Genomic DNA, 56,586 nt, shown 5'->3' on the forward strand with positions numbered 1-56,586 from the left:
CTTAAACCCCACCACCGGATGCTGCTGATACGGCGCCTCCAGCTCGGCAACCTGCTCCGGCGTCAGCGTGATGTCCACCGCATTCAGCAGCTCATCCAGCTGTTCTTCCCGCGACGTGCCGATAATCGGTGCGGCAACCCCGCGTTTGCTCAGCAGCCATGCCAGCGCCACCTGGGCGCGGGTTGCACCGGTATCGTCGGCAATGCCTGCCAGACGCTCGGCAATCAGCGCATCGCTGGCTTCTGTACCGCCATAGAGATTTTTCCCCACTTCATCCGATACCAGGCGAGCCGTGGTTTCGCCCCATGGACGGGTCAGTCGACCGCGCGCCAGCGGGCTCCACGGGATCACCGCCACGCCCTCCTGATGGCACAGCGGCAGCATCTCGCGCTCTTCTTCACGATAGATCAGGTTGTAGTGATCCTGCATGGTGACAAAGCGTGCCCAGCCGTGCTGTGCCTGGAGATCCAGCGCCTGGGCAAACTGCGACGCGTGCATAGACGACGCGCCGATGTAGCGCGCTTTACCGGCTTTCACCACGTCGTTCAGCGCTTCAAGGGTCTCTTCAATGGGGGTGTTGTAATCCCAGCGGTGGATCTGCAGCAGGTCGACGTAATCCATGTTCAGGCGGCGAAGGCTGTCATCAATGGAACGCAGGATTTGCGCGCGAGAAAGGCCTTCGGGCAGATCGCCCGTCTGGTGATAAACCTTGGTAGCGACGACGATCTCATCCCGCCGGGAAAAGTCGCGCAGAGCGCGGCCAACGATCTCCTCGCTGCTGCCGTCGGAGTAGCTGTTGGCGGTGTCAAAGAAGTTAATGCCGCCTTCAATGGCGCGTTTGATAATCGGACGACTGCTCTCTTCCGGCAGCGTCCAGGCGTGGTTTCCCCGATCCGGCTCGCCAAAGGTCATGCAGCCCAGGCAAAGTCGGGAAACCTTCAGGTCCGTTTTTCCTAACGTAGTGTATTGCACGGTTCCGCTCCTGCTATTTTAAACATGAGGTTTAAGCATAGCAGGAGCGGTAAAGGGGAGGGGTTATGCCAGCCAGCTGCGGATTTTGGCTTCGATACCTGCGGCATCCAGACCAATCGCCGCGCGGGCTTCGTCCTGGGTACCTTGCGGAATGAAATGATCCGGCAGGCCGAGGTTCAGCACCGGAACGGCTTTACGGTTTGCCATCAGCACCTCGTTTACGCCGCTGCCCGCGCCGCCCATGATGGCGTTTTCTTCCAGCGTCACCAGCACGTCGTGGCTTTCCGCCATGCTCAGGATCAGGGACTCATCGAGCGGCTTAACGAAGCGCATATCCACCAGCGTGGCATTCAGCGTTTCGGCCACTTTTGCCGCTTCCGGCATCAGCGTGCCGAAGTTCAGGATCGCCACTTTCTCACCGCGACGCTTCACCAGGCCTTTACCGATCGCCAGTTTTTCCAGCGGCTGAAGTTCAACGCCCAGGGCATTGCCGCGCGGGTAGCGAACCGCGCTCGGACCGTCCTGATAGTGGTAACCGGTAAACAGCATCTGGCGACATTCGTTCTCGTCGCTCGGCGTCATGATCACCATGTCCGGGATGCAGCGCAGGAAAGAGAGATCAAATGCGCCCTGGTGCGTCTGACCGTCGGCACCCACGATGCCCGCGCGGTCGATAGCAAACAGCACCGGCAGCTTCTGGATGGCAACGTCGTGAATAACCTGATCGTAGGCGCGTTGCAGGAAGGTGGAGTAAATTGCCACCACCGGCTTGTAGCCACCGATCGCCAGACCCGCCGCAAACGTCACCGCATGTTGCTCGGCGATGGCAACGTCAAAATACTGGTCAGGGTATTTTTTGGAAAACTCGACCATGCCGGAGCCTTCACGCATGGCGGGCGTCACAGCCATCAGCTTGTTGTCTTTGGCCGCGGTTTCACACAGCCAGTCGCCGAAGATTTTCGAATAGCTCGGCATACCGCCGCTGCTTTTTGGCAGACAGCCGCTGGTATGGTCAAACTTCGGCACCGCGTGGAAGGTGATCGGATCTTTTTCCGCCGGTTCGTAACCACGCCCTTTTTTGGTCATGATGTGCAGGAACTGCGGGCCTTTCAGGTCGCGCATGTTCTTGAGCGTGGTCACCAGCCCCAGTACGTCGTGGCCGTCAACCGGGCCGATGTAGTTAAAGCCCAGCTCCTCAAACAGCGTGCCCGGCACCACCATGCCTTTGATGTGTTCTTCGGTACGCTTGAGCAGCTCTTTAATCGGCGGTACGCCGGAAAAGACTTTTTTGCCGCCTTCGCGCAGCGAGGAGTAAAGCTTGCCGGAAAGCAGCTGTGCCAGATGGTTATTCAGCGCACCCACGTTCTCGGAGATCGACATTTCGTTATCGTTAAGGATAACCAACATGTCCGGCTTGATATCACCCGCGTGGTTCATTGCCTCGAAGGCCATACCCGCAGTGATCGCCCCGTCGCCAATCACGCAGACGGTACGGCGCTGTTTGTTCTCTTTTTCTGCGGCAACGGCAATACCGATACCCGCTGAAATGGAGGTGGAGGAGTGACCGACGCTCAGCACGTCATACTCGCTCTCGCCGCGCCACGGGAACGGGTGCAGGCCGCCTTTCTGGCGAATAGTGCCAATTTTATCACGACGACCGGTCAGAATTTTGTGCGGATAGGCCTGATGGCCTACATCCCAGATGAGCTGGTCGAACGGCGTGTTATAGACGTAATGCAGCGCCACGGTCAGCTCAACCGTGCCAAGCCCGGAGGCGAAATGGCCGCTGGAGCGGCTAACGCTGTCGAGCAGGTAGCGACGCAGTTCGTCGCACAGCTTCGGCAGGCTCTCTTTCGGCAACAGGCGTAACTCCTGGGTGGAGTCAACTAACGCCAGTGTCGGGTATTTGGCAATATCAAAACTCATCAAAGGCTCATCGAGATAGGTTGTTTATTTATCACGCTGGATTATGTAGTCCGCTAGCGCTTCCAGTGCCGAGGTATCCAGCGATTGCGCGGCCAGCTGATTCAGCGACTGGCGGGCATCCTCTATCAGGTCCCGGGCTTTACGTTGGGCTTGCTCAAGACCCAGCAGGGCGGGGTAGGTACTTTTGCCAAGCTGCTGGTCCGCACCCTGACGTTTACCCAATGTTGCAGTATCGCCCACCACATCCAGAATGTCATCCTGAACCTGGAATGCCAGACCGATACTTTCTGCGTATCTGTCCAGAATCGGCAGGGCTTTGCGCCCGTGTTCACCCGCGCTCAGCGCGCCCAGGCGAACGGCTGCACGAATGAGCGCACCCGTCTTATGGCGATGAATGCGCTCCAGCTGTTCCAGATTAACCTGACGACCTTCCGCCTCTAAATCCAGTGCCTGACCGCCGCACATCCCGGCGACGCCGCTGGCCATTGCCAGTTCGGAGACCATCGCCAGACGGTCGCGATCGGCCACTTCCGCCATCGGTGCATCGCTTAAAATCGAGAATGCCAGCGTTTGAAGAGCATCCCCCGCCAGAATGGCATTCGCCTCGCCAAACTTAATGTGGCAGGTTGGCTGACCACGACGCAGATCGTCGTCGTCCATGGCCGGGAGATCGTCGTGGATCAGCGAATAGGCGTGGATGCACTCCACGGCGGCTGCCGGGGCGTCCAGCGTGTTATCGCTGATACCGAACATATTCCCCGTGGCGTACACCAGGAACGGGCGCAGGCGCTTTCCACCCAAGAGTGCGCCATAGTGCATGGCTTCAACCAGTGGAGTGTTCTGAAAAGGCTGCGGTTCAATGAAACGGCGCAGGGCATCATTGGCGCGGACAACGCGCGCCTGAAGCGCGTTAGCAAAATCCATTTACTCGGCGTCCGGTGTGAAAGGCGTGGTTTTCGCGTCTTCGCTGTCGGAAAGCAGGATCTGCACGCGCTGCTCGGCCTGCTGCAGTTTAACCTGCCCCTGGCGCGCCAGCTGCACGCCACGTTCGAATTCGTTGAGCGCGTCTTCCAGCGGGAGATCGCCGCTCTCAAGACGGGTAACTATCTGCTCCAGCTCACTCAGCGCAGTTTCAAAACTGGCCGGTGCGTCGTTCTTCTTCGGCATAGTGAATTGACTCTTATATTCTTCGCCCCATCATGGTAACGGACTCGGGGCAATTATCAAATAACGCGAGCGGCGCGATGGTGGTATACTTGCGCGCCTGGATGCAGCCACGGGTGTGGGCTGCTGTATCATTTTCCATTACAAGCCTTAATACGCTTGCCTAAGAAACATTGCCGCCATGAAGTTTATCATTAAATTGTTCCCTGAAATCACCATCAAAAGCCAATCTGTGCGTTTGCGCTTTATTAAAATTCTCACCGGGAACATTCGTAACGTATTAAAGCACTACGACGAAACGCTCGCCGTGGTGCGTCACTGGGACCACGTGGAAGTGCGCGCCAAAGACGAAAACAAACGTCTTGATATCCGCGACGCGCTGACCCGTATTCCGGGTATTCACCATATTCTGGAAGTGGAAGACGTCCCTTTCACCTCTATGCACGACATCTTCGAAAAAGCGCTGGTTCAGTATCGCGATCAGATCGAAGGCAAAACCTTCTGCGTGCGCGTGAAGCGTCGCGGCAAGCACGAGTTTAGCTCTATTGAAGTTGAGCGCTACGTGGGCGGCGGTCTGAACCAGCACGTCGAAACGGCGCGCGTGCGTCTGACCAACCCGGACGTGACCGTGAACCTGGAGATCGAAAACGATCGCCTGCTGCTGGTAAAAGGGCGCTATGAAGGCATCGGTGGCTTCCCAATCGGCACTCAGGAAGACGTATTGTCGCTGATCTCCGGCGGCTTCGACTCCGGCGTCTCCAGCTATATGCTGATGCGCCGCGGCTGTCGCGTACACTATTGTTTCTTCAACCTGGGCGGCGCGGCGCATGAAATCGGCGTTCGTCAGGTGGCGCATTACTTGTGGAACCGCTTCGGCAGCTCCCACCGCGTGCGTTTTGTGGCGATCAACTTCGAACCCGTGGTCGGCGAAATCCTCGAAAAAGTGGACGACGGCCAGATGGGCGTGGTGCTGAAGCGCATGATGGTACGTGCGGCGTCTAAAGTGGCTGAACGCTACGGCGTGCAGGCGCTGGTGACCGGTGAAGCGCTGGGCCAGGTTTCCAGCCAGACGCTGACCAACCTGCGTCTGATCGACAACGTGTCTGATACGCTAATCCTGCGTCCGCTGATCTCCCACGACAAAGAGCACATCATCGATCTGGCGCGCGAAATCGGCACCGAAGATTTTGCCCGCACCATGCCGGAATACTGCGGCGTGATCTCAAAAAGCCCAACCGTGAAAGCGGTGAAGGCGAAGATCGAAGCGGAAGAAGAGCACTTCGATTTCGGCATTCTGGAAAAAGTGGTGGCGGAAGCGTCCAACATTGATATCCGCGAGATTGCCCAGCAGACCGAGCAGGACGTGGTTGAAGTTGAAACCGTGAGCGGTTTCGGTGCTAACGATGCGATTCTGGATATCCGCTCTATCGACGAGCAGGATGACAAGCCGCTGAAAGTTGAAGGCGTGGACGTGGTTTCTCTTCCGTTCTACAAGCTGAGCACCAAGTTTGGCGATCTCGACCAGAGCAAAACGTATCTGCTGTGGTGTGAGCGCGGGGTGATGAGCCGCCTGCAGGCGCTGTATCTGCGCGAGCAGGGCTTTGCCAATGTGAAGGTGTATCGCCCGTAGATTCTCGCCGGGGAGTGCGGCCTGTTGCCCTCACCCCGGCCCTCTCCCACGGGGAGAGGGAGAACACCTATTCGTAATAATTATAAATCCCCGCTGGCATCACCAGCGACGATGCCACTTCGTACGCTTTCTCGCGTCCGACAAGCAGGTCAATAATCTTCAGCGCAAAATCAATCGCGGTGCCTGGCCCCTGGCTGGTGAGCAGGTTGACGCGCGGATCCCAGACCACGCGTTTATCCACCCAATGCTCTTCCGGGATCGTATCCTTAAGCCCCGGGAAGCCGGTCATGTTGCCGATGGGAAAGATATCGTGCGGCACCAGAACCGTTCCTGCTGCGGCACAGATAGCCGCGACGATGCGGCCGGATAAATGAAACTGACGCACGGTTTCAACCAGCAGCGGGCTGTCGCGAAAACATTCCGCGCCTTTCAGGCCGCCGGGCAGGACGATGATGTCGTACTCTCCGTCAGCCACCTGTACCAGCGGTGCATCCGCCAGGATTTTCACCCCGCGTGAACAGGTGATTGCCAGATTACCGTCGCTGGCGACGCTGGCGGTGGTGACCTTAATGCCGCCACGCACCATCAAATCGATAGTGGTGACGGCTTCCATCTCTTCGCTACCAGGGGCGAGGCAAATCAGTGCCGACGCGCTCATATTCACTCTCCTTACGTTTAACAAGGTCATACAGTCGGGCGTTTTCCGGCACCGCGATGCCGTGCGCGCGGGCGCGTTTTAACAGATAGCCAGTGATGTAGTCGATTTCCGTGTGGCGTAAAGCCCGAACGTCCTGCAGCATCGAGGAGATATTTTCTGCCGTACTATCAATAACCTGCTCGACATAATAACGTAAATCATCCGCCGAGGTATGCAGGCCTTCACGTTCAATCACCGAGGCGACTTCTTCACACAGCGCGGCAATCTCCTGAGGATGGTTTTTCAGCTCACCGTTCGGACAGTCCCACAGCGCCGTCAGCGGGTTGATCACGCAGTTCACCGCCAGCTTGCGCCACAGCTGAGGGCGGATGTTGTTGTGCCAGGCGACGTCTGGTAGCACTTTCTGTAACACGTCCGCCAGATAACTGTAGTCGCCGTCCTGCTCGCGGGCCGGACCGATATGGGTCACGCCGCTCGCAACATGCACGATGATATTGCCATCGCGCCGCGCCGCCTGAGTCGTGGTGGCCATTAGCAGCGGCTGCGAGATGCTCTTGAGTTCATCAATGGTTCCCATGCCATTATGCAGCAGCAAAATGGGGGCTGTGGGGGGGAGCTGCGCGGCCAGCGCTTTTACCGCATCGGAAACCTGCCACGCCTTGAGCGTCACCAGCAGCAGGTCGCTTTGCGCAAGGAAATCAGGATCATTGGCGGTAAGGGATTCGTTAAAGATACTTCCGTCTTCATCAATCAGATTTACACTGCAATAGGGCTGAGGCACGCGCAGCCAGCCCTGCACCTCATGTCCGTGCTTACATAGCGCGGTCAGCCATAGCTGACCCAGGGCTCCGCAACCGAGCACTGTAATTTTCATTGTTCCTCCTCACCTGCAACTGCGCCAGGTGTTACTGCCTAATTATAGCGCCGTCGACTATGCTTTTGAGTTATGCCTTGTTGCGGGTATTATGCAACGCAACAAAAATGAAGGGAGAAGAAAAGATGCCATCTTTCGATATTGTTTCCGAAGTTGATATCCAGGAAGTGCGTAACGGCGTGGATAACGCCAGCCGTGAAGTTGAGTCACGTTTCGATTTCCGTGGCGTTGAGGCGACGTTTGAACTGAAACGACGCAAATAAGACCACTAAGGTGCTGAGCGAGTCTGATTTCCAGGTCAATCAGCTGCTCGACATTTTGCGCGCCAAGCTGTTAAAGCGCGGCATTGAAGGTACCTCGCTGGACGTGCCGGAAGAGTTTGTCCACAGCGGCAAAACCTGGTTCGTGGAAGCGAAGCTGAAGCAGGGCATTGAGAGCGCGGTGCAGAAGAAGATCGTGAAGCTCATCAAAGACAGCAAGCTGAAGGTGCAGGCGCAAATCCAGGGCGAAGAGATTCGTGTGACCGGGAAATCTCGCGACGACCTGCAGGGCGTGATGGCGCTGATCCGCGGCGGCGATCTGGGACAGCCGTTCCAGTTCAAAAATTTCCGCGATTAAGACAAAAATGCCCGGTTTAACCGGGCATTTTTTTAAGCTTTCAGGGCCTGCTCCACCTCGAAGCGGTTGGTCACCTTGCTGTCTATTTTAACGTAAGCGCTACGTTCCTCCGGCACTATCAGCACTTCAGTCACGCCTTCTTTTGCTTCCAGACGCTGTTTGAGCGCATCACTGACGTCGACCTCTTCCGGAATTTCCACGCGCAGGCTGCTCACGTAGCGTGGCTCTTTCATGGTGCTGGCAACCAGCAGCCAGACCATCGCCAGCAGCGCACCGGCGAGAAACACGGTTTGCGAATCAAACAGGCCGTCCACCCAGCCGCCGAGCGAGCCGCCAATGGCCACCCCGAGGAACTGGCTGGTGGAGTAAATGCCCATTGCCGTACCCTTATAGCCCGCCGGAGATTCTTTACTGATAAGCGACGGCAGCAGCGCTTCCATCAGGTTAAACGCCAGGAAGAACAGCTGTACGCCAGCAACCAGTTCCCAGAAGTGCGGGCCGGAGCCCCAGAGCACGATCTCGGCAACCAGCAGCAACGCCACGCAGCCCACGAAAACGCGCTTCATCTTGCGCTTCACTTCGGCGTAGATGATAAACGGCACCACGGAGACAAATGAGATCAGCATCGTCACCAGATAGATTTTCCAGTGCTCGGCGGCAGGGAAGCCCGCAGCGGCAAGCTGGCCGGGCAGGGCGACGAAGGTGGACATCAGCAGAATGTGCAGGCACATAATACCGAAGTTCAGCTTGAGCAGGCGCGGCTCGACAATCACCTTACTAAAGCAGCCTTTCACCATTCCGGATTCACGGTTCAGAACGTGGTTTTTGCTGTCCGGCACCACCCACAGCGTAAGCGCGATCCCGATGGTCGCCAGCACGGCAATCATCCAGAACAGGGCGTGCAGCCCCAGTTTGTGGGTGATGACAGGGCCGAGCACCATCGCAATCGCAAACGTCACGCCAAAGCTGACGCCGATAAAGGCCATTGCCTTGGTGCGGTTCTGCTCGCGGGTGAGATCTGAAAGCAGCGCCATCACGGCGGCGGCAATCGCGCCGGAGCCCTGCAGGGCGCGGCCAAGAATAATTCCCCAGATAGAGTGGGAGAGGGCGGCAATTACGCTACCGAGTACAAAGACTAGCAGACCGCCGACAATCAGTGGTTTACGACCAACGCGGTCTGAGAGCCGCCCAAAGGGGATCTGAAATACCGCCTGCGCCAGTCCGTAGATACCAATGGCCAAACCAATCAGCGCTTCGCTGGCTCCCTGTAGCGCCATGCCGTACGTGGTCAGAACAGGCAGGACCATAAACATGCCAAGCATCCGTAGCGAGAAAACAGTCCCTAAACCCCAGGTCGCGCGTAGCTCGCCCGGCGTCATTTTATAATCGTTCATTGCCACCTCAATTCAAAAGCAGGCACTAGTTTAGGCGGGGTGTTAATTGCGGTAAATAGGTGTTTGTTTAAGAGATATTACCATCGTGCAAAACCGCGTCAGGTGGCGGCGATGCCTTACCCGACCTACCGATCCCGTAGGCCCGTGCAAGCGTAGCGCCGCCGGGCAAAAAAAAAGCCAGGTGATTAACCTGGCTTTTTCAATTCAGCACACTTACCAGACGTAAGTGAGCAGGTTGTGTGAATCCGGCACCATAAAGTCTACGGACATCATCACGGACAGCGAGGTGATGGCGACAATCGAGAACACAAACAGCTTGCGCGCCCAGACTTTGTCATCTTCCACTTTGTAACCGCGCAGCGCCATGCCGAGCCACCAGACGCTCACTGCAGCCGCCACCACCAGATATTTATACCCGGCGTAGCCGCCCAGAGAGAGCATCAGCGTTGCCACAGCAAAGGCGATGATGTAGAGCGTGATGTGGTTCTTGGCAACGGAAATGCCCTTCACGACCGGCAGAACCGGAATGTTCGCTGCCTGATAATCCTTAAAGCGGAAAATCGCGATGGCATAGGAGTGCGGCATCTGCCACAGGCTAAAGATAGCCAGCAGTATCAGCGCACCGCTGTCGAACTCGTTCGTGACTGCGCAGTAGCCAATCACCGGCGGCGCAGCGCCGGAGAGAGAACCAATCAGCGTGCCGTAGACGGAGTGACGCTTCATATACAGGCTGTAGACGCCCACATACACCACGAACCCCATCACCCCCAGCCAGCAGGCCAGCGGGTTAGCACCAAACCACAGCAGCATAAAGCCAGCAATACCCAGCAAGGTGGCGTACACCAGCGAGACGGAAGGGGCGATCAGGCCTTTCACCAGCACCCGATTTTTGGTCCTTTCCATCTTCTTGTCGATATCCATGTCGATGTAGTTGTTAAATACACAACCGGACGCAACAACCAGTGACACACCGACCAGCGTGTAGATAAAGAGGGTGTAATCAATGCTGCCCTTAGAGGCCAACAGGAACCCTCCGATCACGGAGATCAGGTTGCCAAAGATGATGCCTGGTTTCGTTACTTGCAGGTATTGCTTAAACATACTCGCCGCTCTTAGTGAACCATCATGTTGTAGTTAAGGTTCCACATAATCCAGATGGAACCGACTACCAGGATAGCGATGATAATCACGGTAAAGATAAAGGCCGTCATATTCCAGCCTTCATCGGACTTGGTGTTCATGTGCAGGAAGCAAACCAGATGCACCAGAATCTGAATCACAGCGGTTACCAGGATTGCGCCCAGGATAACCGGCTTAGACGCAGAACCGTTCATCACCATCCAGAACGGGATCACCGTCAGGATGATCGACAGGATGAAACCTGTCATGTAGGTTTTTACGCTGCCGTGGGAAGCGCCATGATCGTTTGAATGACTCATTACATCGCCCCCATCAGATAGACAACAGAGAACACACAGATCCATACCACGTCCAGGAAGTGCCAGAACAGGCTCAGGCACATGATACGGGTACGGTTAGTGCTGGTCAGGCCGCGACGGGATACCTGGAACATCAGTACCGCCATCCAGATCAGACCAGAGGTTACGTGCAGACCGTGAGTACCGACCAGCGCGAAGAACGCGGACAGGAAGCCACTGCGATCCGGACCGAAACCTTCCATGATCAGGTGATGGAATTCATAGATTTCCATCCCGATAAATCCAGCACCAAACAACCAGGTCAACGCCAGCCAGGAGACAACCTGGCTCTTGTTGTTTTTGTACATGGCGATAGCCGCCATGCCGTAGGTGATGGAGCTGAATAACAGCAGTGCGGTTTCAACCAGAACGAACGGCAGTTCAAAGATGTCCTTACCGGTCGGGCCGCCCGCTGTGCCGTTCACCAGAACGGCATAGGTTGCGAACAGACAGCAGAACAGAATGCAGTCGCTCATCAGGTAGATCCAGAAACCGAAGACTTTCATCGGTCCTGTATCGTGGTGCGCATGTTCATGCGCGTGGGCAGTTGAGTGCGCCAGAGTATCAGTTGCCATTTTTCAGCCCCGCTTTAGAAATCTCGTCGAAATGCTGATTTTCCAGCTTTTCAACTTCACGGACTGGTACGTAGTAGTCCACGTCCTCGTCAAAGCTCTTCACAATCCAGCTGATTACGATGCCGGCGAAGCCAACAATCGCCATCCACCAGATGTGCCAGATCATTGCGAAACCAAATACCGTTGCGAATGCGGCAATCACGATGCCCGCGCCGCTGTTTTTCGGCATGTGGATCTCTTCGTAATGAGCAGGTTGCTTGTACGCTTCACCTTTTTCTTTCATTTCCCAGAATGCGTCGCGTTCATGGATCTGCGGCACAACGGCAAAGTTATAGAACGGCGGTGGAGAAGAGGTCGCCCACTCCAGCGTACGGCCACCCCATGGGTCACCGGTCAGGTCACGGTTCTGGTCGCGGTCGCGAATAGACACGTAGAACTGAACCAGCTGAGACGCGATACCACAGGCAATCAGCACTGCGCCGCCCGCTGCAACCATCAGCATTGGGTGGAACTGCGGATCGATCTGCTGGCTCAGACGACGGGTCATACCCATGAAGCCCAGCACGTACAGCGGCATAAATGCTACGAAGAAGCCGATGATCCAGAACCAGAACGCGCGTTTACCCCATTTTTCGTTCAGCGTGAAGCCGAACGCTTTTGGCCACCAGTAGGTTACGCCAGCGAAGCAGCCGAAGACCACGCCACCGATGATAACGTTATGGAAGTGCGCAATCAGGAACAGACTGTTGTGCAGCACGAAGTCAGCACCCGGTACCGCCAGCAGTACGCCGGTCATCCCACCTACGGAGAAGGTCACGATGAAGCCGATGGTCCACAGCATTGCTGAGTGGAACACGATACGGCCCTGGTACATGGTGAACAGCCAGTTGAAGATCTTCACCCCGGTAGGGATGGCGATAATCATGGTCGTAATACCGAAGAAGGCGTTTACGTTCGCGCCCGCACCCATGGTGAAGAAGTGGTGCAGCCAAACGATGAACGACAGAACGGTAATACAGACGGTTGCCCACACCAGAGAGGTGTAACCAAACAGACGTTTACGCGAGAAGGTAGCAGCGATTTCGGAGAACACACCGAAGACCGGCAGAACCAGGATGTACACTTCCGGGTGACCCCAGGCCCAAATCAGGTTGATGTACATCATCATGTTGCCACCCATATCATTCGTGAAGAAATGGGTGCCCAGGTAGCGGTCCAGGGTCAGCAGCGCGATGGTGACAGTCAGGATTGGGAAGGACGCAATGATCAGGATGTTGGCGCACAGAGATGCCCAGGTAAATACCGGCATCTTGAACATGGTCATGCCAGGGGCACGCATCTTGATAATGGTCACGAAGAAGTTGATACCGGTCAGGGTCGTACCGACACCGGAGAGCTGAAGCGCCCAAATCCAGTAGTCGACGCCAACGCCCGGACTGTACTCAATTCCCGACAGCGGCGGGTACGCCAGCCAGCCGGTCTGAGCAAATTCGCCCACACCCAGTGACAGGTTAACCAGGATAACGCCGACAACCGTGAACCAGAAGCTCAGGTTGTTCAGGAACGGGAACGCCACGTCGCGCGCGCCGATTTGCAGCGGAACGACAACGTTCATCAGACCGATAACCAGCGGCATCGCCACGAAGAAGATCATGATAACGCCGTGGGCGGTAAAGATCTGATCGTAGTGGTGCGGCGGCAGGAAGCCGGCTTCACCCGCCGAGGCGAGTGCCTGCTGGCTACGCATCATGATCGCATCCGCAAAGCCACGAATTAACATGACGATACCGACGATGCAGTACATGATGCCGAGTTTTTTGTGGTCAACCGAAGTCAGCCACTCATTCCACAGGTAGCTCCACTTACCGAAGTAAGTGATCAAGCCCAGTAAGGCTGCGCCACCGATGATAATTGCAGCCACCGTAACCACGATAATGGGTTCGTGGTAGGGCACTGCATCCAGTGTCAATTTTCCGAACATTTTCTTCCTCGGCCCCTTAGTGAGCGGTTTCCGCGTGGCTCATGTCCATGCCTTCCATACCTTCGTGCGCGCTGTGCTCGCCTTCAGGCTGGGTCATGTCCATGCTCTTGCCGTGATCCATAAATTTGCCAATGACGTCTTTAAACAAATCTGGTTTCACGTTAGAGAAGTACTCCACCTTGTCGTATTCGCTAGGCGTAGCCACTTTTTCGAACGCCGCCATGTCAGACATGGTGTTAGTAGACTGCTTCGCTTTTTCAACCCACTGGTCGAAAGCGGCACGGTCTGGCGTTGCGATAGCTTTGAACTTCATACCTGAGAAGCCCGGGCCGCTATAGCTGGCGGAGATACCATCATAGGTGCCTGCTTCATTCGCGATCAGGTGCAGGTTAGTCTGCATACCGGCCATCGCGTAAATCTGGCTACCCAGACGCGGGATGAAGAAGGAGTTCATTACGGAGTTGGAGGTCACTTTGAACTGAACCGGAGTGTTCGCCGGGAAGGCGATTTCATTCACGGTAGCAATGCCCTGCTCTGGATAGATGAAGAACCATTTCCAGTCCATGGAGACCACTTCAATGGTAATAGGTTTCTCATCGTGAACCAGCGGTTTGCTTGGCTCAAGTGCGTGAGTGGTTTTCCAGGTCAGAACGGCAAGGAACAGGATGATCAGAATAGGTACCGTCCAGACCACAGCTTCCACTTTATTGGAGTGTGACCAGTTAGGGCTATACTTCGCATCTTTATTGCTCGCACGATACTTCCAGGCGAAACCAACTGCCATCAAAATGGCTGGAATAACCACAATCATCATCAGGCCAAATGCCGTCAGAATCAGTGAACGTTGTTCCAGTCCAATCTGTCCTTTGGGGTCTAGTAGTGCAGAATCGCAGCCACTGAGTAATACAGTGCCCGCGAATAATGACAACCATCCCAAACTTTTATTGTATTTCCCGAGTCTCATTTAACGACCTCAATTCCACGGAGTCTGGTGGCGTTTAAAGTGTGGGGGCATTTTACGGGAAGGTTACATTACTGTAAACATCATTAGGCCTGTGTCAGGAAGGTGTTACTGGGTTCTGCCGCACATGTCACAAGTGTTGCAAATTATGTCGCTTTTTAAGACATAAGCCGCATGGCGCGGGCTTTATAACGAAAGGACCCCCAAGCATACCCTAAAAGGGGCAATTGGTATAACCATTGTTAAAAATAAACAAAAAATTAACAATTAATTATCAATAAAAAGACAACTAAAAAACGAAAATTCAATGTTTCAAATGCTGAATCGTTTAACGAGAAAATAGAGTTTGGAATTGACTCCAATAATTTCCAGAAGCTATCCCGCACAAAACAACAAATATTTTTTTTCGCGATTGTCGGTTATTTCGCCGTTATAATTTCACTTCGTGATTACAACGGGAAATAACCTTTCGTTTTTTTCTTCAGCTCATCTGCGTTTTGCGCAATGCCAGAAAATCGAGAAGTCCCCCGATAAGGATCCCGGCGATGGCGAACAGGGCACCCACGTCCAGCAGGAGCGTTTCGAGCGGGAGCGTCAGAGAGGTGGTTGCATTAATGATGAGTACGACAAGCCACAATCCCAGCGCAAGGCACCCCACCGTTAACAACCATAAGGCAAAACGGTAGGCGCGGTGATATTCGGTACGCGGCATAAAGTGTTCAGTACGCTGGGTATATTCCAGCGTTTGACGACACACCAGCAGCAATAAAATCCCCGGCACGGCGGCAACCACCGAGAAGAGATAAAATGTCGGCCAGCCGTGGGCTTCAACGAACCAGCCTGCAATGGGGCCGACATAAACGCGGCCCACGGCGGAAAGTGCTGAAAGCAGGGCAAACTGCGTGGCGGAAAATGATTTGTTGCACAGGGTCATCAGCAGGGCGACAAAGGCTGCCGTTCCCATTCCGCCGCAGAGGTTTTCAAAGAACACGGCTGCCGCCATGCTGATCATATGCTTATCGGAAATCGACAGCAGCCAGTAGCCCGCATTCGACGCCCCTTGCAGGATGCCGAAGATCAGCAGGGCGCGGAACAGCGTCAGCCGCTGCATCAACACGCCGCCGTACAAGGCGCCGACGATAGTTGCAAACAGTCCCAGCGTTTTATTCACCACGCCAACTTCCCCGGCATCAAAACCGACGCCGCGTATGAGGAAGGTGGTGGTCAGACTCATGGCAAAGGCATCGCCGAGTTTATACAGGACAATCAGCAGCAAAATCAGCCAGGCATTGTTGCGGCCAAAAAAATCACGCAATGGTTCAGCGACGGCCTGCTCCAGCGAGCGTGGAACCGGGATCACATCGCTCGGTTCAGGCGCGAACAAGGTGGCAATAATGCAGGGGATCAGCAGTGCGGCCATCAGCCAGTACATGCCCTGCCAGCCGAGATAGCGGTCAGCAAGCCACAGTGCGAGTCCACCGGAAACCAGCATGCCCAGTCGATAGCCCAGCACGCTGATGGCGGCACCCGCACCACGCTCTTCCGCTGGCAACACGTCCGTTTTCCAGGCATCGAACACGATATCCTGCGACGCGGAACAGAAGGCAATCACCACCGCAAGCGCCGCCATCCAGCGCAATTGCGTGGAAGGTTCGAGGAAGCCCATGGCGGCAATGGCCAGCAGTAACAGCACCTGCGTCATGACCAGCCAACCGCGACGCCGCCCGAGGAACGGCGGGGTATAACGGTCCATCACCGGAGACCAGAGGAACTTAAAGACGTAAGCCTGGCCGACAAGCGAGAAGAAGCCGATGGTTTTGAGATCGATATTCTCGACGGTCATCCACGCCTGTAAGGTGCCGGAGGTGAGCGCGAGGGGTAAACCGGAGGCGAAACCGAGGATCAGCAGAATGGCTGATTTCGGTTGCTGGAAAATGCGTAAGTAGTGACTGGCCATGTTTTTATTGAAACTGACCCGGCGAAGCACCGGGTCAGTGCGCAGAATTAACGAGCGTTCTGCTTGATGAAGTCATGAATGCTGGTGTCCTGCGCCATATCGGCGATGGTGTCAGTCAGCACGCTGTTTACCGCGTTAGCAATGTTCTGGTTGGATGCCTGGAACGCACCTTCAACAGAGTAGCTGGCGCGGTAATTTTTGGTCATCTTGTTGCCGTTTTTCGCGGTAGCAATGATGGCGATATCCGCTTTGGTCGCGATGTTGTAGCGCACGTTACCCTGGGAGACGTCAGCGTACAGGTTGTTCACGATGATTTGCAGATCAACCGCGCCGCTTGGCCCAATCATATAACCGCGAGAGGTCATCTGCTTCTCGAGCACTTCCTGCAGCAGGAAGCGCAGGTCGCGGGAGGCGGTCAGCGTAACCTGCTGGTTATCGCGGGTCACTTTTGCCAGCGCCTGGTCCTGACGCTGATCGGCACCGTTAATGCTCACGGTCACACCCATCAGGCTTGGATCCTGCTGAGGCAGGGTAATTTTTGGTGACACATCAATAGTCGTTGGCGGGGTTGCGCAGCCTGCCAGCATAAAAAGTGCTACCAACGGAAAGAAGAGTTTTTTTAACATTTTCAGGTTCTCAACGAATCGTAAGCATATAAAGAGAAAAATTGTCGCCATCATAACATCGCTAACGGCGAGGGGAAGTGGTCAACGCATGTAAATTCATCGCCTTGTCCGAAAACTGACCAGTTCACCGTTTTTCTCAATCCGTGTATGACAAAACGTATGAGCCTCACAGTGAACTTCATTCGTTTGAATGAGAAAATCAGACGAAAGCTAAATATTTGTTGTCAAGGTGTAATGGAAACGGTAAAAGCGGCTAACATTTAAAGGGATGGGTGACATCCTGGCGTTGTCGGAGGAGTAATTTCATGATGATACGTGAGCAGATAGAAGATAAATTAAGGGCAGCTTTTAACCCTGTGTTTCTCGAAGTTGTCGACGAAAGCTATCGTCATAACGTACCGGCGGGTTCTGAAAGCCACTTTAAAGTGGTTCTGGTCAGCGATCGTTTCCTGGGAGAGCGTTTCCTGAACCGACATCGCTTGATCTACAGTACCCTGACGGAAGAACTCTCCACAACCGTACATGCGCTGGCGCTGCATACCTACACCATTAAGGAATGGGAAGGCTTGCAGGATACGGTATTCGCATCACCGCCTTGTCGCGGCGCAGGCACCATAGCCTGATAAATCGGATTTGCAACGGTTGGAGCTTTTCCAGTATGTTGCTTGCAGATTTCCTCAAAACGGCCTCCGGGCCGTTTTGTTTTGTCTGAGTTTTGAGCGGATGGTGCGATTTTAAGGCTAAAAATAGCCTTAAAGTGTGAAAAAAGCCGCAGCAACATGCCCCAACCGTTCTCGACTCACCTAAGTGATGCCGCTATAATGCCGCGTCTTATTGATTGTCTTCGGGATGATTCTGGCGACAGGGAATGTGAATCTACACTAAGAGAGCATCCCGGTAAAACAGACAGATTCAGAGTTGACCGAGCACTGTGATTTTTTTGAGGTAACAAGATGCAAGTTTCAGTTGAAACCACTCAAGGCCTTGGCCGCCGTGTAACGATTACTATCGCTGCTGACAGCATCGAAACTGCTGTGAAAAGCGAGCTGGTCAACGTAGCAAAAAAAGTACGTATTGACGGCTTCCGCAAGGGCAAAGTACCAATGAATGTTGTTGCTCAGCGTTATGGCGCTTCCGTGCGTCAGGATGTGCTGGGTGAACTGATGAGCCGCAACTTTATTGATGCGATCATCAAAGAAAAAATCAATCCGGCCGGCGCGCCAAACTACGTTCCAGGCGAATACAAACTGGGCGAAGACTTCACCTACTCCGTAGAGTTCGAAGTGTACCCAGAAGTTGAGCTGAAAGGTCTGGAGTCTATCGAAGTTGAGAAACCTGTTGTTTCCGTGACTGACGAAGACGTTGACGGCATGCTGGACACCCTGCGCAAGCAGCAGGCGAACTGGAAAGAGAAAGAAGGCGCTGTTGACGCTGAAGACCGCGTTACCATCGACTTCACCGGTTCTGTAGACGGCGAAGAGTTCGAAGGCGGCAAAGCGTCTGACTTCGTACTGGCAATGGGCCAGGGTCGTATGATCCCAGGCTTCGAAGACGGTATCAAAGGCCACAAGGCTGGCGAAGAGTTCACTATCGACGTGACCTTCCCGGAAGAATACCACGCTGAAAACCTGAAAGGTAAAGCAGCGAATTTCGTCATCAACCTGAAGAAAGTGGAAGAGCGCGAACTGCCAGAACTGACGGAAGAATTCATCAAGCGTTTCGGCGTGGAAGATGGTTCTGTTGCTGGCCTGCGTACCGAAGTGCGTAAGAACATGGAGCGCGAGCTGAACGGCGCTGTGCGTAACCGTGTGAAATCTCAGGCGATTGACGGTCTGGTGAAAGCGAACGACATCGACGTTCCTGCTGCCCTGATCGACAGCGAAATCGACGTACTGCGCCGTCAGGCTGCACAGCGTTTCGGTGGCAACCAGCAGCAAGCGATGGAACTGCCACGCGAGCTGTTCGAAGAGCAAGCGAAACGCCGCGTTGTTGTTGGCCTGCTGCTGGGCGAAGTGATTCGTACCCACGAGCTGAAAGCTGACGAAGAGCGTGTGAAAGGCCTGATCGAAGAGATGGCTTCTGCATACGAAGATCCCTCAGAAGTGATCGAGTTCTACGGTAAGAACAAAGAGCTGATGGACAACATGCGCAACGTCGCACTGGAAGAGCAGGCTGTTGAAGCGGTACTGGCGAAAGCTAAAGTGTCCGAAAAAGCGACCTCTTTCAACGAACTGATGAACCAGCAGGCGTAATTTCGCCCCAACGGTTTAAAGTTTGAACAAAAACCCGTTGCCTTTTGGCGACGGGTTTTTTTTATCACACCAATAGCCCAGGAAGAGTGCTAAAACGCCCTTTCAGTGTTAGCGTAACAACAAAAGGTTGTTATGCTTGAAATAGGGCAATGTGAACCCCATAAGTATGGAATCACGATGAATGAGACTGGCTGATAATCCGTCCATAAGGTTACAATCAGTACAGCAGGTGTTTTCAATTTAGATCCAGGAGACGGAAATGTCATACAGTGGCGAACGAGATAACTTTGCACCCCATATGGCTCTGGTGCCAATGGTTATTGAACAGACCTCACGTGGTGAGCGTTCTTTTGATATCTATTCCCGTCTGCTCAAGGAACGCGTTATCTTTCTGACCGGCCAGGTGGAAGACCACATGGCTAACCTGATCGTGGCGCAGATGCTGTTTCTGGAAGCGGAAAACCCGGAAAAAGACATTTACCTGTACATTAACTCCCCTGGTGGCGTGATTACCGCAGGTATGTCCATTTATGACACCATGCAATTCATCAAGCCTGATGTAAGCACTATCTGTATGGGTCAGGCTGCATCTATGGGCGCGTTCCTGTTAACTGCAGGGGCGAAGGGTAAGCGTTTCTGCCTGCCTAATTCCCGCGTGATGATTCACCAGCCGCTGGGTGGTTACCAGGGCCAGGCGACGGATATCGAAATCCACGCCCGAGAAATTCTGAAAGTTAAAGCGCGCATGAATGAACTTATGGCGCAGCATACGGGTCAACCCCTCGAGCAGATCGAGCGCGATACCGAGCGCGATCGCTTCCTCTCTGCTCCAGAGGCAGTTGAGTACGGCTTAGTCGACTCCGTGTTAACCCATCGTAATTGATGCCCGCGACGCGAGTGTGCCGCTATACTAAAGTAGGGCGGCACGCTGCTTTAAGCAGCTTGCGTCTGAGATTGGCATTTGCGTCGTCATGTGCGGCACAAAGAACTTAAAAAGAGGTTTGGACTCATGACAGATAAACGCAAAGATGGTTCGGGCAAACTGCTGTACTGCTCTTTTTGCGGCAAAAGCCAGCATGAAGTGCGTAAACTGATTGCCGGGCCGTCCGTGTATATCTGCGATGAATGTGTCGATTTATGTAACGACATCATTCGCGAAGAGATTAAAGAAGTTGCGCCACACCGTGAGCGTAGCGCGTTGCCAACGCCGCATGAAATTCGTCATCACCTTGACGACTACGTCATCGGCCAGGAGCAGGCCAAGAAAGTGCTGGCAGTGGCGGTATACAACCACTACAAACGTCTGCGTAACGGCGATACCAGTAACGGTGTGGAACTGGGCAAAAGTAACATTCTGCTGATTGGCCCAACCGGCTCTGGTAAAACGCTGCTGGCCGAAACGCTGGCGCGTCTGCTGGATGTTCCGTTTACCATGGCTGATGCTACCACCCTGACTGAAGCCGGTTATGTGGGTGAAGACGTTGAAAATATCATCCAGAAACTGCTGCAGAAGTGCGACTACGACGTACAGAAAGCGCAGCGCGGGATTGTCTACATCGATGAGATTGACAAGATCTCCCGTAAGTCTGACAACCCGTCCATCACCCGTGACGTATCGGGCGAAGGCGTGCAGCAGGCGCTGTTGAAATTGATCGAAGGTACGGTTGCCGCCGTTCCACCGCAGGGCGGTCGTAAACATCCGCAGCAGGAGTTCCTGCAGGTTGATACCTCCAAAATCCTGTTTATCTGCGGCGGTGCGTTTGCAGGCCTTGATAAAGTGATCTCTCACCGTGTTGAAACCGGCTCCGGCATTGGTTTTGGCGCGACGGTGAAATCCACCTCCGAAAAACCAAACGAAGGTGAGCTGCTGTCACAGGTTGAGCCGGAAGATCTGATCAAATTTGGTCTGATCCCTGAGTTTATTGGTCGTCTGCCGGTTGTGGCAACGCTGAATGAACTGAGCGAAGACGCGCTGATCCAGATCCTGAAAGAGCCGAAAAACGCGCTGACCAAGCAGTATCAGGCGCTGTTCAATCTGGAAGGCGTTGAGCTGGAATTCCGTGACGAAGCGCTGGACGCGATCGCCAAGAAAGCAATGGTCCGTAAAACCGGCGCGCGTGGCCTGCGTTCTATCGTTGAAGCAGCACTGCTCGACACCATGTACGATCTGCCGTCCATGGAAGATGTCGAAAAAGTGGTTATCGACGAGTCCGTTATCGGCGGGCAGACCAAGCCGCTGCTGATTTACGGCAAACCGGAAGCTCAGCAGGCATCTGGCGAATAATTCACCAAATCATACAAGCAGTTATTCAAAAAGGGGGGATTTTATCTCCCCTTTACTTTTTCCGTATTCATGGCGTTGAATGTGTGGGAAACATCCCCATATACTGGTTACATGTTAATGGTTGTGTGAAGCACAGTGACATAACCAGTTTACCTGGCGGACACTAAACTAAGAGAGAGCTCTATGAATCCTGAGCGTTCTGAACGCATTGAAATCCCCGTATTGCCGTTGCGCGATGTGGTGGTTTATCCGCACATGGTCATACCCTTATTTGTAGGGCGGGAAAAATCTATCCGTTGCCTCGAAGCCGCCATGGATCATGATAAAAAAATCATGCTGGTGGCGCAGAAAGAAGCATCAACGGATGAGCCGGGTGTAAACGATCTTTTCACCGTCGGGACCGTGGCCTCTATTTTGCAGATGCTGAAGCTGCCTGACGGCACCGTAAAGGTGCTGGTAGAAGGCCTGCAGCGTGCGCGTATTACCACTTTGTCAGACGATGGCGAACATTTCTCTGCCAAGGCAGAGTACCTTGATTCGCCTGAGCTTGATGAGCGCGAGCAGGAAGTGCTGGTGCGCACCGCGATTAGCCAGTTTGAAGGCTATATCAAGCTGAACAAGAAAATCCCACCAGAAGTGCTAACGTCGCTGAACAGCATCGACGATCCTGCGCGTCTGGCGGATACCATCGCTGCACACATGCCGCTGAAGCTGGCTGACAAACAGTCCGCGCTGGAAATGTCCGACGTTAATGAACGTCTGGAATACCTGATGGCGATGATGGAATCTGAAATCGATCTGTTGCAGGTTGAGAAGCGTATTCGCAACCGCGTGAAAAAGCAGATGGAAAAATCTCAGCGTGAGTACTATCTGAATGAGCAAATGAAGGCCATTCAGAAAGAGCTGGGCGAGATGGACGACGCGCCGGACGAAAACGAAGCGCTGAAGCGTAAGATCGACGCGGCGAAGATGCCGAAAGAGGCGAAAGAGAAAGCGGAAGCCGAGCTGCAGAAGCTGAAAATGATGTCTCCAATGTCGGCTGAAGCGACCGTCGTGCGCGGCTACATTGAGTGGATGGTGCAGGTTCCGTGGAACGCCCGCAGCAAGGTCAAAAAAGATCTGCGTCAGGCGCAGGAGATCCTGGATACCGACCACTACGGCCTGGAGCGCGTGAAAGACCGCATTCTTGAGTACCTCGCGGTACAAAGCCGTGTGAACAAAATCAAAGGCCCAATCCTGTGTCTGGTAGGGCCGCCAGGGGTAGGTAAAACCTCTCTGGGTCAGTCCATCGCCAAAGCGACCGGACGTAAGTATATCCGCATGGCGCTGGGTGGCGTACGTGATGAAGCGGAAATCCGCGGTCACCGCCGTACCTACATCGGTTCAATGCCGGGTAAACTGATCCAGAAGATGGCGAAAGTGGGCGTTAAAAACCCGCTGTTCCTGCTCGATGAGATCGACAAAATGTCGTCAGACATGCGTGGCGATCCGGCGTCTGCGCTGCTGGAAGTGCTTGATCCAGAACAGAACGTGGCGTTCAGCGATCACTACCTGGAAGTGGACTACGATCTGAGCGATGTGATGTTCGTGGCGACGTCCAACTCCATGAACATTCCGGCCCCGCTGCTGGACCGTATGGAAGTGATCCGTCTCTCCGGCTATACCGAAGACGAAAAGCTGAACATTGCGAAACAGCACCTGTTGCCGAAGCAGATTGAGCGTAACGCGCTGAAAGCGAACGAGCTGACCGTTGAGGACAGCGCGATTGTTGGCATCATCCGCTACTACACCCGTGAAGCGGGCGTGCGTAGCCTTGAGCGTGAAATTTCTAAACTGTGCCGTAAGGCGGTGAAACAGCTGCTGCTGGATAAGAGCCTGAAACACATCGTGATTAACGGCGACAATCTGCACGCCTACCTGGGCGTACAGCGCTTTGATTACGGTCGCGCAGACAACGAAAACCGCGTTGGTCAGGTGACCGGTCTGGCATGGACGGAAGTGGGTGGCGATCTGCTGACCATCGAAACCGCCTGCGTACCGGGCAAAGGCAAGCTGACCTACACCGGCTCGCTGGGTGAAGTGATGCAGGAGTCCATTCAGGCAGCATTGACCGTGGTGCGCGCGCGCGCGGAAAAACTGGGCATCAACGCGGATTTCTACGAAAAACGCGACATTCACGTTCACGTTCCGGAAGGGGCGACGCCGAAAGATGGCCCAAGTGCGGGTATTGCTATGTGTACCGCACTGGTTTCCTGTCTGACAGGCAACCCGGTGCGTGCCGACGTGGCGATGACCGGTGAAATTACCCTACGTGGTCAGGTACTGCCAATCGGTGGATTGAAAGAAAAACTGCTGGCGGCACATCGTGGTGGGATCAAAACCGTATTGATTCCTTATGAAAATAAACGCGATCTGGAAGAGATTCCGGACAACGTGATTGCCGATCTGCAGATCCATCCGGTGAAACGCATTGAGGAAGTTCTTAGTCTCGCACTGCAGAATGAACCCTCCGGAATGCAGGTTGTAACCGCAAAATAGTGACCTCGCGCAAAGAGCGTCAATAAAAACAAGGCTGGTAAGTCATTTCGCACTTGCCAGCCTTTTTTTGTATAGCTAATTTAGATTGCTGATTGGGTTAGCCATCAACAACGGGTGTTGTAAGGTCATGGCAGGCCTGATATAACTGCTGCGCGGTCGCGCTGTGAAGGATTCAGGTGCGATATAAATTATAAAAGAGAGGAAGAGAACAGTGAATAAATCTCAACTGATTGACAAAATTGCTGCTGGTGCTGATATTTCTAAAGCTGCAGCTGGACGTGCGTTAGATGCATTAATTGCTTCTGTTACTGAATCTCTGCAGTCTGGGGACGACGTTGCGCTGGTAGGCTTCGGTACTTTTGCTGTTAAAGAGCGTGCTGCCCGTACTGGCCGCAACCCTCAAACCGGTAAAGAGATCACCATTGCTGCCGCTAAAGTGCCGGGTTTCCGTGCAGGTAAAGCGCTGAAAGACGCAGTAAACTGATTGCTTTCCCGCTTCAGGGAAGCCGAAAAGTACAAGGGCGCATCATTTGATGTGCCTTTTTTGTTTGTCCAGACCTGATTTGTGCGAGTTTATGCGAGTTGTGGGCTGACAATCGCCCCGTTTTCTTGTCACAATACGCCTTTACGCGCGACGGTAAGGATTTTCCGTCAGCGTCAGGTAACCAGTCACCTACAGCGGAGTGTTGTTACACCATGATGGACAGCTTACGCACGGCTGCTAACAGTCTCGTGCTCAAGATTATTTTCGGTATCATTATCGTGTCGTTCATTTTGACCGGCGTGAGCAGTTACCTTATCGGCGGTGGCGCGAACTATGCCGCAAAAGTGAACGGCCAGGAGATCAGCCGTGGGCAGTTCGAGAACGCTTTCGCCGGTGAACGTAACCGTATGCAGCAACAGCTGGGCGATCAATTCTCTGAACCGGCAGCGAACGAAGGCTATATGAAAACCTTGCGTCAGCAGACACTCAATCGCCTTATCGATGAAGCGTTGCTGGACCAGTATGCGAAGGGACTGGGTCTGGGCATTAGCGATGAGCAGGTCAAAAAAGCTATCTTCTCAACCCCGGCATTCCAGTCTAACGGCAAATTCGACAACGCCCGTTACAACAGCATCGTAAACCAGATGGGCATGACTGCCGATCAGTACGCGCAGGCGCTGCGTAACCAGCTGACCACTCAGCAGCTCATCAATGCCGTTGTAGGCACCGATTTCATGCTCAAAGGTGAAACCGACGAACTGGCTGCGCTGGTGGCTCAGCAGCGTGTTGTGCGTGAAGCGACAATCGATGTGAATGCGCTGGCGGCAAAGCAGCAGGTGAGCGACGCAGAAGTTAACGCTTACTACGAGCAGAACAAGAACACTTTCGTTGCGCCTGAGCAGTTCCGCGTGAGCTACATCAAACTGGATGCGGCTGCGCTGCAGGAAACCGCGTCTGACGCGGAAATCCAGTCTTACTACGACCAGCATCAGGATCAGTTCACTCAGCCGCAGCGTAATCGCTACAGCGTGATTCAGACTAAGACCGAGGCAGATGCCAAAGCCGTGCTGGACGAGCTGAACAAAGGCGCTGATTTCGCGACCGTCGCGAAAGCAAAATCCACCGACATTATCTCTGCGAAAAACGGCGGTGATATGGGCTGGCTGGAAGATGCGACCACGCCGGACGAGCTGAAAAATGCCGGTCTGAAAGAGAAAGGCCAGCTGTCAGGCGTCGTTAAGTCTTCCGTTGGTTTCCTGGTCGTGCGTCTGGACGACATCACCGCGGCAAAAACCAAGCCGCTGGCTGACGTTCGCGATGATATCGCGGCGCAAGTGAAACAGGAAAAAGCGCTGGATGCTTATTACGCACTGCAGCAGAACGTGAGCGATGCGGCGAGCAACGACAATGAATCTCTGGCAGGTGCAGAGCAGGCGGCAGGTGTCAAAGCGGTTGAAACAGGCTGGTTTGGACGCGACAACCTGCCGGAAGAGCTGAACTTCAAGCCGGTTTCTGACGCCATCTTCAACGGTGGTCTGGTGGGCGAGAACGGCACGCCGGGCAGCAACTCTGACATCATTACCGTTGACGGTGACCGTGCATTCGTTCTGCGTGTCAGTGAGCACAAAGCGGAAGCTGTTAAGCCGCTGGCGGAAGTGAAAGATCAGGTTGTTGCGCAGGTTAAGCACAACAAAGCTGAGCAGCAGGCAAAACTGGATGCTGAGAAGATCCTGGTTGACCTGAAAGCAGGTAAAGAGGACGCGCTGAAAGCCGCTGGCCTGAGCTTCGGTGAGGCGAAAACGCTGAGCCGTACCGGTCAGGACCCAATCAGCCAGGCCGCGTTTGGTCTGACGCTGCCAGCGAAGGATAAACCAAGCTTTGGCACCACAACCGATATGCAGGGTAACGTCGTTCTGCTGGCGCTGGATGAAGTGAAAGCGGGCACGCTGCCAGAAGCACAGAAGAAAGCGATGGTTCAGGGGATTACCCAGAACAATGCCCAGATTGCCTTCGAAGCCATGATGAGCAACCTGCGTAAAGAAGCAAAAATCAAGCTGGGTGATGTGATGACTCAGCAGCAGTAATTACGAGTCTGCTCGCAGATTTTCGTAACGCTCTGCAAAAACTAAAGGCCGCTTTCGCGGCCTTTTCCATTTCTGCAATCTGCTGTTTGTGCCCGTTTTACCCGGCGGCTATCGTGGCGTGGCTGTCAACAAACAAGGAGATAACAGCATGAAACGTGGAATCAAAGCACTGTTAATTACGCTGGCTATTGCCACCACCGGGATGAGTGCGGGTGCGCTGGCGGTGACGCCCGCCGCTAAACCACCGGCTACGCAGAGCAAGTCTGACGCGGCAGCGCCGGTGCAGGGGCAAACCAAAGCGACTGACGTCGGTAAAAATACCGATGATGACGGTACGCGGGTCAGCATCAATTCGGCCTCTGCGGAAGATCTCGCCCGCGTCATGAATGGCGTCGGCCTGAAAAAAGCGCAGGCTATCGTCAGCTACCGCGAAGAATATGGTCCTTTCAAAACGGTCGACGATCTCAAACAGGTACCGGGAATGGGGAGCGCGCTGGTTGAGCGCAACCTCTCACACCTGACGTTGTAATTACGCAATTTCTTGCACTGCGGCCAAATTTTGCCAGGATAAAGAGGTCATACCAGTTATGACCTCTCATCCTACAATAACAGTAAAGGCTATTGCGCTATGCAGACAAAAATCAAAGTACGCGGTTTCCATCTCGACGTTTACCAGCACGTGAACCACGCCCGCTATCTTGAGTTTCTTGAAGAGGCGCGCTGGGACGGGCTGGAAAACAGCGAAAGCTTTCAGTGGCTGACCGCGCACAACATCGCGTTCGTGGTCGTCAATATCAACATCAACTACCGCCGTCCGGCTGTGCTGGGGGATGTGCTGACCGTCACCAGTCAAGTTCAGCAACTAAACGGTAAAAGCGGTGTGTTGAGCCAGGTGGTGACGCTGGATCCTGAAGGGCAGGTAGTGGCTGATGCGCTGATCACCTTTGTCTGTATCGATCTGAAAACGCAGAAAGCGCTGCCGCTGGAAGGGGAGTTGCGAGAAAAGCTAGAACTGATGATCGTGTAAGACATGTTAAGGCGTACTCGTGCTGTCGATACCCGTTTTGCGACAGCACGAGGAATTAACCCTATTTAAGCCCGGTTTTTTTCTGCATCGCGGTCATCACGCCGACTTTATCGGCATGATAATGGTTCAGCCCATTCGCACGCAGATTACAGGCTGCGCATTGGCCACAACCGTCGCCTTTGATGCCGTTATAGCAGGTGAGCGTCTCGCTGCGAACCAGGTCCAGCTTGCCCCAGTAGTCGGCTAGCGCCCAGGTTTCGGCCTTATCCAGCCACATCAGCGGAGTTTCAAAGCGCGTCTCTTTTGCCATGCCAAGATTGACGGCGTGGTTGAGCGCTTTCACGAACTCATCACGACAGTCCGGGTAGCCGGAGAAATCAGTCTCGCACACGCCCGTGATCACCGCTTCGGCTTGCACCTGATAGGCGTAGATTGCGGTCAGCGTCAGGAACAGAATATTGCGGCCCGGCACAAAGGTATTCGGAATACCGCTGGCATCGGGTTCATAGTCAGGTACCGGGATACTGTCCCGGGTGAGGCTACTGACGGCCAGTTCGTTTAACAGCGTAACGTCCAGCACCTTATGCGCGCGTGCGCCCAGTTTCAAAGCCAGTTCACGGGCCACGTCGATTTCAGCGCGGTGGCGCTGACCATAATCGAACGTCACGCAGTGAACTTCATCGTACTGATGAAGAGCCTGAACCAGGCAGGTAGTGGAATCTTGTCCTCCGCTGAACACGACGACGGCACGTTTCATAAATCATCTCGACAGTTACGGTAAAAACAGTATGTTAACGCCTGACTTCAGCGCCGACCAGCTTCTTCACGATTTGGGGGCAGGAAGCCAGGCTTCGGTGAAATCAAACCAGCCACGGGTATTAAGCCGAATACCGTTAACGCCCGGTGGGGCGCTGATTTGATACTGGTAGTTAAATAGCGGTGTAATCACCGCATTTTCCATAAGCTGGCTAAAAATGGCTTTCAGGCCAGCATGCCGTGCCAGTTCGTCGGCCTGGGTCTGAACCGCATCCAGCGTGGCTTGTAGATGAGCAAACTGTGGCGCGCTTAACAGGTGCGGCCAAAGCGCATCACAGCGTAGCCACTGCTCAAGCGTATACTCTGGCGCTTCCCCAATCAGCCGGTCACCCATCATGATATCCGCCTCTGCCAGTCGCTGGCATCCGTCCCATGTTTTGGCATCGTGAAAAATGACCCTAAGCTCACAGCCTTGTTGGGCAAGGTACTGTTTCAGCTGGTTTGCCATGGTGTGGAGTTCAACCGGCAAATGATAAAGCAGCGTCAATGTTTCAGGCAGACGAACATCCGTTAAATCAGGCCACTGCGGTATATCCCAGCCGGGCAGGAGTTCTTCCGTTGGCGTGATTAAACCCTCATTCAACGGCAGCGTGTGCAGCAGCGTCGAGAGATGGATGATATTGATCAGCCGTTGTGCCTGCATTTTGTTCAGGCGTGGGCTGTTCTTCAGCGTGAGATAACAAAACCCCAGGCTGGTACTGCTGCTCACCAGCTGCAGGTTTTCCAGTTCATCAAGCTCGCCAATGGCAATTTGTACCGGATGACGACAGCTGGTGCCAAGCCCGTAGTCAAACAGCGTCGGCGTGATCCAGTATTCAATTGCTTTCAGCAGCGGGTGGCTAAGATGGTACTGCTCGTGGCTTTCCAGACGAACCAATTCAGGATCGAACACGCTCAGTTTGAAAGGACCGCTGCCCGTCATGGGCTGGTCGGGATGGGCGAGGCGACTGCAGTATGTCGCCAGGCGGTGCGCAAGCCAGTGATCCGGCTGATGGAGGGTAAATGTCAGACACTGTGGGTGGGTGACGTCAATGCGTAATACGCTCTGAAACAGCTTACGCAGGGCTGGCAGCACCAGCAGCGCCGTCAGGCTTCGCTGAAGCTGTGCCGTCTCGATTTTATCGCCGTTATGCCAGTGCAGGGTGGAACGGATGTAAAAGTGCCACCGCAGGCCGTCCGCCGAGACCTCCCAGTGGTGCGCCAGATCCCCCGTCGGTTCGCTGCCGCTGCCGTGAAAGCGCGTCAGCCCGGAGAAAACATGCCCGGCCAGATGTTGCTCCGCCCGACCGGGCAAAAATCCGGGATGAAGGGGATCCAGCGAGCGGTAGTAGGGGATACGCAGCGTCGGCGTATCGTTTTGCCAGTGGCCGCCCAGAAATGGATGCAGCAGCGCACGTAAATCCTCAGGCGCAAGCTGTGCCAGTTCGAGGGCGTTATGTTGCTGCCCGCTTTTCAGCGCCTCTTCCATCATCACATTGCGCAGCGATTCCGGGGTGACGTGAAACGTCAGCTCACCCCGCTTTCCGCGACCAGACTGCGCTCGCCAGCTGAGCCACCCTGCCTCCTGAGCCTGACGCAGCAGCGTTCGGACATGCCGCTCGCTACAAAAACAGCGGGCGGCCAACTCGCTGATAGTGACCTGTTGTATTGCACCCTCGGAAGGTTGCCACAGTCGCTGATACTGATTAAGACGATTAAGCTGGCGCATAAGAAACCCGGAACAATAATTATCATCTATTCACTATTACTTCCGTATATCTCACACGATACTGATACACAAGTTAATCGCATCACATTTCAGGAGTAATCATGGCCCGGCTCGCTGCATTTGATATGGACGGCACGCTGTTAATGCCGGATCACCGTCTGGGGGAGAAAACCCTGAGTACCCTGAAGCGCCTGCGCGAGCGTGATGTCACCCTGACGTTTGCCACCGGTCGTCATGTGCTGGAAATGCGCCATTTGCTGGGCGCGTTTTCCCTCGACGCCTTTCTGATCACCGGCAACGGGACGCGAATTCACTCTGTGGAAGGCGATGTGCTGCACCGACAGGATCTCAACCCTGAAGTGGCGGATATCGTGCTGCACAGCACCTGGGATACGCAGGCCAGCATCCACGTCTTTAACGATGGGGGCTGGTTTACCGGCAGCGAAATCCCGGAATTATTGCACGCGCATGTTTACAGCGGCTTTAAATATCAGCTGATCGATCTGCGACGGATCCCCGCCCATGCGGTCACCAAGATCTGCTTTTGCGGCGATCATGACGATCTCTGTCGCTTACGGATTCAGCTGAATGAGGCGCTGGGCGACCGGGCACACCTGACCTTCTCGGCGGTGGATTGTCTGGAAGTGCTGCCGGTGGGCTGTAACAAAGGTTCAGCCCTGGCGGTTCTGAGCGACCACCTGGGCTTAACGATGCAGGATTGTATGGCGTTTGGCGACGCCATGAACGACCGCGAGATGCTGGGCAGCGTCGGTCGCGGTCTGATTATGGGGAACGCGATGGCGCAGCTAAAAGCGGAACTTCCCCATCTGCCGGTTATCGGACACTGCGGCAATGAAGCGGTGTCCCATTTTTTGACGCATTGGCTGGACAACAACAACCTCCCGTATTCCCCCGAATAGTGAGACCCTTCCAGCAAGCCAGACTTCGGTCTGGCTTTTTTTATTTCACCAGCTCTGCAATCTGCGCTTTCCACGGGGCGATATCGCCGATGTTGGCCTGCACCCACTCCGCGTTGTAGTAGGTCTCGAGATAACGCTCGCCGCTGTCGCAGAGCAGCGTGACGATGGAGCCGGTGCGGCCCTCTTCGCGCATGCGTGCGGCAAGCTGCAGTGCGCCCCACATGTTAGTGCCCGTTGAGGCGCCCACTTTGCGGCCAAGCTGCGTCTCCAGCCAGTGCGCCGTTGCCACGCTTGCGGCATCCGGCACGCGCATCATCTCATCCACGACGTCGGGAATGAAAGAGGGCTCCACGCGCGGGCGACCAATCCCTTCAATTTTACTGCCTACCGGGCTACGCAGTTCCGCGTTACGGTTTTGCCAGTAGTCGAGGAACACGGAGTTCTGGGGGTCAACCACCATCAGCTGGGTATCGTAGCCCTGACAGCGGATGTAGCGGCCGATAGTGGCAGACGTTCCGCCCGTACCGGCGCTCATTACAATGTATGACGGAACCGGGTGCGGCTCGTGGGTCATCTGGCGGAAAATACTGTCGGCAATGTTGTTATTGCCGCGCCAGTCGGTGGCTCGCTCGGCGAAGGTGAACTGGTCCATATAGTGGCCGTTCAGCTCGCGCGCCAGCATTTCAGAGGCGGCGTAGATTTCGCAGGCGCTTTCCACAAAGTGGCAGCGCCCGCCGTAAAATTCGATCTGTTCGATTTTGCGTCTGGCAGTGCAGGAAGGCATCACCGCGATAAACGGCAGGCCCAGCAGGCGAGCAAAATAGGCTTCAGACACCGCCGTTGAACCGGATGAGGATTCAATGATAGTGGTGCCTTCTTTAATCCAGCCGTTACATAAACTGTATAAGAACAGGGAACGTGCCAGACGATGCTTCAGGCTACCGGTAGGATGAGTGCTTTCGTCTTTCAGATAGAGCTGAATGCCGTTAAATCCCGGCAGGGAAAGGCGAATCAGGTGCGTATCCGCCGAGCGCTGATAGTCGGCATTGATTTCGCTGATCGCATGTTTAACCCAGGTGCTATTCATCGTAGTTATCCGTTTGTCATTTTGTGCCTAGCATAGCGAATAGCACAGAAAAAATTGTTGCTATCTGGCCTTTAAAATAGAATGTAGGGAGAAAAATTTTCTCTGGGAGGTGGGTATGCTAGATAAAATTGACCGCAAGCTGCTTTCATTGTTGCAAACGGACTGCACCCTCTCTTTGCAGGCGTTAGCAGATGCCGTTAATCTGACCACCACACCGTGCTGGAAACGCCTCAAGAAGCTGGAAGATGACGGCGTGCTGCTGGGCCGTGTGGCGTTATTAGATCCCGAAAAACTGGGGCTTGGACTGACGGCCTTTGTCCTGATAAAAACGCAGCACCACAGCAGCGAATGGTATTGCCGCTTTGTCACTCAGGTTTCTGAGATGCCCGAGGTGCTCGGCTTCTGGCGAATGGCGGGAGAATACGATTACCTGATGCGCGTCCAGGTGGCCGACATGAAGCGCTATGATGATTTCTACAAGAGGCTGGTCAACAGCGTACCGGGCTTGTCGGATGTCACCTCAAGCTTCGCGATGGAACAGATAAAATACACCACAGCATTACCCATTGAATAACTTCGAAAAATACCTTCAGGAACAAACCGCGTGCGATTATTTGCCCAATTAAGCTGGTACTTTCGTCGGGAGTGGCAACGCTACCTCGGCGCGGTATGCCTGCTTATTATCATTGCTATCCTGCAGCTGATCCCGCCGAAAGTGGTGGGGTACGTCGTGGATGGCGTCACCGAACAGCATTACACCACCGCACGGGTGTTGATGTGGGTCGGCACGCTGGCGCTGACCGCGGTGATTGTATACCTGCTGCGCTACGTCTGGCGCGTGCTCTTATTCGGTGCGTCCTATCAGCTGGCCGTTGAGCTGCGTGAAGATTTTTACCGCCAGCTGAGCCGCCAGCATCCTGAATTTTATCTGCGCCACCGGACCGGTGACCTCATTGCCCGCGCCACCAACGACGTGGACCGCGTGGTCTTTGCCGCCGGGGAAGGGGTGCTGACGCTGGTGGATTCACTGGTCATGGGCTGCGCGGTGTTGATTGTGATGTCGACCCAGATTAGCTGGCAACTGACCCTGCTGGCGCTGCTGCCAATGCCGCTGATGGCGCTGGCGATCAACCGCTACGGTGAAAAGCTCCACGAGCGTTTCAAGCTGGCGCAGGCGGCGTTTTCATCGCTCAACGATCGCACCCAGGAGAGTATGACCAGCATCCGCATGATCAAAGCCTTCGGCCTGGAAGACAGGCAGTCCGCACTGTTTGCCGCCGATGCGGCGGATACCGGCGCGAAAAACATGCGCGTGGCGCGTATTGACGCCCGGTTTGACCCGACGATCTATATCGCCATCGGCATGGCGAATATGCTGGCGATTGGCGGCGGGAGCTGGATGGTGGTGCAGGGGTCCATGACCCTCGGTCAGTTGACCAGCTTTGCCATGTATTTGGGGCTGATGATCTGGCCGATGCTGGCGCTGGCGTGGATGTTTAACATCGTTGAGCGCGGCAGCGCCGCGTACAGCCGTATTCGCGCGATGCTGGCGGAAGCGCCGGTGGTGAAGGACGGCAGCGAAGCCGTTCCCGATGGGCGCGGGACCGTGAAAGCCGATATTCAGTCGTTTAGCTATCCGCAAACGACGCATCCGGTGCTCGAAAACGTGAACTTCACGCTGCAGCCCGGACAGATGCTGGGAATTTGCGGCCCAACGGGAGCCGGAAAAAGCACCGTTCTCTCTCTGCTGCAGCGCCACTTCGACGTGACGCAGGGCGATATTCGTTTTCATGACATTCCCTTGTCGAACCTGCTGCTGGACGGCTGGCGTAGCCGCCTGGCGGTGGTGAGCCAGACGCCGTTTTTATTCTCCGATACCATCGCGAACAATATCGCCCTCGGTCATCCTTCGGCAACACAGGACGAGATTGAACATGTGGCGCGCTTAGCCAGCGTTCATGACGATATTTTGCGTCTGCCGCAGGGCTATGAAACGGAAGTCGGCGAGCGTGGGGTGATGCTCTCCGGCGGACAAAAGCAGCGAATTTCGATCGCGCGTGCGCTGCTGCTGAATGCTGAAATCCTGATCCTGGACGATGCGCTTTCCGCTGTTGATGGCCGTACTGAGCATCAGATCCTGCACAATCTTCGTCAGTGGGGAGAAGGACGCACGGTGATCATCAGCGCCCACCGCCTGTCGGCGCTGACGGAAGCCAGTGAAATTCTGGTGTTGCAGCATGGGCATATCGCCCAGCGCGGGCAGCACGAGCAGCTGGCGGAACAGCCGGGCTGGTATCGCGACATGTATCGTTATCAGCAGCTGGAAGCGGCGCTGGATGAGGAGGCGACCCATGCGTAAGCTCGGAACAATGTGGCCGACGCTCAAACGCCTTCTGGCCTACGGTTCGCCATGGCGTAAACCGCTTTCGGTTGCCGTGCTTCTGCTGTGGATTGCGGCGATTGCCGAAGTCAGCGGCCCCCTGCTTATCAGCTATTTCATCGACAATATGGTGGCGAAAAGCTATCTGCCGTGGGGGCTGGTCGCAGGCTTAGGCGTGGCCTACGTTGGGCTACAGTTAACGGCGGCAGGGCTGCACTATGCCCAGTCGCTGCTCTTTAACCGGGCAGCCGTGGGCGTGGTGCAGCAGCTGCGTACGGATGTCATGGATGCCGCGCTGCGCCAGCCGCTGAGCGAGTTTGACACCCAGCCGGTCGGGCAGGTGATATCGCGCGTGACCAACGATACTGAAGTGATCCGCGATCTCTACGTCACCGTAGTGGCAACCGTGTTGCGCAGCGCCGCGCTGATCGGTGCGATGCTGGTCGCCATGTTCAGCCTCGACTGGCGTATGGCGCTGGTGGCGATCACTATCTTCCCGGCGGTGCTGATCGTGATGGTGATCTACCAGCGCTACAGCACGCCAATTGTTCGCAGGGTGCGCGCTTACCTGGCCGACATCAATGATGGCTTCAATGAAGTGATCAACGGCATGAGCGTCATCCAGCAGTTCCGCCAGCAGGCGCGCTTTGGCGAGCGCATGGGCGAAGCCAGCCGTTCGCACTATATGGCGCGTATGCAGACGTTACGTCTGGACGGCTTCCTGCTGCGTCCATTGCTTAGCCTGTTCTCGGCGCTGGTCCTCTGTGGCCTGCTGATGCTGTTTGGGCTGACAACGCGTGGAACCATTGAGGTTGGGGTGCTATATGCCTTCATCAGCTATCTGGGGCGCCTTAACGAACCCCTGATTGAGCTCACTACCCAGCAATCGATGCTGCAACAGGCGGTGGTCGCCGGTGAACGCGTGTTCGAGCTAATGGACAGACCGCGTCAGACCTATGGCGATGATGAACGTCCTCTGCAAAGCGGTTCGATTACCTTTGATAAGGTCTCGTTTGCTTACCGCGATGACCAGCTTGTCTTACAGGACATTAATCTTGAGGTACCGTCGCGCGGCTTCGTGGCGCTGGTGGGGCATACCGGCAGCGGCAAGAGTCCGCTCGCCAGTCTGTTAATGGGCTACTATCCGTTAACGCAAGGTGAGATCCGCCTCGATGGACGCCCGCTTGCATCACTCAGCCACAATGTGCTGCGTAAGGGCGTCGCCATGGTGCAACAGGACCCGGTCGTACTGGCCGATACCTTCTACGCTAACGTCACGCTGGGTCGGCCTTTTACCCAGGAACAGGTCTGGGAGGTGCTGGAGAAAGTGCAGCTGGCCGATCTGGCGCGCGGGTTCAGTGAGGGTATCAATACGAAACTAGGCGAGCAGGGGAATAACCTCTCCGTAGGGCAGAAACAGCTGCTGGCCCTGGCGCGCGTGCTGATTGAAACGCCGCAGGTGCTGATTCTCGATGAAGCGACGGCCAGCATTGACTCCGGTACCGAGCAGGCCATCCAGCAGGCGCTGGCCGCTGTTCGGGATCACACCACGCTGGTGGTCATCGCGCATCGCCTCTCAACCATTGTCGATGCCGATACCATCCTGGTGCTGCATCGTGGACAGGCCGTTGAACGAGGTACGCACAGACAACTGCTGGAAGAGAAAGGACGCTACTGGCAGATGTACCAGCTGCAGCTGGCAGGTGAAGAGCTGGCAGCCAGCGCGCGCGAAGAAGAGTCGCTGAGCGCCTGACGCACCAAAAACAGGCAAGCTGCTAACAGTCATTCCTGTTGGTGCAAAACTGAAACGCACTGTGCACTGCCATGGTGCGTTTTTTTTCACCCGTTCGGTATTGAACCCCATTCCTGGCTCATCGCCCGCCGTTTTCTCGCTGTTTTCAATTCTGGCACACCCCTTGCAATGTCCCTTACGTGTTAGCTGCGGCCATTACCGAATTCTGACTGGAGGGGATTTATGAAGCTGGTTACGGTTGTAATCAAACCATTCAAACTCGAAGACGTACGTGAAGCGTTGTCTTCAATGGGTATTCAGGGACTGACTGTCACCGAAGTGAAAGGCTTTGGTCGTCAGAAGGGTCATGCCGAGCTTTATCGCGGTGCGGAATACAGCGTGAATTTCCTGCCAAAAGTAAAAATCGATGTCGCGATTGCGGATGACCAGCTTGATGAGGTCATTGATGTCATCAGCAAAGCGGCCTACACCGGCAAAATTGGCGACGGCAAAATTTTCGTTGCCGAACTGCAGCGCGTCATTCGCATTCGTACCGGCGACTCTGACGAAGCGGCTCTGTAAGTAACTCCTGGCACACAGTGATAGGGATCGAGAAAATGAAGATAGCAACACTCAAAACGGCTCTGGGGTCGCTGGCACTGCTGCCGGGCCTGGCTCTGGCTGCGCCTGCCGTGGCAGACAAAGCCGATAACGCCTTTATGATGATTAGCACCGCGCTGGTGCTGTTCATGTCAATTCCGGGCATTGCGCTGTTCTACGGCGGCCTGATCCGCGGCAAGAACGTGCTCTCCATGCTGACGCAAGTTGCGGTAACGTTCGCGCTGGTCTGCGTGCTGTGGGTCGTTTACGGATACTCGCTGGCGTTCGGCACGGGCAATGCGTTCTTTGGTAACTTCGACTGGGTGATGCTGAAAAATATCGAGCTGACCGCGCTGATGGGCAGCTTCTATCAGTACATCCACGTTGCTTTCCAGGGATCGTTTGCCTGCATCACCGTCGGGCTGATTGTGGGTGCGCTTGCTGAGCGTATTCGTTTCTCTGCCGTCCTGATCTTCGTGGTGGTCTGGCTGACGCTCTCCTATGTGCCTATCGCGCATATGGTATGGGGCGGCGGTCTGCTGGCGAGCCATGGTGCGCTGGACTTTGCGGGCGGCACCGTTGTACACATCAACGCCGCAGTCGCGGGCCTGGTGGGTGCCTACCTGATTGGCAAACGTGTGGGCTTCGGGAAAGAAGCGTTCAAGCCGCACAACCTGCCGATGGTGTTTACCGGTACGGCGATTCTCTACTTTGGCTGGTTTGGCTTCAACGCAGGCTCTGCAAGTGCCGCTAACGAAATCGCCGCGCTGGCCTTCGTGAACACCGTTGTCGCAACGGCGGGTGCAATCCTCTCCTGGGTCTTTGGCGAGTGGGCCGTTCGCGGTAAACCGTCTCTGCTGGGTGCCTGTTCGGGTGCTATTGCCGGTCTGGTCGGTATCACACCAGCCTGTGGTTACGTGGGTGTAGGTGGTGCGCTGCTGGTGGGGTTGGTTGCAGGCCTTGCGGGTCTGTGGGGCGTTACCGCTCTGAAACGTGTTCTGCGCGTTGACGACCCTTGCGATGTATTTGGCGTCCACGGCGTCTGCGGCATTGTCGGCTGTATCATGACCGGGATCTTTGCAGCTAAATCACTGGGCGGCGTGGGTTATGCGGAAGGCGTCACCATGGTTCCCCAGGTGCTGGTGCAGTTGGAAAGTATTGCCATCACCGTTGTGTGGTCTGCTGTCGTGGCCTTTATTGGCTATAAGCTGGCGGACATGACTGTCGGCCTTCGCGTACCGGAAGAGCAGGAACGCGAGGGTCTGGACGTCAACAGCCACGGCGAGAATGCGTATAACGCGTAATAAACAGCAAAACGGCAACTTCGGTTGCCGTTTTTAGTATGTATTCCCTCTCCCTATGGGAGAGGGGCAGGGTGAGGGCCATCAGGCCGCATAAGGTTAAAGCAAAAACGGCAACTTCGGTTGCCGTTTTTAGTATGTATTCCCTCTCCCCGTGGGAGAGGGGCAGGGTGAGGGCATCAGGCCGCACAACATCACCCTCGGTTACGCATCACCCCTTCCTGCACCGTCGAGGCGACCAGCACGCCATCCTGCGTATAAAACTCCCCGCGGACAAACCCGCGCGCGCTTGATGCCGACGTACTTTCCACGCTGTAGAGCAACCACTCATTCATGTTGAATGGACGGTGGAACCACATCGAGTGGTCGATGGTGGCGACCTGCATCCCCTTTTCCAGGAACCCCACGCCGTGCGGCTGCAGCGCCACAGGCAGGAAGTTAAAGTCAGACGCATAGCCCAGCAGGTACTGATGAACGCGGAGATCTTCCGGCACTGTACCGTTGGCACGCATCCAGACCTGAAGTTTCGGTTCTGCAGTGTGGCCTTTCATCGGGTTATGGAATTCAACGGGGCGGATCTCAAGCGGCTTATCGCAGAGGAACTTCTCCTTTACCTGTGGCGGAAGCAGATGCGCCAGCGCGCGGGCGATATCGGTTTCCGATTTGAGATCGTCAGGCGAAGGGGCTGGCGGCATCACTTTTTGATGCTCATAGCCCGGTTCAGGCGCCTGGAAAGAGGCGGTCATGTAAAAGATCGGTTTGCCATGTTGAATGGCTGCCACGCGGCGAGCACTAAAACTGTTGCCATCTCTCAGCACTTCAACGTCATAGACAATGGGTTTTGCGCTATCGCCAGGGCGCAGGAAGTAACTGTGAAAGGAGTGCACCAGACGGTCAGTCGGGACGGTTTCCTTGGCTGCATACAGCGCTTGTCCCACGACCTGCCCACCGAAGACCTGGCGTAAACCCAAATCTTCGCTCTGTCCGCGAAAGAGTCCTTCCTCAATTTTTTCCAGATTCAGTAATGTCAGCAGATTGTTCAGTGCCTGACTCATAGTCGTCCTCAATAAACGCCGTGGCGAAAGATACGCAGAGTATAACGCAGAAATGAAAGTGGTCCGATGGGTAGATTAGTCTGAATATCGGGGAGAATTCAGGCGTTAATCATTGATTTGTGCCACACTTGAATACGTCATGTGAATGAAACGACATCGGATGGGATCGATCCCGCTGGTGCATTGATGATAAGGAGACTTCAATGAAACTCGTGCCTATGCTAAGTGGTATAGCTATTGCGGTGGCGTTGTCCGCCTGTGCAGGTAAGAGCGCTCAGGTGCCGGTGCCCGCAGCTGACCCGAACGGGATTAATACACTTTCACAGCAATCAATTCAGCAGCCAAATGTATCCGGTACAATCTGGATCAAGCAAAGAGTGGCTCTGCCGCCGGATGCGGTATTAACGGTAACGCTGTCTGATGCTTCACTGGCTGATGCACCGTCGAAAGTGCTGGCGCAGCGTGCGGTTCGCACCGAGGGTAAACAGGCGCCATTTAGCTTCGTACTGCCTTACAATCCAGCAGATGTGCAGCCAAATGCGCGTATCCTGCTGAGTGCGGCGGTAACGATCAACGATAAACTGGTCTTTATTACCGACACGGTGCACGAAGCGATTAACAACGGTGGAACAAAAGTTGACCTGAATCTGGTCCCGGTGCAGCAAACGGAAGTTCCGCTTGCGCCTCAGACTAACCAGCCGGCCGTCGCAACCCCGCCTACGCAGCTGTAATTCCTGCCTTTACCCTCTCCTGCGGGAGAGGGTTCAGTACACCCAACGGTATTTCTGCAAATCGATCTGTCCCGAACCTGACACCTGCACACCTTCTGACAATAACGCCTGACGCTGGCGCTGCAAATCCGGCCCGGTAAGCGAAATGGCACCGTGACGATTCACTACACGATGCCACGGCAAAGCACTTCCTTCCGGGAGCCGCTTCAGAACGCCACCGACCTGACGTGCTGCACGCGGAGAGCCTGCAAGACGCGCTACCTCACCGTAGGTGGTCACAACCCCTTCCGGGATGGAGGCCACGATTTGCCACACGCGTTGCGGGAAAGAGTCATGTTCGTCCATTTATCACTCCAGTGGGTCGTAATGAAGTGTGATGGTAAACGAAGATGAAGGCGATTGCCGCTTAAGTTTGCGCAATAAACCAGCATCCAGATGCCCATGGCTTGCAATTGACGGGCGGCATAGGGATAATGCGCCAGCGCGTTGGTTAACAACGCTCTCAATGGGGGCTCTGTTGGTTCTCCCGCAACGCTACTCTGTTCACCAGGTCAGGTCCGGAAGGAAGCAGCCAGGGCAGACGACGTGTGTGCCGGGATGTAGCTGGCAGGGCCCCCACCCATTTCTCCCCCCCCCAAAAAAAATCTTCTGCTTTAGATAGCGTTGCTCTCAGGCTATTAATCCTTATAGATAAAGTGGTTTTTATAAGCCCGGAAATATATCTTTCATTTAACTGAAATAATATTGTCATAAACCTGTAATAATAGACTGTCATTTTATTATCGGGTGTCTTTTTTCCGTCATAAGCAAAAAATATATATCTGGATTAGAAAGTTAACTTCGTGTATTAAATTAAACACGTATTCCGAAGGGAAGTGACAATTATGGCTACTGCGGCTTTCAATGTTAAAATTGATGAAGCGCTAAAAGAAAGACTTCGCCACTATGCCGAAGTTAATAATGAGAATCTAAGCGTGACCACAGAGAAACTGCTGCTGCTGGCGTTTGAAGCAGTAGAAGAGGCGGGAGTATCGGAAGAGGATATTGATAATCAGCATACGGAAGAAGAGAGCGTTTCTCCATTTACTCCTAAAGAAATCAAGGCACTACGTAAACTTCTGAAGAAGAGAAAATGAAACAACAACTGTCGACCGCCCATGACTACAAAGAGGCCTGCGATCTGTTGCGTTCAGGCTATGTTAAACATGTACGTCTTGGCTGGAATGTAGGAAGTGATGAGTTCTTTCGTATTGCGTCTGACTGGTGTGATACCGGCGCAAAAATAAAGAAAGAGGGTGAAGATTTTGTTATTTCACTGAAAGGTTTCCCGATTCCTCCTCAGCACTAATTCCTGATCTGTGAAAACAGCTGACTGCCTCTATGACAGTCAGCTGTTTTTATTATTTACGAAAAAATTTTATACCAGGCTTCGTTTAATCGCGGGCGTGGTTTTGTTCAGGGCGAGCCACAACGGCTTGATTCTCAATAACGCTTGCTCGAGTTCTTCCGGTTCAAGTGAGAAAGGCATACGCAAATAGCGATCAAATGCCCCTGAAAGACCGAACCGCGTGCCGGTCCCCATGTTGATCCCAATCGTCTCAGCCCGTGCGGCGAGCTGCGTTGCCAGCATCCCCGGCAGTTCAATCCACTACGAAAGCCCGCCTTCGGCTTCATGGAAGGTCCAGTCCGGGAAATGCTCGCGCAGGAGTTCCCCGCACTTGTTCCGTCGTTCCACCAGCATTTTCCGGCGAGTGGGCAAAAAGGTGTCGCTGTTTTCGATAAGCCACAGCGTTGCCAGCTGTTCCAGCAGAGGGGAGCCGAGGTCCAGCGTATCGCGCGCCTGAGCGAGCGCCGAGATGGTGCGTGAAGAGGCGCGGATCCAGCCGAGACGCAGGCCACCCCAGAAGCTTTTCCCGGCAGAGCCCAGCGTAATCACCGCCGCCCCAGGATTAAACGCTGCCAGAGGGGGCGGCGGCGGCGCATCAAACCAGAGATCGAGCATGGTTTCGTCCACGACCAGCGTGGTACGAGTCCGCGCGGCGATGTCGGTGATCGTCTGACGCGTTGCAGCGTCCATACAGCGTCCCGTTGGATTATGAAAATCCGGCATCAGGTAGGCCAGGCGCGGGGACGTTTGGGCAAGCGTTGCCGCGAAACCGTCGGTATCCCAGCCGCTTTCAGGCAGTGATACGCCTACCGGTCGGCAGAGTGCCCCCTGAATAGCGGCGATCGCCAGCGGGTAGGTTGGATGGTCGACGACGATGCGATCGCCTGGCCCGGTCATCATGCGCAATACCAGCGCAAAGCCGCTGACGGCACCATTTACGACCATCACTTCGTCTGCCCGCGTTGGCAGCCCGCGCGCGGTATAGCGTGCGGCAATGGCTTCCCGCAGCGCGGGCAACCCGAGCTGGTCATAGCCCGTCAGCGCAAGGTGCTGGGTAATCGCCGTCAGCGCATGGGTATACGCCTGATGGATTTCGGGCCCGGCGTTGAGTGCGGCGGTGGACAGGTCCAGCGCCGCGCTGGCCGCGGAAAGCGTCGGTACCGCGCGGGTATCCGGCAGGATCACGCGTGAGCCGCTGCCGTGGCGACTTTCCAGATAACCCTCTTCCCGCAGATGGGCGAGCGCGCTGCCAACGGTGGTTCGGCTGACGTTTAGCGTACTGGCTAATTCCCTCTCACCCGGTAGCCGCGTATTCAGCGCCAGTCTGCCATCCAGAATAAGCAGACGTAACGCATCGGCCAGCTGACGCCACAGCGGCGTACGCGATGAGGATTGTTGCCAGTGGCCTAAAAGACGTGCCAGAGACTGGCTTCCGAAACGACGAGATGACATATGCAGTCCACTATTTAGAAACTGGACATTAATCATAGAGCCATTTTGACCCAATATGAAACTCTGGTTCACTGGAGAAGATAAAAATGGTACGTCGTCTGCTACAGCTTTATGTCGGTTTAGGGCTTTATGGTCTTTCCACCGCGATGTTTATTCGTGCGGATCTGGGCGTCGATCCGTGGGACGTCTTTCACCTTGGGGTGGCCTTACAAACGGGGATGACCATTGGTACGGTCATCATTGTGACCGGTGCGGCGGTGCTTCTGCTGTGGATCCCGCTGCGTCAGATGCCAGGGCTGGGCACCCTCAGTAACGTTATTTGTATTGGGCTGGCAGCAGATGCTTCAATGGCCTTAATCCCTGAGTTGAGTTCGCTGCCTGTCCGCATCGCGCTGCTGGTGTCCGGGATCGTCGCGAACGCCATAGCAACCGGGATGTATATCGGTGCAGGTTTTGGGTCAGGTCCGCGCGACGGCCTGATGACCGGGATCCACGCCCGGTTAGGCTGGTCAATCCGCAGCGTGCGCACCTCCATTGAAGTCTCTGTCCTGATTATCGGTTGCCTGCTTGGCGGTTCATTTGGTGTGGGGACAGTGATTTACGCCCTGACCATCGGCCCGCTTATCCAGCTCTGTTTGCCGTGGTTCCGTCAAAAGCCGCGTATCGAGACGGTTCCTCAGCCTGAGCGGGTTGTTTAATTTTGCGAAGCGCTCACATGTTTTAATGGCGTCCCTGTGCCAGAATAGCGGCTTGTTATCAAGCGATGCCGGACTGCATGAAAGCGATCACACTCTATGACGTAGCCCTCCTTGCGGGGGTGTCTTACCAGACCGTGTCCCGCGTGATTAATGGCGCGGAGCACGTCTCCACCCGCACGCGGGAAAAGGTGCAGCAGGCGATGGCTGAGCTGCACTATGTGCCTAATCGGGGCGCACAGCAGCTGGCGGGGAAACGCACCCGGACGCTGGGGCTGATCACCACCGATCTGGCCCTGCATGCGCCCTCGCAAATTGTCTCAGCGGTAAAATCCCGCGCGGCAGAGCAGGGGGCAAGCGTCTTAATTTCAATGGTGGAGCATGTTCAGCAATGCCAGGCTGCGGTGCAGGAACTGCTGGCTCAGCGTGTGGAAGCCTTACTGGTCAACGTCCCGCTGGACGATCCTGACGCAGAGCAGCTTCAGAAAATGGCTTTGCCTGTGCCTGTTCTGTTCCTCGATGTTTCCCCTTCGGCGCAGGTCAACAGTCTGGTATTTAACGCCGGGCAGGGGGCCGCGCTGGGCGCGGAACATCTGATTTCTCTGGGGCATCAGCGCATCGCTCTTCTCAGTGGACCAGAGAGTTCCGTTTCAGCGCGTGCGCGTCTGGCGGGCTGGAAAACGACCCTGGCACAAGCCGGTCTTGAAGCCGCTGACGAGGTTCATGGCGACTGGAGCGCCGCCTCCGGATATGAAAAAGGCCACCAGCTTTTATCCGGATCGCAACTACCTGACGCCATTCTGGTCGCGAACGATCAGATGGCGCTGGGCGTGATGCGCGCCTGCGTTGAGAAGGGCATTGCTATACCGGGCCAGATATCGATTGTCGGGTTTGATGACACGGCCGACAGCGCCTGGTTTTCACCGCCGCTGACCACCGTTCGGCAGGCTTTTCGTGAAGCGGGCGAGCGCAGCGTGGAATGGCTGCTGACGCCGACGAGAAGCGAAAAATGCTGGCAAGAGCAGCTTCCCGTCACGCTGATCGCGCGTCATTCGAGCTCCCGTCGCGCAGCCGATCGGGTTGATCGGGAAGAGCTTGCCCATCAACTGAGAAATCTGGCATTGCTGGCTGAAAAAACCGCGCGGGGATAAATCTTTTGTGATCCGGCTCGCTACGTGAGGATCGCACACTTTACCCTTCTCTGTTGCCAGGGCATGTTGACTAAAATTGTGAGCGCTTCGCAAAGAGGTTATTATGTCTGACACATCATCGCTGACCCTCAGCGCACTTCTGGCTCGTCGGGACTGGGAAAACCCCGGGGTGACGCAGTGGAATCGCCTGGCGGCCCACGCGTCGTTTCACAGCTGGCGTGACGAAGCCTCTGCCAGAGAAGAGGCTAAAACCCCGAACAAACGTTCTCTCAACGGGGTGTGGCAGTTTAGCTTTTTTGCAGCACCAGAACAGGTTACGCAGGCATGGGTAGAAGAGGATTATACCGATGCCGTCGCGATGCCCGTTCCTTCGAACTGGCAGATGCAGGGCTTTGATACGCCGATCTACACCAATGTGACCTATCCGATCCCCGTCAATCCGCCCTGCGTTCCGACAGAGAATCCTACCGGTTGTTACTCGCTCACATTTGAGATGGATGACGCCTGGCTGCACGGCGGGCAAACCCGCATTATCTTCGACGGGGTAAACTCAGCATTCCATCTCTGGTGCAACGGCCAGTGGATTGGCTATTCCCAGGACAGTCGCCTGCCCGCCGAGTTTGATCTCACGGCAGCGCTGCTCTCAGGCCAGAACCGTCTGGCGGTCATGGTGCTGCGCTGGTGCGACGGGAGCTATCTTGAAGATCAGGATATGCGGCGCATGAGCGGTATTTTCCGTGACGTATCGCTGCTGCATAAGCCTGAGACGCAGATTGCGGATTACCACGTTGTGACCAATCTCAACGCAGAGTGCGACCGCGCAATGCTTAACGTCGACGTCGCGCTGGCCGGCTCCTGCTATTCAGCCTGCGAAGTGGTCATCACCCTGTGGCGAACCGGCGAAAAATGCGCCAGCGTCACGCAACGCCCCGGCTCTGCGGTGGTCGACGAGCGAGGGCGCTGGGCCGAGCGGCTAGCGGTGGCGATCCCCGTCAAAGATCCCGCACTGTGGAGTGCGGAAACGCCTGAACTTTACCGGCTGACAATTGCGCTTAGGGACGCACAGGGTGATGTGCTGGACGTCGAGGCATGCGACGTCGGCTTTCGCCGGGTTGAAATCAGCAATGGCCTGCTGAAGCTAAACGGTAAACCGCTGCTGATTCGGGGCGTGAACCGCCATGAGCATCATCCGGAAAACGGGCAGGTGATGGATGAAGCGACGATGCGCCGTGATATCGAGCTGATGAAGCAGCATAACTTTAACGCCGTCCGTTGCTCGCATTACCCGAATCATCCGCTGTGGTACAGGCTTTGCGATCGCTACGGTCTGTACGTTGTGGACGAGGCCAATATCGAAACCCATGGCATGGTGCCAATGAGCCGTCTTGCTGACGATCCCCGCTGGCTGCCTGCCATGAGTGAACGCGTGACCCGCATGGTGCAGCGCGATCGTAACCATCCGTCCATTATCATCTGGTCGCTGGGGAATGAGTCCGGACACGGTGCAAACCATGATGCGCTTTACCGCTGGCTGAAAACTACCGATCCAACGCGCCCTGTACAGTACGAAGGCGGTGGGGCGAATACGGCAGCAACCGACATTGTCTGTCCGATGTATGCTCGTGTTGATCAGGACCAGCCGTTCCCGGCGGTGCCAAAATGGGCGATCAAAAAATGGATCGGCATGCCGGATGAAACTCGCCCGCTGATCCTCTGTGAATATGCCCACGCGATGGGCAACAGCTTTGGCGGGTTCGCCAGGTACTGGCAGGCATTTCGCAGTCATCCGCGCCTGCAGGGCGGGTTCGTCTGGGACTGGGTCGACCAGGCGCTGACGAAGAAAGACGAAAACGGCAAACCCTTCTGGGCTTACGGCGGTGACTTCGGTGATAAACCGAATGACCGACAGTTCTGCCTGAATGGTCTGGTATTCCCGGATCGCACGCCGCATCCGGCGCTATATGAAGCGCAGCGCGCACAGCAGTTTTTCACCTTTACGTGCGTGAGTACCTCTCCGCTAGTGATTGAGGTGAAAAGTGATTACCTGTTCCGCCATACCGACAACGACGTGGCGAGATGGTCGGTTACCCGCGACGGGGAGGTGCTGGCTCAGGGTGAGGTTGCGCTTTCCATTCCCCCTCAGGGGCAGCAGCGTCTGGAAATCTCGCTGCCGACGCTGACGGCCGAGCCGGGAGAGGCCTGGCTTAATGTGGAGGTTATCCAGCCGCAGGCAACAGCCTGGTCACCGGCGAATCATCGCTGCGCGTGGGATCAGTGGCTGCTTCCGACGCCGCTGTACGTTACGCCACCGCGGGCAGTCGGGATCCCGCCGGTATTCACAGAGCAGGATGATGTGCTGGACATTACCCATGGAGAGCAACGCTGGCGGTTCGATCGCGCCTCGGGAAATCTCACGCAGTGGTGGAACAAGGGCGTTGAAACGCTGCGCTCGCCGCTGACGGATAACTTTACCCGTGCGCCACTGGATAATGACATTGGCGTGAGCGAAGCCACGCAAATCGATCCGAATGCCTGGGTTGAACGCTGGAAAGCGGCCGGAATGATTGAGATGTCTGCTCGCCTGCTTATGTGTGAAGCGGAATCGCATGCCAATGACGTGGTCGTGACCACGCGACACGTCTGGGAGTATCGCGGTAAGGCGCTGTTTTTGAGCCATAAGGTCTGGCGGATTGACGATTGCGGCGTGCTGCATGGAGATGTGCAGGTGCAGGTGGCGTCCGATATTCCCGAGCCCGCGCGTATAGGCCTGAGCGCCCAGTTTGCTCAGGTACCGGATACGGTGCGCTGGCTGGGGCTGGGGCCGTTCGAGAACTATCCGGACAGGAAGCTCGCGGCGCAGCAGGGGCGCTGGACTTTGCCGCTCGATGCGATGCAGACCCCCTACATTTTCCCGACAGAAAATGGTCTGCGCTGTGACACTCGAGAGCTTGTCTGCGGGGCGCACGTGCTTCAGGGAAATTTCCATTTCTCCGTCAGCCGCCACAGCCAACAGCAGCTTCGTGAGACAACGCATCAGCACTTACTGTGCGATGAGCCGGGCTGCTGGCTCAACCTGGATGCATTCCATATGGGCGTTGGCGGTGATGATTCCTGGAGCCCAAGCGTTTCACCTGAATTCATCCTGCAACATCGTCAGCTTCGCTACACCTTTAGCTGGCATCAGAACGCACTTTAGCGCGCCAGTCGCGGCCACCGTGGGTGGCCGCGTCGCTCAGGATAAAATTCCGCTCAGCCCGTGAAGACTCATAGTGATCCCGACGAGGGTAATCAGTGCCGCAGATATCCAGGGCGCTTTTCGCGAAAACTTGCTGAAACCCGGCCAGCGCTTCGTCGCGTGCTTAAGGCTTAAGGCGGCAATCGCGCCTGAAGCCACCAGCGTCAGTGCGAGGCCAATACTGAAGCTGAACACCAGCGTTGCGCCGAGTGCGAAGTGCTTGAGCTGCAGGCAAATCAGCAGCACCGTGATGGACGCCGGGCAGGGAATAAGCCCGCCCGTCAGGCCAAACAGGGCGATCTGCCCGGTAGTGACGTTTTGTCCGTTGAAACGACGGTTAATATCCTGGGCATGCGCGCGCTGGTGGGCGTCTTGCCACTCTTCTTCAACCAGTTGATGACCAGGGTTGTGATGATCATGATGATGCTCGTGCTCGTGCTCGTGCTCGTGCTCGTGCTTGTGCTCGTGCTCGTGCTCGTGATGATGATGCTCGTGCGGCTGGCTCGCTTTCCAGGTGCGCCAGGCCATCCAGAGCGCGATCGCAATGATCAACACGCCAGAGATCAGCTGGAACCAGGGCTCAGACGTATGAGCATCCCAGCCCCGACCAAACCATAATCCCGCCATCGCAATGATCCAGACCACCGCCGTGTGCGACAGGGTTGCGGCAAGCCCGAGAAGGATCGCCTGCTTAAGCGTCCCGCGGATCGCCACGATAAAAGCGGCCATCATCGTTTTTGAGTGGCCCGGCTCAAGGCCGTGCAGCGCACCGAGCAAAATAGCGCTGGGCACAAACAGCCAGGCGTTGCCCTGTTGAAGGAGAGAAGCAAAATCGTTCATTGAACATTCCGGGATAAAAACTGTGCTCTGATACTACTCCCCCCCAGTAGTCTAATACTACCCCCCAGTAGAAAAATACTCAGGGGGAGTAGGGCGTGATATGCTTAAAACGTCAAAATTAGGGGGAAAGAGATGTCACATACGGTTCGCGACAAGAAGATGTTATTAACCCGCCTGAAAAAAATTCAGGGGCAGAGCAACGCGCTGGAAAAAATGCTTAATAGCGACCACGAATGCGCCGATGTTCTCCAGCAGCTGGCAGCGATCCGCGGGGCGGTCAACGGCATGATGATGCAGGTGATCGAGGGCCATTTAACCGATCACGTGGTGAAAGAGCCCGAAGAAGAGCAGCGTGAAGCCGATCTTGGCGTGGTTTTAAAGGTGATCAAATCCTACCTTAAGTAGAATGTGTCTTGAGGTTTATTTCCGCCCAGAGAATAAACTCCTCCCTTGGCAGCGCCTTACTGTAGTACCACCCCTGTCCATACTGCACCCCGTGAAGGTGCAGCCAGCGGAGCTGCCCGTCGGTCTCTATACCCTCCGCCACCATGGCCAGATTCAGCGATTTCGCCATTTCAATAATGTGCGGGGTGACGTTTTTATACTCCAGCGCGTCCACAAACGACTTATCAATCTTTAACGTGTCGACGTCCAGATCCTGTAGGTAGCTCAGACTGGAATAACCGGTACCAAAATCATCGATATAGATGGCATGACCCGAACGGCGAAATGCCGCGATGGCCGGTGCGCTAATTTTAGGATCGGCAAAGCCGCGCTCGGTTAACTCAAGGGCGATCTGCCTGGGATGGACTTTCCACTTATTGAGCAACTGGCTCAGCAGAGGCGGCAACTTGCCGGAGAGTAAATCGGCAGGTGCAAGGTTAATGGAAATATGCTGATCGCCATGCAGATGTAGCCAGTGACCCATATCCTCAAACAGTTTTTCGATGACTAGCTGCGTCAGTTGCGAAATAAGGCCCGTCTGTTCCGCTAGCGGAACGAAAATTTCCGGTGAGAGATAGCTCCCGTCAGGCTGAGGCCAGCGGGCAAGCGCCTCTGCACCGACAATTTTCCCACTGCAGAGCGCCACAATGGGCTGGTAGTTAACCACAAATTCACGGTTATTAATCGCATCAAGCAGCCTGTAGCGTGGGGATTGTATACGCCGCAGAATACGCAGAACAAAAAGCGCGGCAAGCAGGCTTATCAACACGCCAAACGGTAGCCAGAAAAGAAGCTGCCGATGCCAGGTTTCAGCCAGCGGTTTTAACGCCGCCCAGGCGACGATATTAAACCCCAGTTCAGGAACAGGCTTAATAATATACATTGAGCCGTTGTACTGAACGCGGGTCATTTCCCGATCGACAATCATGTTGCGGATATGAGGAGCAAGCGTGTCGCTGCTGGCAAAAACGAGGTGTGTTGAGCTGCCTACCAGCGCGGCATCAATTGCGATCTCACCGAAAGGGATCACGTCCACCAACGAGGCTGGATCGATCAGCACAAGGTAATGGCCTTTGCCGAGTGCGGCCATATAGCGGTTAAAACCAAGATCGTTTTGCGTGGTCAGCCAGGCACTGTAACCATCTGCAGTAATGCGCATCGGGGGCGGGAAAGCGGCTGCGTCGCTGTCTTGTTCCAGCGAGGAGCAGAGGGGCTTCAGGCTGTCGATGTAGATCACTTCCTGAACATAACGCCATGAGAAAGCAACCCGACGCATTTCCCGTAAATGTAGATAACTACAGGGAGGCCCCTCAAAGGCCTGAAGCCGGGTCAGCGCTTCTTTTGCCTGATCAACAACCCTGTCTGTACGAAGCAGCACGCGGGAGGCGTAACTATCAAGCACATCGACAAATTTATCCTCCGCCTGGCGATGCGCCAGCCAGATACTGAGGCAAATCGGTACCAGCACAGAAAAGATCAGTATGCCTGTGACCAGGCTGACCAGATGTCGGGTTTTCATGCTGCTGTTTCCTTTCTCATATGCCTGTTTCCGGGCACAGAGTCGCTTGTCGGAGGCGAAAGATTTTACCGCGAAATGATATAGTTATAGCACGCAGGCGTCATGATTTTCATTTTGTCGCAGACCTTTAAGGAAGTTTTGCGAGGAAGGGGGGGAATTTTCAGGGGTTGTTTTTTCAACTGAGCCTGGATATTATTTTGTTATGTTATAACAAAACATGAAGAGCGTATAATGAAACCTGATATCCATCCAGCCTATCGCACCGTGGTGTTTCACGACACCAGTGCCAACGAATACTTTAAAGTCGGATCGACCATCAAGACCGACCGTGAAATTGAGCTCGACGGTGAAACGTATCCGTACATCACCATCGAAGTCTCTTCAAAATCACACCCGTTTTATACCGGCAAGCAGAAAACGTTCTCGACGGATGGCAGCGCTGCGCGCTTCCGCAAACGTTTTGGCGGCTTTCTTAATGCGAAGCGGGGTTAACCATGCAGGTACTTAACTCGCTGCGCAGTGCGAAACAGCGTCACCCGGATTGCCAGATCGTAAAACGTAAGGGACGCTTGTACGTCATTTGCAAATCGAACCCGCGCTTTAAAGCCGTTCAGGGTCGTAAAAAAAGACGCTAAACGCGCGTTTCACGCCAACTTTCCAGGGATCTGATCTGTTTGCCATCGACGGTAAAATTGTCGGTGGCAAGCCAGTTTTCAAACGCTTTCGCCAGCATCGGCCACTCGCTGTCGATGATTGAGAACCAGTCCGTATCCCGGTTGTGTCCTTTCGTCACCAGAGCCTGACGAAAGCGCCCTTCAAACTGAAATCCCAGACGGAGCGCCGCCTTGCGGGAAGGTTCGTTCAGGCTGTTACATTTCCATTCATAGCGGCGGTATCCCAGCACGTCGAACGCATACTGCATCAGAAGATATTGCGCTTCTGTGGACATCGGCGTGCGGCTAAGAAGGGGGGAGAAATGAACGTGTCCCACCTCCATAACGCCGTTTGTCGGATCGATACGCATCAGCGCCAGCGTACCGACTGGTGCCTGAGTCTGATTATCAATGACGGTGAAATGTATTGGATCCGGTAATTCACATACGCTTGCCACCCACGCGGCAAATTCTCCTGCGGTGGCATCAGGTTCACGCAGCAGCCATGTCCAGCTGCGGGTATCTTCTGCCAGACGATAGGCGGAAAAGAGGGCATCGGCATGTTCCACACGCAGCGGCTCCAGCCGACAGTAGCGGCCATGCAGATGCACGCGGGAAGGCGGCTGGCGGGGTTGCCAGTCGATAAGTTCATCGCCAACAGGTTGTCCAAACTGATTGAATGTGCTCATGTTATTTTCCGCTCTGCTGTAAGTGATCCCAGAGTAAATAAATGCTGGTTCCTTAAAAAGTACCAGCGAGGTATGTTCTGGTGGTACCACGGAGAGAGAAAATGAATATACCTGGCGATGAATTTTATACCCTGATTACTGCTGCGCTGAAAAAGCGCGGTGAAGAGACCTTGCAGCGCACGCTGTATCTTGCCATACGTGAAGCTGTCCTGCAGGGAAGGCTGCAGGCTGAAAGCCGCTTACCGGGCTCCCGGGTGATTGCGCAGCAGCTTTCCGTGTCCCGTAACACCGTCAATGCGGCGCTTGAGCAACTTTCGCTCGAAGGGTATCTGCTGCGCAGTCGTCAGGCTACACGCGTGGCGCAACTGGCTCAGCGCGGAAATCGACAGGATTTTCCCGAGCCGACCGTCACGCTGGCTAAGCGAGTGACGCAGCTGCCAGAGCCGACGCCGCGGGAGACGCCGGTACTCGCTTTTACGCCCGGCACGCCAGCCATCAATTATTTTCCTCTTCCGCTCTGGCGGCGCTTGTACGATCGCGTTTTACGCGAGGAAGGGAGTGCATTGCTTGGCTATGGCGATCCGGCCGGGGAATCCTCATTACGTGAGGCGATTGCCCGCCATCTTGCCCTGTCGCGGGGGATTGATTGCGATGCCAGCCAGATTGTTATTACCGAGGGGGCTTTGGAAGGGGTGAATCTCTGCACGCAGTTGTTGAGCGAGCCGGGGGATATCGCGTGGATTGAAGATCCCGGCTATGCGGGGGCAAAAAGCGCGTTTGCGAAATCGGGATTAACGATGGTGGGCATGCCCGTGGACGACGAGGGAATGAACTGGGAAGGGCAACATGCAGCGCGCCCTGGGCTTATCTTTACTTCGCCTTCACATCAGTTTCCCTACGGGAGCGTGCTGAGCGCGCGTCGGCGCTTGTCATTGCTGGCGCTTGCGCTCCAGCATAAGGCCTGGATTATCGAGGACGATTACGACAGCGAGTTTCGGTATTCCGGAGAGCCGGTGCCAGCAATGCTGGGAATGGTCAATAACGCGCCGGTGGTTTATCTGGGTACATTCAGTAAAACACTGTTCCCGTCGCTCCGAATCGGTTTTATGGTCATCCCACCGTCGCTGGCAAACGCGGCGCGTCCGGCCATTGGTGTGTTATTGCGTGGGGGGCATCGTGCGGAACAGCGTACGCTGGCGCTGTTTATTGAAGAGGGCCATTACGCTCGTCATCTTGCCGCCATGCGTCGGCTCTATCGGAAACGCTACCGGCAGCTGCGCGACGTGCTCAACGCGGAGCTACATGTCGCGCATCGTGTGCTGGCGGCGGAGGGCGGCATGCACCTGACGGTGGCGATTGACGGGATTAATGACAAGGCGATTGTTCAGCAGGCGAGGGCATTTCAGCTGGCCCCCGCGGCGTTAAGCGGGTACTACCTGACGCCGAAGCAGGGGCAAACCGGTCTTGTACTGGGGTACGGTAATACCTCTGCTTCTCAATTTGCGTCAGGTATCCGACGCCTACAGACGCTGATTACACAGCAGCAGAACGGGAAAGCGTAAAGACGTCATAGAAAGAGAGCTGGCCTTTGGTTGAAACCATTTTCTGCAGCTTCTCTTTCTGCCCGGTCTCCACAGCAGGGGAGTGTAAAATGCTGTCGATCAATTCTGTCGGCACAAAGCGCGTGTTGTACCACTCGCCGTTATAGCAGACCCGGAAATCAAGCACGTCGATATCTTCGTAGCGGTAGCGGGGATTAACGTCGAAAAAGAAGAACGCGTTAAATACCACAAACAGCACAACGAGCAGCCAGACGGAGTCCACCAGGGTTTCGGATGTCAGCATCACCACAAGCGTTGCCAGCCAGGCAGCGTACATGGCGACAAACAGTCCCGGATGCTTGCGGATGAAGCTAATGCTAAAACGCGGGCGATTGTCGCGCTTTTCGCGGTGGTTAAGATCGTCGATGGTGGCGGTGAGCAGGCGCTGTATCTCGGTCATTTTCTGCCTTCATGATTGTTGAAAATACAGGGGATCTACCTATTTTAGGGGAGCCACCAGGCTGAAAAAAGTAACAGTCAGGCGTTAAAAGACTATAACAGTTGGCTCCCCGATACTTTAGAGCATCTTGATGATTTTTGCCGGATTGCCGCCAACGACAGCATTGGCCGGTACATCTTTTGTCACCACCGCGCCAGAAGCCACCACCACATTATCACCCAGCGTGACGCCAGGATTAATGACGGCGCGCCCGCCAATCCAGACGTTATTGCCAATGGTTACGGGCTTGCCAAACTCGACGCCGCTGTTGCGTTCATCGGGATCCAGCGGATGAGTTGCCGTGTAGATATGCACACCCGGTGCCAGCATGCAGTTGTCGCCAATATGAATAGGGCAGACATCCAGCATCACGCAATCGAAGTTAGCGTAAAATTCTTTACCCAGGTAAATGTTGTAACCATAGTCACAGCGGAAACTCGGCTCGATATACGCGCCTGCGCTTTGTCCTAAAAGTTCCGCCAGAATGTTCTGGCGTTCAGTTTTCGCGTCGGGGGCGGTGTGGTTATAGCGGTGAATCAGATGGCGGGCTCGCAGCCGATCGCCCCGTAACGTCTCATCACCAGGGCAGTAATGTTCACCTGCAATCATCTTCTGTTTTTCTGTGCTCATTCAGGAACCTCTCTGGATATCATTACTGCAGAGTAATAGGGATAGGTCAGTAAGGGAACGTTCCCGGAAAACCTGTGTGATAAGAGTCACAACAATGTTGCGGATGAGCACGTTTTACACGGAGACCTGCTTTCGCACAGGGAGCGTAAGTCGAAAGGTGTATACAAACCAGAACGTGACGTAGAACCTCTACAGATACACGTTAAAGATTAACGAACAAATTTCCATACGGACGTTGGGATTTTGTCATACAGCTTATTCATGGTCAGCTCAGCGAGCCGATGGTCAGCGGCTGAATAAAATACAGCCAGTTCATTATCAGACAGCTCGTATTTATTTTTTTCGATGACACGTTCGAGCGTGTCTATTGACTGACAACGTCGCAAGCGCATCAAATAATCGACTTTTGTTAATGGTTTATCAGACATAAATTCACCTTAGTAATTGTAATAATTTTAACAGGAAAGACTAACCGGGTTTGCTCTGCTCACGTTGACGAAGCAGCGGAATAGCCGATTTCCCGATTTACGCCATTTTTGCAAATCCTGGGCGTTAATGCCGTAGCTACTGAACAACATAAAGGTGTCGTCCAGGTATTCGTCAATTTGCTCAATGAGCTTATTATCTTCATTGTACTTAATTTTATAATTAAGTGCGAAGGTTGCAATATGCTCTATCAGCTCGTTCAACTGTAAATTGATCGCAGACGTTGGGTCATTCACCCAGCCATGGTTACTTTCATCAAGATTGGCAAGGCAGTCATGGTACAAGGATTCGCAGAGAAATTTCAACTGCGCGATATCATGCCTTTTTGGCGAGTACTCGTCCATAGCGCATCCCCTTCTGAGTGATTTCTTACTCACCGAACATCATGTCGGGATGGATACAACATACTTAGCCGCACGGGTGCTGTGTTCCTGATAACTCTAACTATAAGCCACTCTGATCGAGATTTCACCGCGCTATTACGAAAAATTACAATTAAAACCTGATACTGCGAGCGTTTACGCAATTGCCCGGCCTGAACAGAACGATTTTATCCGAATTAACACTGATTTTTTATCGCGTCCTTACGTTTCATTGATTTAGCGTAAACTGTCAGACGAAGACCAGATTCGGACTTTTCTTTGTTCGATAGTGGTGCTAGGAATATTCCTAATAATTTACGCGACGAAATGAAATTAAAAAAATCATGAATTCGCCGATTAAGTTTTCAGTTAATTATGATATGTCTTATTAAGATGACAGAAAATAAATAGCACCACAATAAGCGTAATTTATGATTTTTTTGAAATGAAAAAGGCCGCAAATGCGGCCTTTTTATCATATGAAACCGGTATCAGTGAGGTTCTACCGAATGACTGTGCTCAACGTCTTCATTCTTACGGCTGAAGCGGCGGCGAACCACCACGAAGAACACCGGTACGAAGAAGATCGCAAGAACGGTCGCGGTTACCATCCCACCCATTACGCCGGTACCTACTGCGTTCTGCGCGCCGGAGCCCGCACCGGAGCTGATAACCAGCGGCATTACACCGAGGATAAATGCCAGAGACGTCATCAGGATTGGACGCAGACGCATACGAACAGCTTCGAGCGTCGCCTCAATCAGACCTTTGCCTTCTTTCTCCATCAGATCTTTGGCGAATTCCACGATAAGTATCGCGTTCTTCGCCGACAAGCCAATGGTTGTCAGCAGGCCCACCTGGAAGTAAACGTCGTTGGTCAACCCACGGAACGTTGCGGCAAGCAGCGCACCGATAACCCCCAGTGGAACAACCAGCATAACGGAGAACGGAATCGACCAGCTCTCATACAGTGCCGCCAGACACAGGAAGACCACGATGAGTGAAATGGCGTACAGGGCAGGGGCCTGGTTCCCGGACAGACGTTCCTGATAGGACATACCGGTCCAGTCATAGCCGATACCTGCAGGCAGTTTACTGGCGAGTTCTTCCATCAGGTTCATCGCTTCACCGGTGCTTCGACCCGGCGCAGCCTGACCCAGGATTTCCATCGATGGCAAGCCGTTATAGCG

General features: G+C 54.8%; 53 protein-coding genes, 1 other RNA gene and 2 pseudogenes (1 of these 56 running past the window's edge). 28 read left to right on the forward strand and 28 right to left on the reverse strand.

Annotated features, from left to right (window positions below; all coding sequences use genetic code 11):
• From ENTMO_RS0105840 to xseB, 4 genes are all read right to left on the reverse strand, one after another.
• The coding region (locus ENTMO_RS0105840) for an aldo/keto reductase (protein ID WP_010428078.1) at positions 1 to 972 on the reverse strand (972 nt) is incomplete at its 3' end.
• 63 nt (positions 973 to 1,035) lie between these two features.
• On the reverse strand, positions 1,036 to 2,898 hold the full coding sequence (gene dxs / locus ENTMO_RS0105845; RefSeq protein ID WP_010428079.1) for a 1-deoxy-D-xylulose-5-phosphate synthase: 1,863 nt from the start codon (positions 2,896 to 2,898) through the stop codon (positions 1,036 to 1,038).
• 24 nt (positions 2,899 to 2,922) lie between these two features.
• Positions 2,923 to 3,822, reverse strand: coding sequence for a (2E,6E)-farnesyl diphosphate synthase (ispA, locus tag ENTMO_RS0105850; protein WP_010428080.1), 900 nt, complete (start codon positions 3,820 to 3,822; stop codon positions 2,923 to 2,925).
• Positions 3,823 to 4,065, reverse strand: a complete 243-nt coding sequence (xseB, locus tag ENTMO_RS0105855) for an exodeoxyribonuclease VII small subunit (protein WP_003859094.1) — start codon at positions 4,063 to 4,065, stop codon at positions 3,823 to 3,825.
• Positions 4,066 to 4,243: 178 nt separating this feature from the next.
• Between xseB and thiI the strand changes: the two genes are divergently transcribed.
• Entirely contained in the window at positions 4,244 to 5,692 is a 1,449-nt protein-coding gene (thiI, locus tag ENTMO_RS0105860; protein WP_010428085.1) for a tRNA uracil 4-sulfurtransferase ThiI, read from the forward strand.
• A gap of 67 nt (positions 5,693 to 5,759) precedes the next feature.
• Here thiI and yajL read toward each other — a convergent pair whose 3' ends face one another.
• Positions 5,760 to 6,350 carry a protein deglycase YajL gene (yajL, locus tag ENTMO_RS0105865; RefSeq protein WP_010428087.1) on the reverse strand — a complete coding sequence of 197 codons (591 nt, stop codon included), beginning with the start codon at positions 6,348 to 6,350 and terminating at the stop codon, positions 5,760 to 5,762.
• Positions 6,313 to 7,224: a 2-dehydropantoate 2-reductase gene (gene panE / locus ENTMO_RS0105870; RefSeq protein ID WP_010428088.1), complete on the reverse strand. Its 912-nt coding sequence runs from the start codon at positions 7,222 to 7,224 to the stop codon at positions 6,313 to 6,315. The genes yajL and panE overlap by 38 nt, the downstream gene beginning before the upstream one ends.
• 125 nt (positions 7,225 to 7,349) lie before the next feature.
• Between panE and ENTMO_RS23880 the strand changes: the two are divergent.
• Positions 7,350 to 7,842: pseudogene (locus ENTMO_RS23880) on the forward strand (YajQ family cyclic di-GMP-binding protein).
• Positions 7,843 to 7,874: 32 nt separating this feature from the next.
• Here the strand turns inward: ENTMO_RS23880 and ENTMO_RS0105880 are convergent.
• The 8 genes from ENTMO_RS0105880 to ENTMO_RS0105915 all read right to left on the reverse strand — a co-directional run bounded on the left by ENTMO_RS0105880 (position 7,875) and on the right by ENTMO_RS0105915 (position 16,814).
• A complete protein-coding gene (locus ENTMO_RS0105880) occupies positions 7,875 to 9,236 on the reverse strand; it encodes an MFS transporter (RefSeq protein ID WP_010428090.1) in 1,362 nt (453 codons plus the stop codon).
• Between the two features lie 213 nt (positions 9,237 to 9,449).
• Positions 9,450 to 10,337: a heme o synthase gene (cyoE, locus tag ENTMO_RS0105885; protein WP_010428092.1), complete on the reverse strand. Its 888-nt coding sequence runs from the start codon at positions 10,335 to 10,337 to the stop codon at positions 9,450 to 9,452.
• A gap of 11 nt (positions 10,338 to 10,348) precedes the next feature.
• Entirely contained in the window at positions 10,349 to 10,675 is a 327-nt protein-coding gene (locus ENTMO_RS0105890) for a cytochrome o ubiquinol oxidase subunit IV (RefSeq protein ID WP_006809888.1), read from the reverse strand.
• On the reverse strand, positions 10,675 to 11,289 hold the full coding sequence (locus ENTMO_RS0105895; RefSeq protein WP_006176900.1) for a cytochrome o ubiquinol oxidase subunit III: 615 nt from the start codon (positions 11,287 to 11,289) through the stop codon (positions 10,675 to 10,677). Before ENTMO_RS0105895 ends, ENTMO_RS0105890 begins: the two co-directional genes overlap by 1 nt.
• Positions 11,279 to 13,270 (reverse strand): cytochrome o ubiquinol oxidase subunit I, encoded by a 1,992-nt coding sequence (cyoB, locus tag ENTMO_RS0105900; RefSeq protein WP_010428097.1) that lies wholly within the window; start codon positions 13,268 to 13,270, stop codon positions 11,279 to 11,281. The genes ENTMO_RS0105895 and cyoB overlap by 11 nt, the downstream gene beginning before the upstream one ends.
• 16 nt (positions 13,271 to 13,286) lie before the next feature.
• Positions 13,287 to 14,234: a cytochrome o ubiquinol oxidase subunit II gene (cyoA, locus tag ENTMO_RS0105905; protein ID WP_010428099.1), complete on the reverse strand. Its 948-nt coding sequence runs from the start codon at positions 14,232 to 14,234 to the stop codon at positions 13,287 to 13,289.
• A gap of 478 nt (positions 14,235 to 14,712) precedes the next feature.
• Positions 14,713 to 16,188 (reverse strand): muropeptide MFS transporter AmpG, encoded by a 1,476-nt coding sequence (ampG, locus tag ENTMO_RS0105910; protein ID WP_010428100.1) that lies wholly within the window; start codon positions 16,186 to 16,188, stop codon positions 14,713 to 14,715.
• A 47-nt stretch (positions 16,189 to 16,235) separates the two neighbouring features.
• Positions 16,236 to 16,814, reverse strand: coding sequence for a lipoprotein (locus ENTMO_RS0105915; RefSeq protein ID WP_010428101.1), 579 nt, complete (start codon positions 16,812 to 16,814; stop codon positions 16,236 to 16,238).
• Between the two features lie 305 nt (positions 16,815 to 17,119).
• Here ENTMO_RS0105915 and bolA point away from each other — a divergent pair, with 305 nt between their 5' ends.
• The 9 genes from bolA (at position 17,120) to ENTMO_RS0105960 (ending at position 27,483) form a co-directional block, all read left to right on the forward strand.
• The gene (bolA, locus tag ENTMO_RS0105920; protein ID WP_010428102.1) at positions 17,120 to 17,437 is read left to right on the forward strand and encodes a transcriptional regulator BolA; all 318 of its coding nucleotides are present in this window, start codon (positions 17,120 to 17,122) and stop codon (positions 17,435 to 17,437) included.
• A gap of 330 nt (positions 17,438 to 17,767) precedes the next feature.
• Positions 17,768 to 19,066, forward strand: a complete 1,299-nt coding sequence (gene tig, locus ENTMO_RS0105925) for a trigger factor (protein WP_010428103.1) — start codon at positions 17,768 to 17,770, stop codon at positions 19,064 to 19,066.
• A 259-nt stretch (positions 19,067 to 19,325) separates the two neighbouring features.
• A complete protein-coding gene (clpP, locus tag ENTMO_RS0105930) occupies positions 19,326 to 19,949 on the forward strand; it encodes an ATP-dependent Clp endopeptidase proteolytic subunit ClpP (protein WP_010428105.1) in 624 nt (207 codons plus the stop codon).
• 126 nt (positions 19,950 to 20,075) lie between these two features.
• Complete coding sequence (gene clpX / locus ENTMO_RS0105935) at positions 20,076 to 21,350, forward strand: ATP-dependent protease ATP-binding subunit ClpX (RefSeq protein ID WP_010428107.1); 1,275 nt, start codon at positions 20,076 to 20,078, stop codon at positions 21,348 to 21,350.
• A gap of 183 nt (positions 21,351 to 21,533) precedes the next feature.
• Positions 21,534 to 23,888 (forward strand): endopeptidase La, encoded by a 2,355-nt coding sequence (lon, locus tag ENTMO_RS0105940; RefSeq protein WP_010428109.1) that lies wholly within the window; start codon positions 21,534 to 21,536, stop codon positions 23,886 to 23,888.
• Positions 23,889 to 24,099: 211 nt separating this feature from the next.
• Positions 24,100 to 24,372, forward strand: coding sequence for a nucleoid-associated protein HU-beta (gene hupB / locus ENTMO_RS0105945; RefSeq protein WP_010428111.1), 273 nt, complete (start codon positions 24,100 to 24,102; stop codon positions 24,370 to 24,372).
• Between the two features lie 212 nt (positions 24,373 to 24,584).
• Positions 24,585 to 26,456, forward strand: coding sequence for a peptidylprolyl isomerase (ppiD, locus tag ENTMO_RS0105950; protein WP_010428113.1), 1,872 nt, complete (start codon positions 24,585 to 24,587; stop codon positions 26,454 to 26,456).
• Between the two features lie 148 nt (positions 26,457 to 26,604).
• Positions 26,605 to 26,985: a helix-hairpin-helix domain-containing protein gene (locus ENTMO_RS0105955; protein ID WP_010428115.1), complete on the forward strand. Its 381-nt coding sequence runs from the start codon at positions 26,605 to 26,607 to the stop codon at positions 26,983 to 26,985.
• Positions 26,986 to 27,084: 99 nt separating this feature from the next.
• The gene (locus ENTMO_RS0105960) at positions 27,085 to 27,483 is read left to right on the forward strand and encodes a YbgC/FadM family acyl-CoA thioesterase (RefSeq protein ID WP_010428117.1); all 399 of its coding nucleotides are present in this window, start codon (positions 27,085 to 27,087) and stop codon (positions 27,481 to 27,483) included.
• A 61-nt stretch (positions 27,484 to 27,544) separates the two neighbouring features.
• Here ENTMO_RS0105960 and queC read toward each other — a convergent pair whose 3' ends face one another.
• Together queC and ENTMO_RS0105970 are read right to left on the reverse strand one after the other, a co-directional pair.
• Complete coding sequence (gene queC, locus ENTMO_RS0105965) at positions 27,545 to 28,240, reverse strand: 7-cyano-7-deazaguanine synthase QueC (RefSeq protein WP_010428119.1); 696 nt, start codon at positions 28,238 to 28,240, stop codon at positions 27,545 to 27,547.
• Between the two features lie 66 nt (positions 28,241 to 28,306).
• A complete protein-coding gene (locus ENTMO_RS0105970) occupies positions 28,307 to 30,007 on the reverse strand; it encodes an SgrR family transcriptional regulator (protein WP_010428122.1) in 1,701 nt (566 codons plus the stop codon).
• 101 nt (positions 30,008 to 30,108) lie between these two features.
• Between ENTMO_RS0105970 and cof the strand changes: the two genes are divergently transcribed.
• On the forward strand, positions 30,109 to 30,927 hold the full coding sequence (cof, locus tag ENTMO_RS0105975; protein ID WP_010428126.1) for an HMP-PP phosphatase: 819 nt from the start codon (positions 30,109 to 30,111) through the stop codon (positions 30,925 to 30,927).
• 40 nt (positions 30,928 to 30,967) lie between these two features.
• Here the strand turns inward: cof and ENTMO_RS0105980 are convergent, their stop codons facing one another.
• Entirely contained in the window at positions 30,968 to 32,014 is a 1,047-nt protein-coding gene (locus tag ENTMO_RS0105980; protein WP_010428128.1) for a PLP-dependent cysteine synthase family protein, read from the reverse strand.
• A 115-nt stretch (positions 32,015 to 32,129) separates the two neighbouring features.
• On the opposite strand from ENTMO_RS0105980, the gene ENTMO_RS0105985 reads away from it, so the two are divergent.
• From ENTMO_RS0105985 to amtB, 5 genes are all read left to right on the forward strand, one after another.
• Positions 32,130 to 32,588, forward strand: a complete 459-nt coding sequence (locus ENTMO_RS0105985; RefSeq protein WP_010428130.1) for an Lrp/AsnC family transcriptional regulator — start codon at positions 32,130 to 32,132, stop codon at positions 32,586 to 32,588.
• A 30-nt stretch (positions 32,589 to 32,618) separates the two neighbouring features.
• Entirely contained in the window at positions 32,619 to 34,373 is a 1,755-nt protein-coding gene (locus tag ENTMO_RS0105990; protein ID WP_010428132.1) for a SmdA family multidrug ABC transporter permease/ATP-binding protein, read from the forward strand.
• A complete protein-coding gene (locus ENTMO_RS0105995) occupies positions 34,366 to 36,147 on the forward strand; it encodes a SmdB family multidrug efflux ABC transporter permease/ATP-binding protein (protein ID WP_010428134.1) in 1,782 nt (593 codons plus the stop codon). Before ENTMO_RS0105990 ends, ENTMO_RS0105995 begins: the two co-directional genes overlap by 8 nt.
• A 222-nt stretch (positions 36,148 to 36,369) precedes the next feature.
• A complete protein-coding gene (glnK, locus tag ENTMO_RS0106000; protein ID WP_010428135.1) occupies positions 36,370 to 36,708 on the forward strand; it encodes a P-II family nitrogen regulator in 339 nt (112 codons plus the stop codon).
• Between the two features lie 35 nt (positions 36,709 to 36,743).
• Positions 36,744 to 38,030 carry an ammonium transporter AmtB gene (gene amtB / locus ENTMO_RS0106005; RefSeq protein ID WP_010428137.1) on the forward strand — a complete coding sequence of 429 codons (1,287 nt, stop codon included), beginning with the start codon at positions 36,744 to 36,746 and terminating at the stop codon, positions 38,028 to 38,030.
• Between the two features lie 191 nt (positions 38,031 to 38,221).
• Here the strand turns inward: amtB and tesB are convergent, their stop codons facing one another.
• Positions 38,222 to 39,082, reverse strand: a complete 861-nt coding sequence (gene tesB / locus ENTMO_RS0106010; RefSeq protein ID WP_010428139.1) for an acyl-CoA thioesterase II — start codon at positions 39,080 to 39,082, stop codon at positions 38,222 to 38,224.
• A 203-nt stretch (positions 39,083 to 39,285) separates the two neighbouring features.
• Here tesB and ENTMO_RS0106015 point away from each other — a divergent pair, with 203 nt between their 5' ends.
• Complete coding sequence (locus ENTMO_RS0106015) at positions 39,286 to 39,813, forward strand: YbaY family lipoprotein (RefSeq protein ID WP_010428141.1); 528 nt, start codon at positions 39,286 to 39,288, stop codon at positions 39,811 to 39,813.
• A 33-nt stretch (positions 39,814 to 39,846) separates the two neighbouring features.
• Here the strand turns inward: ENTMO_RS0106015 and ENTMO_RS0106020 are convergent, their stop codons facing one another.
• Positions 39,847 to 40,158, reverse strand: coding sequence for an MGMT family protein (locus tag ENTMO_RS0106020; RefSeq protein WP_010428142.1), 312 nt, complete (start codon positions 40,156 to 40,158; stop codon positions 39,847 to 39,849).
• A 170-nt stretch (positions 40,159 to 40,328) separates the two neighbouring features.
• Between ENTMO_RS0106020 and ffs the strand changes: the two genes are divergently transcribed.
• From ffs to ENTMO_RS0106030, 3 genes are all read left to right on the forward strand, one after another.
• An RNA gene (gene ffs, locus ENTMO_RS25095) (signal recognition particle sRNA small type) lies at positions 40,329 to 40,425 on the forward strand.
• A 272-nt stretch (positions 40,426 to 40,697) separates the two neighbouring features.
• Positions 40,698 to 40,949, forward strand: coding sequence for a hypothetical protein (locus tag ENTMO_RS0106025; RefSeq protein WP_010428143.1), 252 nt, complete (start codon positions 40,698 to 40,700; stop codon positions 40,947 to 40,949).
• A complete protein-coding gene (locus tag ENTMO_RS0106030; protein WP_010428144.1) occupies positions 40,946 to 41,161 on the forward strand; it encodes a hypothetical protein in 216 nt (71 codons plus the stop codon). The genes ENTMO_RS0106025 and ENTMO_RS0106030 overlap by 4 nt, the downstream gene beginning before the upstream one ends.
• Before the next feature lie 69 nt (positions 41,162 to 41,230).
• On the opposite strand, the pseudogene yczR reads toward ENTMO_RS0106030, so the two are convergent.
• A pseudogene (gene yczR, locus ENTMO_RS23885) lies at positions 41,231 to 42,652 on the reverse strand (MocR-like transcription factor YczR).
• Between the two features lie 86 nt (positions 42,653 to 42,738).
• On the opposite strand from yczR, the gene yczE reads away from it, so the two are divergent.
• From yczE to ENTMO_RS0106050, 3 genes are all read left to right on the forward strand, one after another.
• Positions 42,739 to 43,350, forward strand: coding sequence for a membrane protein YczE (gene yczE / locus ENTMO_RS0106040; protein ID WP_010428145.1), 612 nt, complete (start codon positions 42,739 to 42,741; stop codon positions 43,348 to 43,350).
• Between the two features lie 77 nt (positions 43,351 to 43,427).
• On the forward strand, positions 43,428 to 44,498 hold the full coding sequence (locus ENTMO_RS0106045) for a LacI family DNA-binding transcriptional regulator (protein WP_010428146.1): 1,071 nt from the start codon (positions 43,428 to 43,430) through the stop codon (positions 44,496 to 44,498).
• A 103-nt stretch (positions 44,499 to 44,601) separates the two neighbouring features.
• On the forward strand, positions 44,602 to 47,694 hold the full coding sequence (locus tag ENTMO_RS0106050) for a beta-galactosidase (protein WP_010428147.1): 3,093 nt from the start codon (positions 44,602 to 44,604) through the stop codon (positions 47,692 to 47,694).
• 36 nt (positions 47,695 to 47,730) lie between these two features.
• Here the strand turns inward: ENTMO_RS0106050 and ENTMO_RS0106055 are convergent, their stop codons facing one another.
• Positions 47,731 to 48,573, reverse strand: coding sequence for a nickel/cobalt efflux protein RcnA (locus tag ENTMO_RS0106055; protein ID WP_010428148.1), 843 nt, complete (start codon positions 48,571 to 48,573; stop codon positions 47,731 to 47,733).
• Between the two features lie 132 nt (positions 48,574 to 48,705).
• On the opposite strand from ENTMO_RS0106055, the gene ENTMO_RS0106060 reads away from it, so the two are divergent.
• Positions 48,706 to 48,978 carry a metal/formaldehyde-sensitive transcriptional repressor gene (locus ENTMO_RS0106060; protein ID WP_010428149.1) on the forward strand — a complete coding sequence of 91 codons (273 nt, stop codon included), beginning with the start codon at positions 48,706 to 48,708 and terminating at the stop codon, positions 48,976 to 48,978.
• Here ENTMO_RS0106060 and ENTMO_RS0106065 read toward each other — a convergent pair.
• Positions 48,971 to 50,536, reverse strand: a complete 1,566-nt coding sequence (locus ENTMO_RS0106065; RefSeq protein ID WP_010428151.1) for an EAL domain-containing protein — start codon at positions 50,534 to 50,536, stop codon at positions 48,971 to 48,973. The two genes, ENTMO_RS0106060 and ENTMO_RS0106065, sit on opposite strands and share 8 nt — an antisense overlap.
• 231 nt (positions 50,537 to 50,767) lie before the next feature.
• Here ENTMO_RS0106065 and ENTMO_RS0106070 point away from each other — a divergent pair, with 231 nt between their 5' ends.
• Together ENTMO_RS0106070 and ykgO are read left to right on the forward strand one after the other, a co-directional pair.
• On the forward strand, positions 50,768 to 51,028 hold the full coding sequence (locus ENTMO_RS0106070) for a type B 50S ribosomal protein L31 (protein WP_010428154.1): 261 nt from the start codon (positions 50,768 to 50,770) through the stop codon (positions 51,026 to 51,028).
• A gap of 2 nt (positions 51,029 to 51,030) precedes the next feature.
• Entirely contained in the window at positions 51,031 to 51,171 is a 141-nt protein-coding gene (gene ykgO, locus ENTMO_RS0106075) for a type B 50S ribosomal protein L36 (RefSeq protein ID WP_003859006.1), read from the forward strand.
• On the opposite strand, the gene ENTMO_RS0106080 is transcribed toward ykgO, so the two are convergent.
• Entirely contained in the window at positions 51,168 to 51,878 is a 711-nt protein-coding gene (locus tag ENTMO_RS0106080) for a GNAT family N-acetyltransferase (RefSeq protein WP_010428169.1), read from the reverse strand. The two genes, ykgO and ENTMO_RS0106080, sit on opposite strands and share 4 nt — an antisense overlap.
• A 101-nt stretch (positions 51,879 to 51,979) precedes the next feature.
• Here ENTMO_RS0106080 and pdxR point away from each other — a divergent pair, with 101 nt between their 5' ends.
• Positions 51,980 to 53,440: a MocR-like pyridoxine biosynthesis transcription factor PdxR gene (pdxR, locus tag ENTMO_RS0106085; RefSeq protein ID WP_010428171.1), complete on the forward strand. Its 1,461-nt coding sequence runs from the start codon at positions 51,980 to 51,982 to the stop codon at positions 53,438 to 53,440.
• Here the strand turns inward: pdxR and ENTMO_RS0106090 are convergent.
• The 5 genes from ENTMO_RS0106090 to acrB form a co-directional block, all read right to left on the reverse strand.
• A complete protein-coding gene (locus tag ENTMO_RS0106090; protein WP_010428172.1) occupies positions 53,412 to 53,879 on the reverse strand; it encodes a YlaC family protein in 468 nt (155 codons plus the stop codon). The two genes, pdxR and ENTMO_RS0106090, sit on opposite strands and share 29 nt — an antisense overlap.
• Positions 53,880 to 53,996: 117 nt before the next feature.
• On the reverse strand, positions 53,997 to 54,548 hold the full coding sequence (gene maa / locus ENTMO_RS0106095; RefSeq protein ID WP_010428173.1) for a maltose O-acetyltransferase: 552 nt from the start codon (positions 54,546 to 54,548) through the stop codon (positions 53,997 to 53,999).
• 209 nt (positions 54,549 to 54,757) lie between these two features.
• Entirely contained in the window at positions 54,758 to 54,976 is a 219-nt protein-coding gene (locus tag ENTMO_RS0106100; RefSeq protein ID WP_010428174.1) for an HHA domain-containing protein, read from the reverse strand.
• A 27-nt stretch (positions 54,977 to 55,003) separates the two neighbouring features.
• Positions 55,004 to 55,378 carry an Hha toxicity modulator TomB gene (tomB, locus tag ENTMO_RS0106105; RefSeq protein ID WP_008499288.1) on the reverse strand — a complete coding sequence of 125 codons (375 nt, stop codon included), beginning with the start codon at positions 55,376 to 55,378 and terminating at the stop codon, positions 55,004 to 55,006.
• A gap of 509 nt (positions 55,379 to 55,887) precedes the next feature.
• Positions 55,888 to 56,586: the final stretch of a multidrug efflux RND transporter permease subunit AcrB gene (gene acrB, locus ENTMO_RS0106110; RefSeq protein ID WP_010428176.1), read on the reverse strand. 2,448 nt of this gene lie beyond the right edge of the window; 699 of the gene's 3,147 nt are visible here — the last part of the coding sequence; the start codon falls outside the window, past its right edge; its stop codon occupies positions 55,888 to 55,890.

The sequence above is a fragment of the Enterobacter mori LMG 25706 genome, from assembly GCF_000211415.1.
Classification (GTDB): domain Bacteria; phylum Pseudomonadota; class Gammaproteobacteria; order Enterobacterales; family Enterobacteriaceae; genus Enterobacter; species Enterobacter mori.

Excerpts from the sequence above, each read along its gene's own strand:
- dxs (WP_010428079.1), bottom strand. The coding sequence starts at position 2,898 with ATGAGTTTTGATATTGCCAAATACCCGACACTGGCGTTAGTTGACTCC.
- ispA (WP_010428080.1), bottom strand. The coding sequence starts at position 3,822 with ATGGATTTTGCTAACGCGCTTCAGGCGCGCGTTGTCCGCGCCAATGAT.
- xseB (WP_003859094.1), bottom strand. The coding sequence starts at position 4,065 with ATGCCGAAGAAGAACGACGCACCGGCCAGTTTTGAAACTGCGCTGAGT.
- thiI (WP_010428085.1), top strand. The coding sequence starts at position 4,244 with ATGAAGTTTATCATTAAATTGTTCCCTGAAATCACCATCAAAAGCCAA.
- yajL (WP_010428087.1), bottom strand. The coding sequence starts at position 6,350 with ATGAGCGCGTCGGCACTGATTTGCCTCGCCCCTGGTAGCGAAGAGATG.
- panE (WP_010428088.1), bottom strand. The coding sequence starts at position 7,224 with ATGAAAATTACAGTGCTCGGTTGCGGAGCCCTGGGTCAGCTATGGCTG.
- ENTMO_RS0105880 (WP_010428090.1), bottom strand. The coding sequence starts at position 9,236 with ATGAACGATTATAAAATGACGCCGGGCGAGCTACGCGCGACCTGGGGT.
- cyoE (WP_010428092.1), bottom strand. The coding sequence starts at position 10,337 with ATGTTTAAGCAATACCTGCAAGTAACGAAACCAGGCATCATCTTTGGC.
- ENTMO_RS0105890 (WP_006809888.1), bottom strand. The coding sequence starts at position 10,675 with ATGAGTCATTCAAACGATCATGGCGCTTCCCACGGCAGCGTAAAAACC.
- ENTMO_RS0105895 (WP_006176900.1), bottom strand. The coding sequence starts at position 11,289 with ATGGCAACTGATACTCTGGCGCACTCAACTGCCCACGCGCATGAACAT.
- cyoB (WP_010428097.1), bottom strand. The coding sequence starts at position 13,270 with ATGTTCGGAAAATTGACACTGGATGCAGTGCCCTACCACGAACCCATT.
- cyoA (WP_010428099.1), bottom strand. The coding sequence starts at position 14,234 with ATGAGACTCGGGAAATACAATAAAAGTTTGGGATGGTTGTCATTATTC.
- ampG (WP_010428100.1), bottom strand. The coding sequence starts at position 16,188 with ATGGCCAGTCACTACTTACGCATTTTCCAGCAACCGAAATCAGCCATT.
- ENTMO_RS0105915 (WP_010428101.1), bottom strand. The coding sequence starts at position 16,814 with ATGTTAAAAAAACTCTTCTTTCCGTTGGTAGCACTTTTTATGCTGGCA.
- bolA (WP_010428102.1), top strand. The coding sequence starts at position 17,120 with ATGATGATACGTGAGCAGATAGAAGATAAATTAAGGGCAGCTTTTAAC.
- tig (WP_010428103.1), top strand. The coding sequence starts at position 17,768 with ATGCAAGTTTCAGTTGAAACCACTCAAGGCCTTGGCCGCCGTGTAACG.
- clpP (WP_010428105.1), top strand. The coding sequence starts at position 19,326 with ATGTCATACAGTGGCGAACGAGATAACTTTGCACCCCATATGGCTCTG.
- clpX (WP_010428107.1), top strand. The coding sequence starts at position 20,076 with ATGACAGATAAACGCAAAGATGGTTCGGGCAAACTGCTGTACTGCTCT.
- lon (WP_010428109.1), top strand. The coding sequence starts at position 21,534 with ATGAATCCTGAGCGTTCTGAACGCATTGAAATCCCCGTATTGCCGTTG.
- ppiD (WP_010428113.1), top strand. The coding sequence starts at position 24,585 with ATGATGGACAGCTTACGCACGGCTGCTAACAGTCTCGTGCTCAAGATT.
- ENTMO_RS0105955 (WP_010428115.1), top strand. The coding sequence starts at position 26,605 with ATGAAACGTGGAATCAAAGCACTGTTAATTACGCTGGCTATTGCCACC.
- ENTMO_RS0105960 (WP_010428117.1), top strand. The coding sequence starts at position 27,085 with ATGCAGACAAAAATCAAAGTACGCGGTTTCCATCTCGACGTTTACCAG.
- queC (WP_010428119.1), bottom strand. The coding sequence starts at position 28,240 with ATGAAACGTGCCGTCGTCGTGTTCAGCGGAGGACAAGATTCCACTACC.
- ENTMO_RS0105970 (WP_010428122.1), bottom strand. The coding sequence starts at position 30,007 with ATGCGCCAGCTTAATCGTCTTAATCAGTATCAGCGACTGTGGCAACCT.
- cof (WP_010428126.1), top strand. The coding sequence starts at position 30,109 with ATGGCCCGGCTCGCTGCATTTGATATGGACGGCACGCTGTTAATGCCG.
- ENTMO_RS0105980 (WP_010428128.1), bottom strand. The coding sequence starts at position 32,014 with ATGAATAGCACCTGGGTTAAACATGCGATCAGCGAAATCAATGCCGAC.
- ENTMO_RS0105985 (WP_010428130.1), top strand. The coding sequence starts at position 32,130 with ATGCTAGATAAAATTGACCGCAAGCTGCTTTCATTGTTGCAAACGGAC.
- ENTMO_RS0105995 (WP_010428134.1), top strand. The coding sequence starts at position 34,366 with ATGCGTAAGCTCGGAACAATGTGGCCGACGCTCAAACGCCTTCTGGCC.
- glnK (WP_010428135.1), top strand. The coding sequence starts at position 36,370 with ATGAAGCTGGTTACGGTTGTAATCAAACCATTCAAACTCGAAGACGTA.
- amtB (WP_010428137.1), top strand. The coding sequence starts at position 36,744 with ATGAAGATAGCAACACTCAAAACGGCTCTGGGGTCGCTGGCACTGCTG.
- tesB (WP_010428139.1), bottom strand. The coding sequence starts at position 39,082 with ATGAGTCAGGCACTGAACAATCTGCTGACATTACTGAATCTGGAAAAA.
- ENTMO_RS0106015 (WP_010428141.1), top strand. The coding sequence starts at position 39,286 with ATGAAACTCGTGCCTATGCTAAGTGGTATAGCTATTGCGGTGGCGTTG.
- ENTMO_RS0106020 (WP_010428142.1), bottom strand. The coding sequence starts at position 40,158 with ATGGACGAACATGACTCTTTCCCGCAACGCGTGTGGCAAATCGTGGCC.
- ENTMO_RS0106025 (WP_010428143.1), top strand. The coding sequence starts at position 40,698 with ATGGCTACTGCGGCTTTCAATGTTAAAATTGATGAAGCGCTAAAAGAA.
- ENTMO_RS0106030 (WP_010428144.1), top strand. The coding sequence starts at position 40,946 with ATGAAACAACAACTGTCGACCGCCCATGACTACAAAGAGGCCTGCGAT.
- yczE (WP_010428145.1), top strand. The coding sequence starts at position 42,739 with ATGGTACGTCGTCTGCTACAGCTTTATGTCGGTTTAGGGCTTTATGGT.
- ENTMO_RS0106045 (WP_010428146.1), top strand. The coding sequence starts at position 43,428 with ATGAAAGCGATCACACTCTATGACGTAGCCCTCCTTGCGGGGGTGTCT.
- ENTMO_RS0106050 (WP_010428147.1), top strand. The coding sequence starts at position 44,602 with ATGTCTGACACATCATCGCTGACCCTCAGCGCACTTCTGGCTCGTCGG.
- ENTMO_RS0106055 (WP_010428148.1), bottom strand. The coding sequence starts at position 48,573 with ATGAACGATTTTGCTTCTCTCCTTCAACAGGGCAACGCCTGGCTGTTT.
- ENTMO_RS0106060 (WP_010428149.1), top strand. The coding sequence starts at position 48,706 with ATGTCACATACGGTTCGCGACAAGAAGATGTTATTAACCCGCCTGAAA.
- ENTMO_RS0106065 (WP_010428151.1), bottom strand. The coding sequence starts at position 50,536 with ATGAAAACCCGACATCTGGTCAGCCTGGTCACAGGCATACTGATCTTT.
- ENTMO_RS0106070 (WP_010428154.1), top strand. The coding sequence starts at position 50,768 with ATGAAACCTGATATCCATCCAGCCTATCGCACCGTGGTGTTTCACGAC.
- ykgO (WP_003859006.1), top strand. The coding sequence starts at position 51,031 with ATGCAGGTACTTAACTCGCTGCGCAGTGCGAAACAGCGTCACCCGGAT.
- ENTMO_RS0106080 (WP_010428169.1), bottom strand. The coding sequence starts at position 51,878 with ATGAGCACATTCAATCAGTTTGGACAACCTGTTGGCGATGAACTTATC.
- pdxR (WP_010428171.1), top strand. The coding sequence starts at position 51,980 with ATGAATATACCTGGCGATGAATTTTATACCCTGATTACTGCTGCGCTG.
- ENTMO_RS0106090 (WP_010428172.1), bottom strand. The coding sequence starts at position 53,879 with ATGACCGAGATACAGCGCCTGCTCACCGCCACCATCGACGATCTTAAC.
- maa (WP_010428173.1), bottom strand. The coding sequence starts at position 54,548 with ATGAGCACAGAAAAACAGAAGATGATTGCAGGTGAACATTACTGCCCT.
- ENTMO_RS0106100 (WP_010428174.1), bottom strand. The coding sequence starts at position 54,976 with ATGTCTGATAAACCATTAACAAAAGTCGATTATTTGATGCGCTTGCGA.
- tomB (WP_008499288.1), bottom strand. The coding sequence starts at position 55,378 with ATGGACGAGTACTCGCCAAAAAGGCATGATATCGCGCAGTTGAAATTT.